Below are 57,296 nucleotides of genomic sequence, written 5' to 3' on the forward strand. Positions count from 1 at the left end.
CCGCCAGTCCCTCAACTTTTAGCCGCTGGCTGGAAAGTGTCTGGCCTTCGGCACGCACTTCGACGTTCAGGGTGTAATCGTCCAGGCTTGAGAACCACAGTTTATTTTCAACGTGCAGCAAGCCGCGCGGAAGATCTTCGGCCCGGACTTTAACCGGCGCAATAACCTGTTTGTATTCCTGCAGCCCCGGCCCCGGCGTTTGATCGGAGAAAATCAGCCCGTCCAGGCAGAAGTTATAGTTGTTAGGGTAATCCCCATAGTCACCGCCGTAGTTGTACCGCACCGCGCCAGTTTCATCGGTGGCCTGGATACCGTGATCGCACCACTCCCAGACATAATGTCCCTGAATACTTTCATGCTGATAAAAGACGTTCTGGTATTCCGTTAACCCGCCGGGGCCGTTGCCCATGGCGTGGGCGTATTCACAGATAATGCGTGGCTTGGCATGGGGATATTCGCCAAACTCATTCATCAGCGGGACGCGGGTATACATGGTCGAGATAATATCGACGACCTCGGCATCACGATCCTCTTCGTAATGCACAAGCCGGGTGTCATCCAGCGCCTTTGTGGCGCGATACATCGCGTGGATATTGCAGCCGTAGCCAGATTCATTTCCCAGTGACCAGATGATGATCGACGGGTGGTTCTTCTGGGCATGGACGTGACGCACAATGCGCTCGACGTAGATGTGCTCCCAGGCGGGGTCGTCCGTGATGCGGCTCAGGTCACCGACGTTGGCAAAACCGTGCGATTCCACATCCGTTTCCGCCATGACGAACAGACCATAGATGTCACACAGCTCATAGAAACGTGGATCGTTTGGATAATGTGCCGTTCGCACTGAATTGATGTTGTACTGCTTCATTAGCTGCAGGTCTTTTTCAACGCGATCCATCCCCACGGCCCGGCCTTTGAGGTGGTCATTGTCGTGGCGGTTAACGCCGTGCAGCATCACATAGTGATTGTTGATGTAGAAAAGGCCATCGCGCACCTTGATATCGCGGAATCCCACGCGCTGGGGAATGATTTCCAGCACCTCACCCATCGCATTTTTGAGCGTTATCACCAGTTGGTAAAGATAAGGATTTTCCGCTGACCACTGCTGAGGTGCTTTGACGTCAATCGAAAAGTCGATATTGAGCTGCCGATCAACCGTTAAATGCTCTTTCACCCCGCGATAAAGCGCGGTGTCGCCATCAAACAAGGTGTATTCCAGCGTGGCACTGGCAGCCTGGGTTGTGAGGTTTTCCAGCATCAACTGGCAGGCAAGCGTCGCGTTGCGGTAGTCGTCGCTGAAATCGGTACGCAGCGTGAAATCCTGAACATGCAGGGGATGTTTCCCAACCAGGTAAACATCGCGGAAAATCCCCGCCGTCCACCACATATCCTGGTCTTCAATATAGGTCGAGTCCGCCCACTGCATGACGCGGACAGACAGCAGGTTATCGCCGGTTTTCACCGCCGCGCTGATATCAAACTCGGCCGTCAGGCGGCTCCCTTTGCTGAACCCAACGTACCGGCCATTCACGTAGACTTCAAAGTAAGTTTCTACGCCATCAAATTTGATAATCGTTTGTTTATTCTGCCAGTTTTCGCCCAGCGTAAACATCCGCTGGTACGCCCCCGTTGGGTTATCGCTCGGCACAAACGGCACATCAATAGGGAAAGGAAAACCTTCGTCGGTGTACTGCAGCTGGCCGTGGCCTTCCATCTGCCACATTCCCGGCACGGTAATCGTGCCCCACTCCGCCATCAACTCTGTGCTAAATGCCTCTGGAACTAAGAGCGGATTAGTAAAGAAACGGAAGTTCCACTGCCCGCTAAGAGACAAAAAGTGGCTACTGTTTTCACGTACAAACGAACGGGCCTTCGCCAGTGAATCATAAGCGAAGAAATAGGCGCGCGGCGGCAGCCTGTTTTCATGAGTAAGTTGCAGATTTTCCCAGCGATTCATCTCGCCTCCCTGTACTGACTAAATAATCACTCTTAATTTTAGTAAAATTTTTACTAAATAAAACGATCGAAGCCGATTTGCTTTAACTCGATCACAAAATGAGCGTTCAGGATAGGGGGATATCGACAGGCCAGGGAGACCGCCGGAAAACGATTGTTCTCCGGCGTGAAAGTAAGCTAGTGCGTGGTACCGCGTAGTTTAAGCACGCTGGGAACAAAGACATTGAGCGGCAGAGCTCGGCCATCGCGGGCCTTTTCAACCAGCAGATTAACGCCCTGGCTGCCCATCATTTCGGAATGGATGCGCACCGTGGAAAGCGGCGGGAAGGTAAAACGTGCGGTGGGGATATCGTTCACGCTGATCAGCGAAATATCGTCCGGGATCTTTAGTCCGCGCTCGTGAATGGCACGTAATACGCCAATCGCAATGGAATCAGATGCCACAAATAGCGCAGAGGGGTAATCTTCCTGGGCGAGCATCGCTTTTGCCAGTTCGTAACCTGATGAGCTCGAGAAACCACCGCGCCAGATGTCGCTCTCGGACACCACTCCCTTCAGGCGGCCATATTCAGCAAATGCTATCTCACGAATATCGGCTTTTCCCGGCCTATCCTGACCGCCAATAAAACCGATGCGCGACATGCCCTGGGCAATAAAGAAATCGATCACCTCTTTAGCAATGCGCACCAGGTCAATGTCTACGGCATCGTACTGGCTACACGGTTCATGGAAGTCAATAAAGCAGAGATTATCTGTCATCACGCGCAAGGTTCCGCGCGTCGCGTCGGAGGGCTGGCCCACCACCAGGACGCCGGTCACCTTTTTCATCTCAGGCAAAGAATGCCCTAGATAACAATTCGTTAGTTCGATCCCGAGTTTCTCACATTGCGTCTCGATACCGTGGCGAATAGCCAGGTAGTAGGGATCGTTTATTTCCAGATCTTGCTGATAGCCGTAGAGAGCCAAAAAATGATGCTGACCCACGGGATTAGCCAGCATTCTGCGCGAACTGCTGTTTTTGTATTCCAGCTTTTCCGCGATTTCAAGGATCCGCCGCTTGGTCTCTTCTTTCACATTCAGGCTGGGATCGTCATTCAACACCCGTGAAACCGTCGCCAGCGAAACGCCCGCCTCAACCGCAATGTCTTTCAATGTCGCCATCTTTTTCCCTATCGGACGCAGCTCTTTGTTTGCCACATAGTGTAAAGCAAGCCTAGGGACATGCATCTGTTTTTAGTAAAAATAACCGTTTTTTCAGTCCTAACGGCTAGTAAACTCGATGAAAAAATGCTGACGGTAAGCCTTTATGCATAGCAAAACGGCGAAGTTCTCTTTTCACGAACTACTGCGCATAAATCGCCCCGTTAAGACTCTTTTTTCCGATGCTAAAAAAATAAGAATTATTTTTAACACCCTCACATTGTTCCACCAGGCGCTTAAGACTAAACTGGGAAAATTAAGTTTCTATTTATTTACCGGTAACAGTTTTATCGTTAAAGTTTAGCCCTGCTTAGTGTCATTAAAAAGGATCCAATCATTAAAAGACATCAAAAAGACATCAAAAAGACTGAAAACAGTCAATAACAACTCCACCTAAAATTATCTGAAGGGAAATTATGCGGTATTACTTTCTATTAGATTCAATACACTTATAAAGGCTCACAGTGTTTAAATATATTATAGAACCGTATTCACAGCCAGTGACAAACTGTAACACAGGCAGCATTATTGGCTTTGAAATATTACTTAGGGTGATGAAGGAAACACCCATTAAAAAATACTTATCACCAGACTCATTGGTACACACCTTCAAGTCAAACGTAGAATACAACCACTTGACGATATGCTTAATGAACCATGTCAATGAGCGAATAGAGGAGATCACTGACAAGCTACCGCCTGATGGCTTCATCAGCTTCAATATTATTCCCAATCAACTATTGTCCGCCTCTTTCATGAAGTATTTGCTCTCGTTCAGGAAAAAGATAAGAGAAGACATAAAACTCGTTCTGGAGTTGGTGGAAGGCAATGGAGCAATACTGACAGATAGCATGATTGATGCAATAAAATCACTGTCAGAAAACAATATAGATATTGCAATTGATGATTTTTGCAATAACTCCATATCCATAAAATACATTGAAGCAATGGGTTTTTATATGCTCAAACTCGACAGGGAATTGTCTCTAACTCATGGTAACAGTCTGATATATGAAAGTACGATAAAATCGTTAGTTTATTTATCCTCCCTGGTCAATACCATACTCGTTGCTGAGGGTGTTGAAACAAAAAATCAAAGAGATTTACTTTATAAATGCGGAGTAAATTATATGCAAGGATACTATTTTGGTGCGCCGGTATCAATTTAGAAGACACTACCATCCAGGTCAACTAAATAAACAGATCAATGCAATAAAAATTGCATTCACTGAATAACAATGACATTCTTATTTGATATTAAGCAACACCATTTCACCATTATTAAATAAAAATTACATATATAGAAAAAGACCACCCCACGCTTGAGGTGGCATAACGTGTTATTTTTTAAGATAGCCTGAATTCTAAATGAATAAGTCTCTATTATCGCTTGCAGAAAAATACCGGAATCCCTCCTCTTAAAAAAAGATAATCGTCTCCCTGAGGGAGAATATCATAAATCACGCTCGACCCTTTGTTATAATAAAACTCCGGCAAAATCCTTTCAATCCTTTCTTTTTCATCACTTAGTTCAACTGTATTTTTTGTCGCAGTCAGTACAAATGATTCGTTAACCTTCTTAACATCAAACATTGTAGAAATAACAATATTACTGACTTTAGTTGAATCACTTTCAAGTACTCCACTTAGAACAGCCGTTCCTTCACTGCCGAAAAATGTCATTCGCGCATTAATATGAAGCACAACGTCATTGTAGGATACAGAATATACCCCATTACAGCTAAAGTGATTGGCATCATAACGCTGTAGCCCGCCCACCGAGATGACAATAATAAGTAAAAAAACAAGGAATGATATCATCATTAAATATTGCCTATTATTCACGCATCAACTCCCTACAAAAAAATAAGCTGACTTGCAACTATTTTTTTTATTGCTTCCCAGCGGCTGCGCACATGAAATAACAGAAACATCAGAAAATAGATTACTGTAGGAAACATAATTCCATGGCGTTTTTTCACATTTGCTGATTAACTTATCGGTAACAAACTTGATATCTCTTTGTGTCGCTACTGAGGTATATATATTGCAACCATCATTATTAAGGTACGCATGATAGCTAAGAAAGTACGAAGACTGACGTGATGTACTGGAAACAAATAACGCCGAGGCAATGGTAGTCAAAACAGCCAATGAAATGATGACCATAGGATGGAGCATTTTGTTTTTTACAACGTCGTTTGGTGCAACATTAACACCAGGAGCTGGCTCTTTTTTTACCTCTATCGGATTTTCATGGCGCTCATGGCTTTCATCATACTCAACTTTCTCCGAAGAAATTTTTTCAACTTTTATCTCAGTATCTATCGAAAAACCTATTCTGGGGATTGTTTTTATTAAATTGAGACCTGGACTTAACTTTGATAGCGCGCGGCGAATGAGCGAAATATTTTGATATAGATTGTTGGGTGTGATCATGCTCTCATTTTCACCCCAGACATATGAGTATATAGTTGCCTGGTCAACAATTCCGTTGCGTGATATTAATAAAAAAAAGCATTTTGTTGTGGGGGTATTAAGAGTTTCAACATTGGCCTCGTTATCCACACGATACAAAACCCGCTTATCAGGATTGAAGATTATCTCATCATTAATCATATAGTTATATGAACCACTCGAGCTACACTGCTCCATTTCCACTTATCCTTAGTCTCCAATAGGCATGTATTCAACTCCGTGTACTATTCAATTATGGGAAACCACAATAGGCAACGGCACCGGAGGAAGGACCATACCCAAATAACGATCTTAACACAAAGACAAAAAGCTAAACAAGTTAAGGCCAGTCTTAATTAAGACTGGAAATTTAATTCCCTACGCATTAACTTTTACTGTTTTGATTAATAATGATTAATTAATAACATTTTCATTGCGAAGAAATACACCTTCCTGTCTAATTTCCCAACTAACGGATAATGACGATTACATTTACTGGTCACAGATATGATAAATAAGAATCATAGCTATATCATTTCATGATTCTGATTATGAGGATTTAGCTATAAAAACCTCAGTAGACTTGTTAAATATTTGTTCGTCGTCGGTGTTTTCTTTCATAACACCACATTTAAAAAATGGCTTCCAACGGCCTTGACGCTGACTGCATGGCTTTTTTTTTGCTAAATAATGTTTTAATACTCAATCTTTTATTTAATGGATAAAATTATGAGCAATACACAACATAAATTGGATAAAGCTCGCCCACCGCGAGTACAAATTACCTATGATGTTGAAATAGGTGATGCACAAACAGCAAAGGAACTCCCTTTGGTTGTGGGTGTGATGGGTGATTTCACCCAAAGTTCCGATACATTAAAAGATCGTAAATTCATTAATGTTGATAAAGACAACTTTAATGAGGTTATGAGTTCAATGAAACCTGAAGCTGAGTTTTTGGTGGATAACACGCTTACAGGTGCGGATGGAAAACTGGCCGTTTCGCTGACCTTCAATAGCATTGATGATTTTTCTCCAGACAATGTTGTACGCCAGGTAGAACCGCTTAAAAAGCTCATGGATTTACGTGAGCAGCTTAGCGATCTCAAAAATCGGGCTGCAAGTAATGAACGTCTAAAAGAACAACTCCTGGAAATGGCTAAAGAGCAAAATACCTTAGTAGGTAAAGCTGAGATAGGTGGGGACGATCAAGAATGAGCACCGAACAAATGCAGGAAGCAGTTGTAGAATCCTCGTTTAACGATGATTATCTTAATCAGGTTATCGATAATACCCAGGCTATTCGTCGTGAGTCCGACCGCGACCGTATGAAGTCTCAGCTGAATAACTTCCTGTCCGAAGTCCTTTCCGGCGAAGTTGTTATCTCCAGCGATCTGATTGGCAGTATTGAACAGCGAATTGCCGCTATTGACGCCCTGCTGTCTGAACAAGTGAGCCAAATTATTCATGCTCCAGAGTTTCAGAAAAAAGAATCTTCCTGGCGCGGTTTGCATAAACTCATCCAATCCAGCGTAACTGAAAATACGCAGGTTCGCTTGCTGCAATGTACCAAGCAGGATCTGATTAAAGATTTTAAATCCGCCAGTGATTTTGACCAGTCGATGCTCTTTAAGTGTGTCTACGAAAGTGAGTATGGCACATTTGGTGGCACACCTTTTTCTGCCTTTGTCGGTGATTTCCAGTTCGACAATACCCCTCAGGACATCTCTTTATTGGAGCAAATTTCGCACGTTGCCGCTGCGGCACATGCACCGTTCCTTAGCGCCGTAGCCCCTGGCATGCTGTCAATGAATGATTTCTCTGAGATCCCACGCCCGCGCGATCTTGCAAAAATGTTCGACACCACCGACTACGCCCGCTGGCGTTCTTTCCGTCAAAATGACGACAGTCGCTATATTGGCCTTACGCTGCCTCGCGTCCTTGGTCGACTCCCTTACGGTACAAAAACAATCCCGGCGGAAACTTTCACTTTTGAAGAGTCCATTAAGGAAGACGCCGCAGGACAGGATTACCTCTGGATTAACTCCGCGTGGGAACTCGCGGGTCGTATTGTTGAATCATTTGAAGAATATGGCTGGTGTGCATCCATTCGTGGTGTAGAAGGCGGCGGACTGGTTAAGTCACTGCCGGCTTATACCTATGTTTCTGAAAGCGGAGAGCGTACTTTGCAGTGCCCAACGCAGGTAGCCATTTCCGATCGTCGCGAAAAAGAACTGTCCGATCTTGGTTTTATTCCCTTAGTACATTGTAAAGGCACCGACTATGCGGCCTTTTTTGCCGTACAGTCTATTAATAAACCACGTCTTTACAACTCCGATGAAGCAAATGCCAACGCTCGCTTATCAAGCCAGCTACCTTATTTGCTTGCGACATCCCGTTTTGCGCATTACCTCAAATCTATCGTCAGGGACAAAGTCGGTAGCTTTATGTCCCGCAGTGAATGTGAGGAATATTTGCAGAAGTGGATCATGCAATATGTCGTCGCCTCAGATAATGCAGGCCCTGAAACCAAAGCACGTTTTCCACTCCGTGAAGCCCAAATTAATGTTGTAGAAGTGTCAGGATTACCGGGCACATACAAAGCAATTGCATGGTTAAAACCTCATTTCCAACTTGAGGGATTAAGTATGTCTCTACGCCTGGTAGCTGAATTGCCATCTGCTGCGGGCTAATTATTTCATGTTGTTAATATCACCACTAGAGGAAGTTCTTTATGGCTAAATTGCAAGATTGCCAATTTATTGAAGTTAAGATTGATGGAAAAGCCATTGCAGGCTCTTCAGAAGAGAAGAAATACAGCAAATGGATGGAGGGCTACTCCCCTGTTGGCCTGAATACTTTTTCTGGCCCTGATGGAACCTATTTTGAATCCGTTCAGATGTCTATTCTGGTAACGAAAGAAACCAGCAAGATATATGAAAATTATCTAAAAAGAGGTCACAAAGACGTTACGATCACCATCGTACACCGTGGTTCTGATAAATTTGACGCAGACTATGAAATACAGCGCACTGTATATTCCGCTTGTATAATTCAAAGCCTTAATATTGAAATGCGTGACCAACTTTTCATGAACCTGACCTTCTCATTTGAAGGAATGATTGAATTTGTTTTAAATGTTGCCAATGCTACAGAATCAGGCCTCGATAAGATTGGGCCGGTTAAATATAGCATTCCAGAAAAAGTGCTGAAATAAAAATCCCCCGCCCATAGTCCCTATGGGCGGGAACAGGAACGCCATAATGATACCTTCGCTTCTTTCCAGACTCAGTGATAATCATCCTTTTGAACATGAGGATGATTACTACTGTGAAGAAAGGCCAGAGGATACATTATTAAAAGAGCTGATGATGCTGCTGACTTCCCGCTCACGCACTCCAGACATTGAAACCGTCCAGTATGTTAACGCATCGATATTAAATTATGGCATAGACGAATCATTCAGCAGAGTACATGAAGTAAATACGCGTAAATCAACAATAGAAAAACGCTTAATGAATACTATTGACAGATTTGAACCCCGTCTGACGGGCATTTCGGTAGCAAGCCATACGGGCAATAACCAAAACATTATTTTCACGCTGCAAGGATATTACGATCAATCCCCTGTGCTCTTCGAGCTGGAATGGGACGACTGTAACGGGAGATTTTATCTCCATGAATAAATTACTTTCTTATTACCAGAAAGAACTTCGGTTTTTAAAGGAACACGGAAAGGTTTTTGCATACCGTTTTCCGAAAATCGCGCGTCGTCTCGGATTTGTTGAAGGTGAGTCAGAAGATCCTCATATCAGTCGCCTCATTGAGTCTTTTGCACTATTAACATCCCGCATCCATCAACGGCTGGATGATGACATCCCCGAAGTTGTTGATGCATTACTCAACACCCTTGCACCTCAATTTCTACGGACATTACCGTCAACGTGTATTGTAACGATCACGCCGGATACTTTGCGTTCCGGGATTACGGACAAAAATATGTTTGATGCAGGTACGTCTCTTTTTACACGACAAAGCCCAGAGCTACCTTATCAATTTCAAACAATCTATCCGGTAACGTTGTTACCTTTGTCTGTTAACGAGGCAAAACTTAGCTTTGACAGCGATGAGTTAAGCTGGAAACTACAATTACTTTTCCAGGTTTGGCCTGGAGCAAAACTGGCTAACGAGCGAGTGCGTATTTATCTGCATGGTCCCGTTAATGCCGTAAATACGCTTTACACTTTACTCTGCTCTGAGGTTGAAAGGTTATTTCTCCGCCAAAATGATATCAGCATATCTTTAGAGCCCCATGTATTGTCCTCAGTGGGATTTGATGCTGGTGAAGCCCTGCTCACGCCAGATCCCCGCATCGCCCCCATTCATATCTTATTAATGGATTATTTCTGGTTTCCACAGAAGTTCTCTTTTATCGACATCCAGCTTCCTGATGGCTTCAGCGTACAGGGCAATGGGGTATTTGAATTACAGGCAGTAATAAAACGGAATGCATTAACTGAACGTCTGGAAAAACTGGCCGAATTAGTCGACAAAAACTTTTTCCGCCTAAACTGCACACCAGCCATTAATCTATTTCCGCAGAGAGCAGAACCGATCACGCTGACCAATAGCCAGCCAGACTATCCCATTGTGCCCGATGCTCGTCATCAAAATCAGATACATGTGTGGGCAGTGCATCAAGTTTCCCTGCAGCGGAAAGTGAATAACAGTATTGAACATCTGCCCGTGCAGCCTCTCTTAGAGAGCCACGTTGCCTCAGCCAACGAGCAGGACGCTGGACTTAGCTGGCAGGTATTACGTCGTGAACTCCCCACCGGAACCCGTCTGGAATTAAAACACTTTATCGCATTTAGCGAACACAAAACGCGTCAACCTTCTGAAAGCCCAGAAATTATTACCATCAACACGACCTGTACTAACCACGCGCTGCCACATCAACTGCAGTATGGTCATCATGAGGGCGATTTTGACTCCTCAGCCCCCATTGCAGGATTGAAGATTACCTGCCTCACGCACCCTACCAGCCCGATAAGCCCACTGGAAAAAAGCGCTCTGCGCTGGCGTTTCCTTTCACAGCTTTCACTCAATCATCAGTTGCTGGATGGCGTGAATGGGGCTCAACGCCTGAAAGATATGCTGGCACTTTACAATATTGCAGGAGACACCGAAAAAGCCCGCCTGGTCAATATGATAAAGCACTTATCCTGTGAACCCGTGACGGCCAGGCTGATTAGCAACGATCCTCACTCGCTTGCACGGGGAATATCAATATCCCTGACGTTTTGCCACGATGCGTTGGGAGAACCCGATTATTACCTGCTTTGCTGCTTACTCGATCGCCTGTTGGCGCTTTACGCACCGGTCAACAGCTTCACCCGCCTGACAACCGTCATTGAACAAGAATCACAAACCACGCGCATCTGGCCCGTGAGAGCGGGGAGACTGTCATGGCTATGATTCCCGTTATCAGCAAATTCAACTTGTACCAGCAGATCCGCTTGCTGCTACGTAAGCTGAGAAAGGGCAATATTTCTGATGAAAAGCTGCTTGATGAAAAACTACGAATAACATCCACGCTTTCGATGGATGCACCCGATGGGCAAGTCGAAGCCCTGAGCCAGGCCTCTCATGATGCCCCCATCGCAGTTAGTACCTTGATCAACGGATTAACGGGTGCAATGGGTGCACTTCCGACGGCGTATACGGAATGGATGATTGAACGCCAGTACCGTTACAGCGATCTCAGCGCTAAGGCCTTTATCGATCTCTTCGGGCACCGCCTTTATTGCCTTGATTACCTGGCATGGCAAAAGCATCACCTTTGCGCCCAGGCAGAATCTCAAGAGGAAAAACCGCTGCAGCTTGCGCTGCTTTCGTTAACAGGCCTGCTGGCTGAAGCTAACCCGCAGGCGCTAACAATGCATGCCCCTCTTTTTTCATCCCCCGTGAGATCAATGGTGAATCTTGAGCGCTGGCTTAGCCAAAGATTTGGCGTTGAGGCCAGCATCGTGCCCTTCACTGGCGGATGGCGTGAAGTGGAAAAAGAAGAGCGCTGCAAACTAAATAACCCAACCCAAACATTATCCACGGCGCCAATGATTGGAAGCGCGCGCCTCGAAGTCCATTCCCATTTTGACGTGATACTTGGCCCCATGTCACCAGAAGTATCACGCCAGTTTGCCTCTTTAGGCCAGGCCAGAGAGGTCGTCTGGTCTTGCATCCGGGACTATGTCGGTCCCGTGGTGGATTTCTCTGTCTCTCTGGTAATCAGTAGCGCCAACCTGGCGCCACGTGGGCTTGGTATGAGTGCCTTAGGGTTAGATCTCTGCGTTGGACAAAATAACGAGTCGCACTTGCATCTGGTACGGCTCCCTGCCCCTGTCCTCTCATCAGGATGTACTTCATGTTAAATAGCAATCAACTTAAAACGGATCAGGAAAACCACTTCATTCGGTGGAATGGGGATATCGCCAACGACCTGCTCCTCGTTTCTCTGGCTGGAAAGGAGTCGTTGTTCGTTCCTTATGAATACGAACTCCATTCGGTGACGCATAAAAAGGAAGCGGAATTACTGCGCTGGCACGGGCAGGAAGTTTCCTGCCAGATAGGGGGCGGCGGTAATGAACTCCCCCAGCGCGTTTTGCATGGCGTTGTGACCCGGATTCGCTATGCCCAACGCACATCTGAAGAAGGCGAATGCATCCTGACGCTGGAGCCTGCATTTTCTCAGCTGAAACACGGCCGGGGAATGCGCGTCTGGCAAAATATCAGCGTACCGGATCTGGTTCATGACTTGCTCAATGAACACAAGATTAGCCAGCTAGATCTTCAGCTCAACGGCACTTATGACAAACGCGAATATTGCGTGCAATACCGCGAATCGGCCTTTGACTTTATTCAGCGGCTTTTGCAAGACGAAGGGATCTACTACTACTTCAAACACAGTGAAAGCGGGCACACCTTAGTCCTGACCGATCACGCAGCCGGCCATAAGCCGACGCCAGGGAAAGCGTTACTCTGGCACCATCATGGCGATGTGATTTCTGAGGCCACCATCACCAAACTTGAGTCCTCGGCAACGCTGCTTCCAGGAGGCGTGGCGCTGCATGGCGTCAATATGCAGCAGTCTGCTGCAATTGAAGATCTACAAAAAACCAGCGGCAAAGCGGCTAACAACGAGTCCGTCATGTTTATCGACATCACCCCGCAGGGTGAACGCGCGCTGATTACTCAGGAAGCCAAAAACACCCTTGCGGCCTATGAAGCCAATAATCAGTTCTTTTCTGCAACAGTGCAGGCTCACTGGTTAAATGCAGGGGAAACGTTTGATCTTAAAGGACATCCCGCCGGAGACCAGGCATACCTTATCCACGAGATAAGCATTGTGGTAAGCAATGATTTTGATGGCAGCAGCAGCAGTAGACAATGCCAGATTGAAGCCACCCACGCCGACAAACCCTGGCATCCCCCTTTTCTCCACCAGCAGCCCCAAATCCCAGGCATTCTGACGGCCACCGTCGTCGGCCCCGACTCGGAAGAGATCCACACCGATGAGTATGGCCGTATCAAAATCCAGTTCCCCTGGGATAAAGAAAACAAAAACGACGATGCCAGCTCCTGTTGGGTGCGCGTGGCGCAAACCTGGGCTGGTGGGAAGTTTGGGGCGCAGTTTATTCCCAGAGTCAGTAGCGAAGTTCTGGTGAGCTTTATCCAGGGAAATCCCGATTATCCCCTGGTCACCGGTATGGTCTACAACGGTCAAAACAAACCACCTTTCGACCTGCCGGCGCAAAAAACACAGAGCGGATTCGTGACCCGCAGCGCAACAAAAGGCAGCGTCGAAGACGGGCACCGCCTGAGCTTCGACGACAAAAAGGGCGAAGAGTTAATGACCATTGTCGCCCAGAAGGATCTCGAGCTGACCGTTAAAAATGATGTTACCAGCACCATCGCAGCCAACCGCAACACCGAACTCACCAAAGGTAATGACCTGCTGCTGCTGAAAGAGGGAAATTTGAACCTCACCCTGGAAAAAGGGAACTGGCAACAGGAAATCAGCGGGGACATCACCACCAAAATTAAAAATGGCAACTACATCCTCGACGTCGCAGGCGGCAGTGGCAGCGTCAAAACGGAGAAAGCGCTAAGCATTGAATCCACACAGTCTATCGAACTAAAAGTCGGCAACAACAAGATAGCCATTTCAACCAGTGGCATCACCATCAACGGTGCGGCATTCAAGGTTGAAAGCAGCGCTGGCGCTGAATTGAAAGGCGCAACGGTGAAAGTTGAGGGCAGCGGAACGGCCGAACTGAAGGGCGCCATGGTGAAAGTTGAAGGCAGCGGAACCGCCGAACTTAAAGGCGCGATGGCCACCGTTTCTGGCAGCGGCATGACCACTATCTCTGGCGGCATTATCAACATTGGATAAAAACAAACCATGACACAGAACGAATTCAATCCAGACAAGCTGCTGGAGGAAGGTCGGTGGGAGGAGGCTCTAAAATGCTGGGCACATTCCCTGCCCGCCAATCGACTCGGTTCGCAGCTCGTCGCATTGCTTCACGAAGCCGTTCCGACGAGCCTACATCCACTCCTTAGCGAAATGAATCAGCAGTTTAGTCAGTACGATAACGCGCGCAGGTGGCGTATTTTTGAACAGGCTCAAAGCCAGGATCTTAACTCCCCCACGGGTGCCCTGGCACTTTCGCTGTTTTGGGCCAACGGTAGCATGAGCCCAGACGATCTGCCTCCGGTGTATCCCGAGCCGCAGCTTTCCTCCCGGATGCTTGAGTGTGCGCTCGTTATGCTGGCCGTCGAGCTGGGAGAAACTCCTGTTGAAGGCGCTCGTCACCTTATACAGCGATGCCTGACTAAGGAGGCTTCCTAATGGCTCAACCTGCAGCCCGCGTCTCTGACATGCATGTCTGCCCGATGGTCGCTCCGGGTCTCCCGCCTCTGCCTCATGTAGGCGGCCCCATTTTACCCCCCGGCGCTCCCACCGTGTTGATCGGTGGGTTACCCGCGGCGACGGTAGGTTCAATGGCAACCTGCGTAGGCCCGGTGGACTCCATTGTGATGGGCAGCACAAAGGTGCTGATCGGCAAAAAACCAGCAGCGCGTATGGGCGATAGCTGCGCCCACGGCGGCACCATCGTGGCCGGATGTCCCAAAGTATTAATTGGATAATTGAGGTTCTCTATGCAGTCAGATTTTTCAACTCTGCTGGCACCAATATCGCTCGACAACCCTATGGGAAATCACCTCGAGTACGAACCCGTCTTTGACCAAATCCGCCAGGCGCGAGAAAGCGATGAGGACGAACTTCCCCAAGGTGATTGGGCCGTTAGCGAGCCTCGCCAGGCGGACTGGCATCTTGTTCAATCCTTGAGTGAACAAGCGCTGGCGGAACAAAGTAAAGACCTGCAGCTTGCGTGCTGGTTTGTCGAAGCAACATGCCACCAGAAAGGGCTGGAAGGCCTGCTGGGCAGTATTGATTTTCTGAGCGAGTTCATGGCTCGCTTTTGGTATCAATGCTGGCCATCGCTGGAAGAAGAAGGTCTCACCATCCGCCGTAGCAAGCTGGTGCGGTTGGATCGCGAGCTCAATCAAATTTTATTTACCCAGCCGATGCTGCGCCAGACCAACACCACCCTGGCAAAATGGCGGCAAATCCTCGCCTTTGAACACAAAATCAATAGCAATCCGGAGTCCCTTGATGCGCTGATAGAGCAAGAAGGGGATCTGACGATGGCGACCTTTGACAAACAGGCCGCCGCATTTTCCTCCATTGAAATCAGTCAGCAGGCCGCTCGGGTAGAACAAATCACCACCCTATTGAAATCGCTGGAAAGTCGCTATGCCTCGTTGAGCCAGGATCCGGAGGGGGAATTATTTCCCCTAACCCGCCAAACGCTGAGCGATCTTAGAGACTACCTTCAGCGCCTGACACAGCGTGCGATCCCACTTCCTGATGAAGCCCTCACGCTTACCCAAGTTCTTGAAGACTCTCCGCCGCAGTCAACAGAAGCGCCAGTGCGCCATTCACCACAGGCAATGAGCCGTGAGCTTGCCATCAGCCAAATGTTGGCGATCGCGGCCTATTTTCGCCAGTCAGAACCCTCCAGCCCGGTTCCTTTCCTGATGGAAAGAGCCGCACGCTGGGCAAACATGACGCTAACTGACTGGCTGCAGGAAATGATCGAAGACAGCGGCAGTATCAGGGAAATCAATAATGTACTGACAGGAAAAGTGGACTGATGTGCAGAGCAACCATGTTAATCGCGCTCCTCTCCGCCGTGTTACTAAGCGGCTGCGCTGCCGATGCCGAATCACAGGCATCTGAAAAACTGGCTATAGAGCAGGTTAAAGCACCTTTTTCATCCGGAGCCATCACGATACAACTTCAGGCGGATCCGGATCTCAATTCTCTGAATGGGATTGCAAACAGCTGCACCGTTTTGATTATTCAGGCAAACAAGGCTGAGACGCTAACACAGCTATTTTCAACGCCTCTGACGCTGAAAAACCTGTTCCGTGCCGCCGGCAGCCATAACGACATTCTCAAGATAGATCGCTACGCCGCCATGCCGGGGCAAAACGCCACTCTGCATATAGACCGCAGCGAGAATACGCGCTTTTTTGCCGTCGTGGCGGGGTATTACCCTTTTCCACAGAGCCAGCATATGGCCCTCGTACCCGTGCCCGTCACCAGCACAAAATCAGGCTGGTTGCGGCCTGACTGGCAAGCACATCTGACTCCCGTCACGCTGAATATTCGGCTTGGCAGCGACAGTATTAGCCAGTTCTCCGGGGCAGAAAAAGCACCCTTCACGCTCAATAACACCGCGCCAACGGACACAGGAGAATAACGTGTATCCAGAACTTCAACAGATCTACTGGTACTCCGGCGTGTATCTTCAGCCACAGCATCTACAGTCAGTTGATTTACACCACAACTACATGTTGGCGCGGCATCGCCAGCTGTCGCAACCCTGGAACACCGGCCTTATTCACTGTGATTTCAATCCTGAAACACTGGTGGACTTCACCCTCAAAATAGACCGACTGCAGGCTATATTGCCGTCCGGTGATTATCTCGAATATCCCGGAAATTGCTTTTTACAGCCTCGCATGTTCCGTGAAGCCTGGAAGCAAATTGAAAAGCCCTTCACGCTTTGGCTAGCTTTACGCCGGTTCGATCCAGGCCATGCCAATGTTGGAGACTCCCCCAACAGTCGATGGCTAAAACCTCGCCAGGAAGATGTCATGAAAGACGTTTACTTCAATGGCCCGGAATGTAGCGTATCCCGAATTTTATATAATGTTCAGATCCTTAGTGACGATGAAAAAGCCTCCGTCGTCGACTGTGAATTTTTACCTTTATTAAGGCTTCGCTATGAAAATGACAGGGTAGTCATCGATCCAAACTTTGCGCCCCCCGTAATCACGCTGAATGGGTCGCCGGCGCTAAAAACGCTCCTGGACGGTTTGTATGCTGAACTCGCTAATCGCTCACACCAGCTAGCCGAATACAAACGTTCGGATCAGCTCAAAAACGCCAGCTCGGGGGACATGACTCAACTGCTGGTCATGCGTTCATTAAACCGCGCTCTTCCTCTGTTACAGCATTGCTACCGCGTACCCTCCATGCATCCATGGCACATTTATGGGCAACTGTTGCAGCTTATCGGTGAGCTCTCCAGCTTTAGCGAGCAGTGTTCATTCAACGGTGAGTGGGAAGGTGAAACCCCTTTACTGCCGTACGACCATTTCAACCTCTGCGCCTGCTTCACCAGCGCCAGAAAATTCATTCTTGCCCTTCTGAGTAACCTGACGTTAGAAGACAACACCTGGGTGTCGTTAGTCGCAGACGAGCAGCGCGTTTTTTACGGCGATTTGCAGGCATTACCGTGGGAAAAAACCGGCAATGTTCTCTTAATGCTGAGTTCAGAAACCGCGTCCAACCCGGACAGTTCAAACTTTAAAGTTGCCGCAAAATCGGCCATTCACACCTTGATTCAGCATGCCCTACCGGGCATTCCAGTTTCCCGGCTAACGCCAACCCCACGAGGCGTACCTAACCGTAAGGATGCTTTCTACTTCATGATACAAAAGCAAGATGACCTATGGAAAAGCATTGAAAATCAAAAAAATATTGTTTTTTACTGGGATGACGCTCCTGACGACCTTGTGGTTCAGGTGATTTTTATGGGGGCGGAATAATGCAACTCCTTGACAGCTATCTTCCGGTATTCAAGCAGGTATTACATATCACGGGGGGAAACGAGCTGACCGACTATGAGCAAAGCCGTCAGCTCTGCATCAAGCTGTTCGAAAAAGCAGAACAGGACGCTGCACTACAGGATACCTGCGGGGATGAAAAAGAAGCGGCACGTATCGCCGTTATCGCCTGGCTGGATGAAGCCATTCTCAGTTCTGAAATTCCCTGGCGGCATCACTGGAGAAGTGAGCTGCTGCAGCGGCGGTATTTAAATATCACGACGGCAGGAGAACTTTTTTTTACTCAGCTTGAGAAGCTTAACCCCGCGTATGGCCAGGCACGCAAAGTGTTTCTCTTTTGCCTGCAGCAAGGTTTTCAGGGCCAGTACAGCACGTCTGAAGACAAACAGCCTCTTCATATCGTGATCGAAGAACAGCGAAAACTTTGCTTACCCGAAAAATGGCAAAAATGGCCGAATGAGGCGGAAATCATGCCGGAACGAATGCCAAAATCCACCTCCATCTCCCAGCGTCTGCGCCCGCTTCTTTTGGCCGCGCTGGGCGTATTCCTGTTTTATTCGATTCTCTTTTTCGCCCTTTACAATATGTCCTGAATACTATGCTTAAAAAATTAGCGTGTTTTACCGGCTGGCTGCTGGTTCTTTGTTTCTCGGTTTTATTTAGCTTTACCCTCGGCTTATGGCAAAACTGGAGTACAACCTCAATACTGGTCTTTTGCCTGTCAATGCTGCTCATTACCGTCTTGTTATGGTGCGCTGGGCATGGCCTTGTTCTGATAATAAAGGGCAAAAAAGGGCGACGCCTCTTTGAAAAATATCGTCTTTCCCGCCGTGAATTTGTGCTGAAAGCGCACTGGAAAACCGGGGCCAGCATTATCAAAGGGGCACGCCGTCAGCGAGAGACAGTCCCGTTATATTTGATATTGGGCGATCGCTGCGGAAAGAGCACGCTGTTGGCCAGCGCAGGTTTGCCAACATTTTATAATAGCGCCGATGATACCGAGATAAGACCAACCAGAACGCTGCGCTGGTGGTTCTTCCGCCAACTTTGCGTCCTGGACGTCTCCAGTAATTTTCTTTCCGGTTCACCAGCTATCGCCCAGGCATGGAAAAGGCTGGTGCAATGGTGCACAAGTATGCCTGCCCCCGCAGGCGTGATTATTGCGATTCCGGTAACTTCGCTGCTAAACCAGGATCTTAGCGCATTGCATTCACTTATCCGCCAGCAAAGAGCGCTTCTCGAGCCGCTGGTTCGTCGTTTTGGTGAACAGCTGCCGCTGCATATTTTAATCACCCAATGCGATCGTTTTCCCGGCTTCAGCCTTTGGGCTCAGCAGCTCTCCTCTGAGCAACGCCTACAGCCGTTGGGCTACACATGGAGCCAACCCCCGCATATAGATGGGCAAGATGAGCAGATCCTGCAACCGCTGTTTTCAGCGTTAAGACAAGGTATGTCACACATCAGGCTCAGCATGGGACGCTCTGACGGTCTCACGGCAACTGAATACGCCACGCTACTCGACTTCCCGGAAGCGTTCTCGCGGCTGGAGCCTTCACTTTGCTATACCGTGGCGTCTTTGTGCGAACCCAACGCGTATTTTCGACACACCACTCTCAGCAGCATATGGTTCTGTGCGACGGAACCTTTAGAGGAAAATCGCAGCCGCCGGACGGGGCTTTTTATTCATCATCTACTGGCTCACCATTTAAAAGATCTTGGCCTGCGTCGGGGCAATCAACACTGGTTCCAGCGTTCCCATGCCAGAAAAATATGCTCCGTAGCAATCGCATTTATCGCAGTTTGGATCACGGCCAGCGCGTGGCTAAGCTTTGACTATCTAAACGCCAAAGCCCCCCAACAGTCCCCCGATAGCCTGGCGGCATTTTTAGCCAAAGATGAAACGCGACATTCTCTTTCCCCTCGCTATCTGCCGTTTTTGCCTTTACTTGAGCAGCGGCGAGAGAAAGCAGAAACACGTTTAGTGCAGTCGCCATCTAGTAAACGTCAACCAGAGACTGCTCTGGATGCCTATCAATGGCAGGTATTACGTGCGGCCCCTGAAGAGCAGCGAGATCTTATCCTCTCCCTGGCCAATGCGGTAATTACCTGGCAGCAAATGCGGGCTGGCGCCACGCTTGATGAACTGCAAAAAAACGCATCGGTAAAAGAAGCCTTGCTGCAGCGTGATTACCCACAAACGCTCTCTCCGCTGACTGTTATGGCGATAGAACGCCACTTCATGCGCAGCCCGGACGGCGAAAAGTGGCTGCATACGGCCCAACGGCTGCTGGAGAGTTTAGTGAATCACGATCCTGCTCTGCAGTGGCTCGTTGCACCTGGCGCTATGCCATCCCCACTTCAGGCAGCGGCCTGGTGGCCGTCGCTCTCCGATTCGATAGCGCTCTCAAGTCTCTGGACACTCGAGGGCGAAAAAACCTATTTCGGGTGGATAAATACCCTGGAAAAAGCGGTCGCTCATCCCCTGCCTATTCTTACGCAGGAAAAAATGCGATGGCCGGCACGGCGACAGGATGCCTGGCAGCAATATCTGATTGAGGTGAGTGCCCATTTGTCTCCTACAACGCCCTCAAAGGTGTCGCATCCGCATCTCATCGCAATGGGGCAAAATAAAAGTGCGGCGATGCAATTTATGCACCGCACACTGAACGAACTTCAGGGCATAACGGCTGCCCAGGCGCAGCCATGGCTGCAAACGCTTCGCCAGCTTCAGCAACTGTCGGCAGATGCAAACGCCAGTGTCATGGTACGCCGTACCCGGCAAATAGACAGGCAGGTTCGCCAGTCTTTTATCGCCTGGCTACAAGGCAGTAAAGATAACAACATCCCCGGCAGTTCCGCGCCCGCCGATCGGGCATGGCTTCACTGGCAGGACGTTCGAAACAAAGCCGTCAAAGAGGCCGTATCACAGGGGACCTCTGACGCACACCTGACCCGAGCCCTTTTTGCAAAAAATGATAACGGTGACAGTAATCCGCTAACCGATTTATTACCGGCCCTCACCGCGCTTCAGGAAAACCTGACACCTCAGAATACCGACGCAGGAATCAACGCCGTATGGCTGTTTTATCAAAATGATGCCCGCCGCTTAGCGGCGAATGCCATCCATCAGAGCACCTGCTGGCTTAATGAACAATGGAAACGATCTGTCATCTGGCCCCTGGGGAAAAATAACGAAACCCGTGACTACGAACAGCAGCAGGCGCTAAGCCAACAGCTGGTAGGCGATTTTCTGCGTGGCCCCGCCAGCCCTTTCCTCGTAAAAGCTAAAAACGGCCTGGGTGCAGTCAGTTTTATCGGCATACGGGCTCCTCTGACAGAGGAGTTTATTCATCTCGTCAGGCACAATTTTTCGGCAGAAAAGCTTCTGGAAGTTCAGGACCGGCAATCAACGCGAGACGGAGACCAAATGGCGGCGTTGGTGGCAAAAGTGGCCACCCTGGAAGGCGAACAAACCACGCTGTCGAAAAAAATCTGGAAGCTCAATGTCGCCAGTATGCCAGCCTCCGTGCCAGGTGGCGCACAGCTAGTGCCTACCGGTACGCAGCTAACGCTGAGCTGCCAGAAGGGTGAACAGAAATTTCTCAGCATGAACTTTGCCGACAAGCATGACTTTAGCTGGCAGCCCGGCCAGTGTACCGACGTCACTGTCAGCGTCATGTTCCCTGGGTTCACCGTCCACCATCGCCTATATGGCGAAGGCGCCTGGCCGGCCTTCATTCGCCGCTTTATTTCCGGCGAAGCATTATTCCAAAGCGATGAATTTGGCGACGATGAAGACTTGCTCAAACAGACCGGAATCAAACATCTGCTGGTGCGGTTTGCCCTCTCCGACACGAACCAACTGGAAACGGCCTGGCAAAGCTGGGATGCCCTGGCGCAAAACATTGACAGTCTTAACACGCAAATTGCCGACCTGGCCTTTCGTTCAGAAACACAACTTAGCAACCCTATTTCAGCGCTGCCCGGCGATATCGCTCAGTGCAATTAACACCTGATGGGAAAAATGATGAACCATTATTTAAAATCTATTATCAGCAAACTTAATACCGATACCCGAGCCGCGCTCGATACTGCCGTTAGTCATGCTGCCTCCCAGCAACATACGGAGGTGACGCCAGAGCACCTGCTGCTGGCTATCATTCAGCAGCAAAGCACCTTATTTGAAACGCTAAGTTTGCAAACAGGTTTGCCCGTCAGCCAGTTATTCAGTGCGCTGCAACATGTGCTGACCCAGGCGAATAAAGCGCAGGTGCCCACGCCGGTATTTTCCACCGAGCTGGTGGAGTGGTTAACAAATGGGTGGATGCTGGCCAGCGCACAGTGGGGAAGCGGCTCACTAACGCCCGAAGCGTTAATTGCCAGTGCGTTCAGCGATATTGTTAAACCGCTTTTCACTAAACAGGTTCAGCATGCCCTGCACTGCGAATCGGACAAAGTTAACGAACTTCTTCGTGCTTCTGCGCCAGCCAGTTCCCAGCAAAATAATGACCACCTTACCGCGCACTGTTCACTGAAAAAATATACCCGCAATCTGAGCGAATTGGCCCAAAAAGGTGCCCTGGATCCCGTGCTCGGACGTGAATCTGAAATAAGGCAAATGGTCGATATCCTGCTGCGACGCCGGCAAAACAACCCGATTTTGACGGGCGAACCGGGCGTGGGTAAAACGGCTATCGCCGAAGGGCTGGCGCTACGGATTGCCGAGGGCACGGTCCCGCCTGAACTGAGAGCGATGGAAGTTTTGACCCTGGATCTTGGGTTGCTGCAGGCCGGAGCCAGCGTAAAAGGAGAATTTGAAAACCGTCTTCAGGCATTGCTAAAAGAAATCACGCGTGCCCCCAAACCCATTATTTTGTTTATTGATGAAGCCCATATGCTGATTGGCGCCGGTGGCCAGGCGGGTCAGAACGACGCAGCCAATCTCCTGAAACCCGCCCTGGCTCGCGGCGAACTGCGCATGATTGCCGCCACTACCTGGGCTGAATATAAAAAGTACTTCGAAAAAGATGCCGCATTAACCCGCCGCTTCCAGGTTGTCAAAGTCGCAGAACCTGATATCGAAAATGCGACAACCATGCTCAGAGCAATGTCTCCGGCAATGGAACAACACCACGGTGTGCCCGTATTAGAAAGCGCGATCCATGCGGCGGTTACTCTTTCCAATCGCTATATCGCCGGGCGGCAAATGCCGGACAAGTGCGTCAGTCTGCTGGATACGGCCTGTGCCCGAGTCGCCGTGTCTCAAACCCACGAACCCAAAGAGATTGAAGCGATCAACGTCCAGCTACGGGCGATTAGCAGTGAATGTGAAGCCCTGAGACGAGAAGACACAGCGCCAAAGCGCCTTGAAATATTGACGCGGCAAACCACAGAGTTAACGCAAAAGCTTGAAGCCCTTACCAGGGAATGGAGGGAACAAAATGACCTGGTTCAGCAATTGCTGAACAGCAAAGATGCCGCATTTATTTCCCACGGCCGGGAGAGATTGTCGGCCCGACATCAGCAACATGCCATGGTATTTGAATGTGTCGATGCGACCTGCATTGCAGATGTAGTGGCCGACTGGACGGGCATTCCACTAGGGCGAATGCTGGAGAAAGAGCATCAGCAAATCGATGCCTTATTTGAGCGACTGGCCGGAAGAGTGATTGGTCAGGATCACGCTCTCAAACAGATCGCGCAGCAGGTACGAATCAGCCGGGCGGGTATGGGGGACCCGCTCAAGCCAATGGGGGTCTACATGCTGGCAGGTCCATCCGGCACGGGAAAAACGGAAACCTCGCTTGCGCTGGCCGAATTGCTGTTTGGCGGTGAGGAAAGCATGGTGATCATCAATATGTCCGAATACCAGGAAGCGCATTCAGTTTCCGGCCTGAAAGGCTCCCCTCCTGGCTATGTCGGCTACGGCCAGGGTGGCGTGCTTACTGAAGCTGTTCGTCGCAATCCGTACTCTGTCGTCTTGCTTGATGAAGTAGAAAAAGCCCACCCGGACGTTATGGAGCTATTTTATCAAATCTTTGATAAGGGCACGATCGAGGACGCAGAAGGCCAGCAGATCAACTTCCGCAATACGCTGATTATTATGACGTCCAATCTCGCCAGCGAAACGTTGATGGCAACCTATGATTCAGGGGAAATCAGCCCGGAAGCGCTGTGTAATGCCATTCGCCCGGAATTTGAACGCGTATTTAGCCCGTCACTCATGGGACGCATGACGCTGACGCCCTATCTGCCACTCTCTTCTGACGCGATGAATGAAATCATTGGTCTTAAATTGCAGCGTTTGTGCCAGCGATACCAGAAAGCAGCAGATGCCTCCGTGCAGCCTGGTTACAGCAAACGAGCCGTCAGTTGGATTGCCGAGCGCTGCCGAGTGGCTCAAAGTGGTGCCCGCGATATTGATCAGGTTTTGAATCAGCATCTGCTCCCGCTGATGGCCGACAGCGCATTGCATGGCGCGCCGGGAATCCCCTTAAGAATCGACGTCAGTAAAAAAGTCCTCACCCTGCGCGCAGAGAAGGTAACAACATGAGCGAGTCCATCAATTCTGAGCATACCCGCACGCTGAAAATTAACAGCCACGATCCGCGTGGCCATCATACTTTTCTCCAGTTCAGCAACGACATGCACCGCTGGAAGATTTATTCAGAAGACGGTAACTGGTGGGTAGAACGGGAAAAGGATTGCAATCATCTATTCCAAAAATTTGGCTACGACCTTCAAATTGGGATGTGGTACTGCCTGATTGCCTGTCAGCGAAATGGCTGGAAAGGTGTTGCCAGTGCAACCCAGGTCTTTACCAGTGGTTTTGCCAAACAGCATCCTCCCTGTTGGCCTCCCCTGTCAGCTCTCGATCTGCGTCGCCAAATGATCGATAGCTACTGCCGGTACCTAACGCCGTTAATTTATTGCCTTCCGCTACAGACGGACAACATCCCGGCGATGGAACAGTTGCTAATGTCATCGGGGATGTTAGAAGCCCAGGCCGTTGAGCTGCAATCTTCCCAGGGGGATGTTTTTCGGCAGCTCTCACTGTGGCTGGAGATGAACATCAAAATGCTCCAGCAGCAAACCCAGCAGAGCAAACCCGCCGTACCGGCACCAAAGCTGGAACCCACGATAACACACCTGCAGCTCCCCGAATCCCGGCCATTAACCTGGCTCAATAAGCTTTGCTGGAGTGCAGCTGGCGCAGCCTTTGCACTTTCCATTTTGTCCCTCTACCAAAGTGCCGATAATCCAGACGTACTGCGAGTGACCAACCGCATCTGGCAAGATAATCCGTTGGTCACTCAATGGAAAAACAAGCAGGAAATTGCCAGCAAATCTGCGCCGGCTAATACAACCTATGAAGAGTTGATTTCGCAGCTTACAGCCATTGAAAAACGACTTTTAGAGGCGGAACAAAAACGAACCTCATATATGACTATTTCCGAGTTAAAAACGGCAATATATCAATTACGTGAAACAGTTCATCGGCAGAGCACCATGGTAGAGAATCAGCTCAATCAGGTCCAACGTTTAAAAGATAACGACAGGCAGATACCACCGGCGCAACTGTATGCGCTATCAGCCAAAATAGAAGGATTGAAAAGTAAATTTTTGCTATTGAAAATGGAAGATGGAATTTAATTAATAAATAACATCCAAAGAAAAAACCCTTAACTTAAATAGCGTTAAGGGTTTTTCAGTATTCAGAATATGAATATTTATCAAAGCGTATTCATTCAATACGCCCCCTGCAGCCAGGAAGATAAAAATGCCATGTATTATCCACATGGCATCTAGCTTTCTTAATTTATCCTGCTTTATGCTTCAACCGAAAAACATTCACCGGCAACATTAAAAATATACACATCCGGGCGTGGGGACTGATTCACGCTGGCATCGAGGGTAAATCGCGTATCGCTTAACGTGTCCACTGTTATCACGCCACTATTTTTTGCCGAATCATCCCCGGCGTTTATTGCTTTCATGAACATACAAAATTAATATTACCCGGGTAAATAAAACTCATATGCCACGACAATAACGGTAATTAAATTTATTATCACAGTAATAAAAAACCAGCGTCTGAACGGCTGTTTCTGAGTTTTATGGCGAAAACTTTGCTGAGCCAGAATCGCCCCGGGCCAACCGCCCGTCAGCCCAAAGAGAAGCAATGTTGCCTCCGGCACGCGCCGCCAGCCTTTTACCGCAGCCAGCTTGTCAGCACCGTAAACCAGCAGCGTGAGCACATTCACCAGTACAAACCACATGCCCAAAGAGTGAGGCATAAAAGCGCTGCCCAGTGCGGCGAACATCAGAAGAAAATAGCAGAAATGGTTAAGGGTCATCAGTTACCGCAGTAATATGCCATTGAAAATAAGACGAAATGATACCTAAAAATTGTTTATGGGTCCTGCCGGGTTGTTCGGCGGTTCAGTCACTTAATAAATTACGGCCATTATCATTAGCCAATTAATTATTTCACAAGAAACATATTCACTGTCTATCTTATTGAATAGATTGAGATCGTCGGTAAGCAATTGTGGCAAATGACACGCTCTTTTACTTTTCCTCGCCAGCGCATATTTCTCGCCGCAGTAGACTTATCGGTACCGCCATCTCCTCCGGAGCTGGCACCCAAAACGCTAATGTCAGCAGGTGAATAACATGCATAAAGCCATCAAAATGCTGCTTGCCAGCTCGATTTGCTTGCCTTTATTCGCCGCAGCGGCCGACCCCGTCATTCCCTGGGCCGACAACAGCGGTGGAACCGAAAGCCAGCACATCGCCGCCATGGGGCAAAACCTTAACGGCCAGCATCAGGCTATCAGCAAAACGCAGGAAGGTGTCTGGGCGGATAACAGCGGTTCGATAGGCGCTGACGAACAGGCTCTAAGCAGCAGTAAACCTGCTTTTGCCGGTGACCCAAAACTGATGCCTCATCAGGGCTAACCCAGCTGCACAGGGCCTCGCGCCCTGTGCCTTAAAACCGCAGCCCCCAGCCCTCAATCACGCCCGGCAATTGTGAAAGTAAATAGAGCACCAGTCCGACCGAGCCCCCCACCAGCGTGCCGTTAATGCGAATGAACTGCAGATCTTTGCCGATGTTGAGTTCAATCTGCCGCGACATGTCTTTTGCGTCCCAGCTTTTCACCGTGTCGGTAATGTGCCGGGTGAGAAAAGCTGAGAAGTCCGGCGCGATATGCCGGGCAGCCTGCTCAAGGTGCTCATTCAGCGAGGCCCGCAGCGAAGCATCGGCCGTTAACGTTTCTCCGAGCCATTGCCCCGCTTCGGCAATGCGCTTTTGAACACGCGAATCATCGCGGGCGATATCTGTTTTCAGCCAGCCCCGCAGGTCATTCCAAAGCTCGCCGAGGTAGAGATTAAACTTCTCATCCTCCTTCAGGTAACTTTTGATCGTTTCCGCTTTAGCCGCCATTTCCGGGTCATTTTTCAGGCTGTCGATAAGCCGCTGCACGGCGCGATCGAATGCCCGGCGAAGCTGATGCGTTTTGTCCTGGCTCACGTCATCCAGCAGAGAGTTAACGGCGTCGGACACCAGCTCTGCGCTTTGCTCACCCAGCCATTCGGTGGGCAGCACTCTGGCCTTAACCGGGTGCTCGGTTTCCAGCCAGTGGACGATCTGGCGGGCAATAAATTCCCGGCTGGCCGGTTTCTCGAGCAGCGCCAGCAGTTGAGCTATGACCGAGTCTAGCAAGGCCTGATGGCGGTTGTTTTTGGTCAGACTTTCCAGCAGCAGCGCGCTGGAATAACTGAGATCGACTTTATCAATGGCTTTGTGCACCGCCCGGCGAATCAGCCCCTGAATCCGCGTGTCATCGGTCAGAGACAGCCAGGCCTCCATCACCTTGAGCATATGCCGCCCTACCTGCTGAGCATTTTCGGGCTGCCGGAACCAGTTCCCCATCATCTGCGCCGGCTCATGGCGACGAATCAGGTCAATCAGCGACTGGGTATCCAGAAACTTTTCCTGCACGAACTTGCCGAGATTCTCGCCGATACGGTCTTTATTACGCGGAATAATGGCGGTATGCCGGGCGATAAACGGGATCGGTACGCGGCGAAACAACGCCACCACAGCAAACCAGTCGGCCAGGGCGCCGACCATCGCCGCTTCAGAAATTGCTTTCAGGCCGCTCACCCAGAAATTAGGCGGCAAGAACAAAGTGGCGACAAACGTCGCGGCGGCAATCAGCAAAAGCGAGAGCGCCAGCCGTTTGGCGCGCTTTAATTCGATGAGTTTTTCCATTACCTAAGCGTAGCGCCCGTCTCTGCCACCAGCCAGTCATGGAACAGCGTCACCTCCGGGCGTCGACTGGAGCGCTCTGAACGCACGATGAAATAGGACCAGGTCAGCGGCCATTTGTGCTGCGGGAAAAGCTGGCGCAGCTGCCCAAGATCGATCAGTTGCTGGACCAGCGCTTTGCGCACCACCGCCACACCACGCCCGCTTAGGGCAGCCAGGATAACGGCCGACGTAGAGTTAATGTGCAGGCCGTTTTGCTCACACAACGCCACGCCAATGTCCTGAGAAATCGTTTCCCACTCCGGGAAATTCGCCCCGGGATGCGGTGTATCATCATAGATAAGCTTCTGTTTCGACAGCCAGTCAGCTTCGGTGACGCCAGTCAGCAAATGCGGACTGCAGACAATCACCGCCTCTTCGTCCATTAACCACGTTGACTGTAAACCGGGCCAGTTGCCGGGACCGCAGCGTATGCCGACATCGGCCTCGCCGTGCAGCACATCGGTCAGTTTTTCCGTGACGTTAAGGCGCAGGTCGATGCTGTCATGCTCCTCGGAAAAGCGGTTGAGGCGCTCCATCAGCCAGTTCATCATCAGTACCTGAGAAGCGGTAATCACCACCACCGCGCGGGCTCTGGCACCTCGCAGCTTATTCAATCCCTGCTCCAGGCTGTCCAGCCCAACGGTAATGTCCTGCAGCGCCTCCCTTGCTTCCTCCACCAGCGTAAGTCTTTCTTTTCCGCTCCGCGTGCGGTGCAGCAGCGGATGGCCGACCCACTCTTCCAGGGAACGAACAAGCTGCCCCACAGCGGCGGGCGTTACGCCCAGCTCTTCCGCCGCGCCGGTAAAACTGCCGTGGCGCGCCGTGGCTTCAAAGGCGTGCAGCCATTTCAGGCGATTCAGCGATCTCATATTTTCTCTTCGACAAGGACGACATACCGACAAGATAGTTTTTCTTTCTCGATATGCAAGTTCTTATGCTTCGTCAGGCCGAAATAGGTTTGGCATTCTGTCGCCATTCCGAAGCGCTATGCAGGCTGCTTCACTTTATTAAGCAAAGAGAAACGAGGTCATCATGTCTACATCATTCGCAGGTAAGAAACTTTTAGTTGTTGGCGGCACCAGCGGTATGGGTCTGGAAAGCGCCCGTCAGGTGCTGGAAAACGGCGGGAAAGTTGTGCTGGTCGGGAATCGCGCGGAGAAAGCCGAACAGGCACGCCAGGCGCTGTCTGCCCTCGGGGAAGTGTCCGTCATCGTCGCAGACCTGATGAGCAGCGAAGGGATGCATAAAGTGATGGACGTGATTAATGCCGAGCACCGCGACATCAGCCTGCTGGTGAACGCCGCCGGGGTCTTCTTCCCGAAAGCCTTTACCGAACACGAAGAGGCGGATTACGACATGTACATGAACATCAACCGCGCGACCTTCTTCATTACCCGCGAAGTGGTGAAAAACATGGTTGCCGCCGGCATCAAAGGCTCAATCGTCAACATCGGTTCCATGTGGGCGCAGCAGGCCATCGGTGCCACGCCTTCTTCCGCCTACTCCATGGCGAAAGCCGGTCTGCATGCGCTGACGAAGAATCTTGCCATTGAGCTGGGTTCACACGGTATCCGTGTCAATGCGGTTTCTCCTGCCGTGGTACATACGCCAATTTATGAAGGCTTTATCCCTAAAGAGGATGTGGCGGGCGTGATGGGCAGCTTTGATAGCTTCCACCCGATTGGCCGCGTAGGTACGCCACGCGACGTTGCCGAAGTAGTGAGCTTCCTGCTGTCCGACAATACCACCTGGGTGACAGGCGCCCTGTGGGACGTTGACGGCGGCGTGATGGCGGGTCGTAACTAGGCGCGATCGCCCCTCACCCCGGCCCTCTCCCCAAAGGGGCGAGGGAGAAAATAAAACCCCTGGGAAACATTAGTTACCCCCTCTATCCAAAGGGATGAGGGAGAAAACAAAAGCTATGGGAAACATGGTTTATCCCCTATCCCTTCCAGGGAAAGGGGATAAATGCCTTATTTCCCCGCCAGATCACGGCGAAACCGCATCGTTAGTGCCAGAATGGTTGAAACGTTACCAAAAGGAGCTGAACGATGTATAAAACCATCTTAATGCCGGTGGATGTTTTTGAAATGGAGCTCACGGATAAAGCTATTCGCCATGCCGAATATCTGGCGAAAGAGTCTGAGGGCACAATCCACCTTCTTTACGTTCTGCCTAAATCCCCGCTGTTTAATACCCACGGTTTTTCCTCTGACATCCGTAAATTCGACGAATACCTGAAGAAAAACGCCGAAGAAAAGATGGAAGAATTGCGCGGGCACTTCTCACTGCCTAAAGAACGCGTCGTGCTGGAGATTCGCTACGGCTCGGTGAGGGACGAAGTGAACGAAGTCGCACAGGACATTCATGCGGATGTGATCATTGTAGGTTCGAAGAACCCGTCTATTTCCACTCACCTGCTCGGCTCCAACGCTTCCAGCATTATTCGCCATGCCCGCTTCCCGGTCTTTGTCGTTCGGTAAGGTGTCAATAAATAGCCTGCTTTTGCAGGCTATTCTACCTCGCATTAAATCACGCTTCCCCAGACTAAATTGCCCTGATGGAAGGTCGCGGTACGCGGCGAAATACGCGCCACGGCTTCCGCTGAGCATGATGCATCCACCAGCACAAAACTCGCCTCATCCTGCGCCTTCGGCCACACCTGTTTACCTTTATCATCCAGCGGCAAAACATTGCCGGTGGCAATGGCCAGCGAACGCGACAGGCTAAACTCGCTCGGGCGAACGTAGAGCTGCGCATACAGGTTGGCTTTTTCCAGCATGTCGCCCAGCCCGTACGGCGACCAGTGATCGATCACGCTGTCGGTGCCGGTCATTACCAGCACGCCTTTTTGCTGGAGCTGCTTCAGCGGCATATGCAAAGTCCCGATGGGCACCGTAGAAGCGAGACTGATCTGCTGGGCAGCCATGCGCGTGGCAACATCATCCACCTGCTGCGGCGTAAGGGTCGCCAGCGCAAAACCGTGGCTGATGGTCAGTTTTCCCTTAAGCTGCGGGGTTTTCTCAACCGTTTCCACCATGTAATTCACCGCCGCCACGCCCGCCGGGCTGGTTTCATGCAGGTGAATATCCACGCCTTTGTCGTAATCAAGCGCTATCTGGAACATGGTATCAAGGGATTTCTCCATCGCGCCATCCACGTTGGTTGGATCCAGCCCCCCTACGTAGTGGGCCCCGGCCTGCATCGCTTCGCGCATCAGCGGTTCAGATTTTGAAAGCAGCAAGCCATGCTGAGGAAACGCCACAATTTCACAGTTCAGGCCTGACTTTCTCTCCGCCAGCACCGCCTGCAGGTTTTCAAGGTTTTTCAGCCCGGAAACCGGCTCAATGTTGCAGTGGCTGCGGGCAATCGTCGACCCTTTGGACTGGATTAGATCGATAAGCTTTCCGGCGCGCTCGCGGGTGTAGGGCTGCAGCTCCGGCAGAATTTTACGCTCCAAGGCAATCATATCCATGATGGTGGTGCCTTCCGGGCGGTTATGTACCTGCCACGGGCCGCCATAGAACGTCTTGTCCAGATGGATGTGCATATCGCGCATCGCCGGCAGCAACAGCTTACTCCCGGCGTCATAGCTGTGCAGCGTGCCGTCAGGGTGCGATTTATTGGCGCGAACTGCCGCAATTTTGCCGTCTTTGATTTCTAACGTGTGCAGTTCGGTGCGGGTACTGACGGCGGTTTCGCCTTCATAATTAAACCCGGTTTCCAGCAGCACATTGTCGAGGTAATAGTGTTTTTCGCTGATAGCATTCATTTGGTGGCTGCTCTCACAGGCGGTTGCAGGTGTTTTCGCGGCCCAGGCTGCGGTGCCACTAGCCCCAAACAGCGCGCAGGCTGCGGCGACCTTGCCGCTTCCGCTAATAAAGTCGCGACGGCTTTTCTCAATCTCAGTCATTATTATTTTTCTACCCAGAGTGTGATGGTGGTTGTCAGGCATACAGCGGCTAAGCTCCCGCCTCTCTCAGCAATTGAGCGATTTCGCGGTAGCCTTTTTCTTCGGCCAGTTCCCGCGGCGTTTTACCGTATTTATCCGTCATGTGCGGGTTGGCGCCGTGTTCCAGCAGCAGCGAGATAATCTCCTGCTGCTTTTTGCCGCCGTCGTTCAGCACGATGGCCTCAAGCAGCGGCGTCCAGCCGAGGAAGTTGGTGTGGTTGACGTTAATCTCGGTATGCACCAGCAGCTCGCGCACAATCTCGACGTGACCTTTCTCGCTGGCAGGCGTAATGCCAACCCCGCCAAAACGCGTTAAGCGAGTCAGGTCAGGCTTCGCGGGTAGCAACAGGCGCAACAGCTTGAGATCGTTATTCAGGCAGCTAATCAGGAAGGGATTAAAACAGGTTTCATCCTGCTGATTAATATCCACACCCGCCTCAATAAGCAGCGCCACGCAGTCATATTTTTGGTTCAGGCTGGCGATGGTGATGGCCGTTCTGCCCTGCCGGTTGGTGACGTTAATATCCACGCCCTGCGCCACGCATGCTTTCAGCGTTGACGCGTCCCCGTTCAAAGCCGCCGTCAAAAACCCGGTTATCAGCTCGTTGTCAGACATCATGTTCTCCTGTCGTTCGCGGTTATGGCCGAAATTCGAGAATAACAACGCCCTGGCGGGAAAAACATCCGCTTAAAAAAGATTCATCGCTGATGCCGCTATTGTTGAATGTGTTTTAATAATCTTTTTCAGAATGTGTCAAACTCCCCGCATCACGCGTCATCGAAGGGAGCCCGGAATGCACTCCATCTTTACCGAAGAGAACCTGCAGGCTTTCACCTGCGCCGCCCGCTACGGCAGCTTCAGCCGGGCTGCCGAAGAGCTGGGCGTGACCACCTCCGCCATCAGCTACACCATAAAACGCATGGAAACGTGGCTCGATACGCCGCTGTTTATCCGCAACACCCGCAGCATTGAGCTGACCGAATCCGGGATCTATCTCTACCGCAAGGCCAGCGACTTGTTGAGTGATTTTCAAGGGATCCGGCGGGGCATTGAGACCATTTCGCAGGGCATTGAAGCGAAAGTCAGGATCTGCATTAACCATCTGCTGTACACGCCTCAGCACACGGCCAGGCTGCTGAATATTTTGAAAAAGCAGTTCCCAGGCTGCCAGATTGCCGTCACCACCGAGGTGTACAACGGCGTCTGGGATGCGGTGCTCAACAATCAGGTGAATATTGCAATCGGCGCGCCGGATGCGCTGCTGGGCGGGGGCGGCATTGACTACACGGAGATTGGCGTTATCCGCTGGGCGTTCGCTATCGCGCCAGCTCACCCTCTCGCCGCGGCACAGGAACCGATCCCCGAAAGCCAGCTCAGGCTGTACCCGAATATCATGGTGGAAGACACCGCCTCCACCATTAATAAAAAAGTGGGCTGGCTGCTGCACGGCCAGGAAACCGTGGTGGTACCGGACTTCCCGACCAAATGCCAGTGCCAGATTTTAGGTGATGGCATCGGTTTTTTGCCGGATTACATGGCGCGTCGCGAGGTAGAAAACGGCCTGCTGGTGACCCGCCAGGTTCATAACCCACGCCAGCATTCCCGCATGTTGCTTGCCACACAGCACGCGGCGACGGGCCAGGTCACCCGCTGGATCAAACAACAATTTCGCCCCGGCGGCGTGCTCGCAGAGCTGTATCAGGACTTGATGCACCAGGCCTGACCTCTCCCACCTATTTTACCCGGGTATAATTGACAAGATCGGGCTACCCCGATAGGCTACTATTTTTACCCGGATAAAATAGGTCCCCCATGTCTTCTGTCACCCTTACCGCCTTTATGCAGCGGCAATTGATTGCCCACGGCAACCTGAACGAACTGTTGCGGCAGCTAAAGGCCATGCCAATCGGTAATGAGCCGGTGTTTATCTTCAATGACCAGACCGGCAAACGGCTGGATATCCACGTCCACGGGGATGAAGCCAGCGCCATTGCGGCTTACCCGGAGTTGGCCGAACAGCTAACCGAAGAGACCGCTGCGCTTAAAACTCGCGGCAGGCCTAAGCTTGGCGTATCGGCGAAGGAGGTCACCCTGCTGCCCCGCCACTGGGAGTGGCTGGCCACGCAGCCGGGCGGCGCTTCTGCAACCTTACGTCGACTGATCGAACAGGCCAGAAAAGCCAGCGAACCGGCGGACAACAAGCGCCGCAGGCACGAAAGCGCCTACCAGTTTATGCATGAGGTGGCGGGCGATCTGCCGGAGTATGAAACTTGCCTGCGCGCGCTGTTTGCCGATGACGAAACGGCCTTCAACGCCGCGATGGAAGGCTGGCCGCAGGATATTCGCCGCTATGCGGCAACGTTAGCTTTTGGCAAGCAGGAGTCCCAAAAATGACTGAGACACTAAACAAAAAAGATCTGAAGCAGAGCTATAAAGACAGCCCGACCACGGCGGGCATCTATTTGATAGCCAATACGCAAACCGGCCATAAGCTGCTCGCCAGCGCCGCAAATGCTCAGGGCGTGTTAAACCGCCATCTGTTTGAACTGAAGTTCGGGCAGCACCGCAATAAGGCGCTGCAGCTGGCCTGGAACCAGTATGGTGAGTCCGCTTTCGAGTTCACCGTGCTTGAAAAGGTCAAGCCGGATGAGCAAAACGTTAAAGCCGCGCTGGAAAACCTGCTGGAAACCTGGCAGCAAAAACTGAGGATCGCCCATGAGCAAAGCGACTAACCTGCCGGTCTCCCTCTACTTCGACGGCTTCGGTGATAAAAAGCACCCGGCAATAGTCCTGCTGCCGGGGCTGGGAAGCCAGAGCATCAGCTGGTCGCAGCGCTTTTGCCAGCGACTGGCCGACGCAGGTTTCTATGTTTTACGGGCCGATAATCGCGACTGCGGGCTGTCCCCCTCTTTGAACCACGCGGGCGTGCCCGACCTGCAGGCGCTCTCCCAGGGCCAAAGGATCCCCATCGCCTATACGCTCCGGGACATGGCGGCGGATGTTGTCCTCACGCTGGACAACGCAGGTATTCCGGCGGCGCACATTGTTGGGCGCTCTATGGGCGGCATGATTGCCCAGCTGTTTGCCGCGCAATATCCGCAAAAAACGCTGTCTCTGTGCGCTATCATGTCAAGCACAGGCAATCCTCAGCTCCCGCCTCCGGCCCCGGATGTGATGGCAATGCTAATGGGGCCGAAGCCCGATCCGCATTCGCACCAAAGCGCCTGGCTTGAGCAGCAACTCGCTTTCTTCAGGCGCATTGCCTCAACGCACCTCCCGTTTGACGAGGAGTACTACACGGCGCTGCTAAAAACCTCGCTGGCGCGCGCCAGTTCTGTGCCCGGCATGCTGCGTCAGATTGCAGCGATGGCGGCCACAGGCGATCTTCGTCAGGAGATAAAACAGATCGTAGCCCCCACGCTGGTGCTTCACGGCACTCACGATCCCCTCTTCCCCGTAGAAGCCGGGCAGGACATTGCTGAGACGATCCCCGCCGCTAAATTGCAGCTCATTGCAGGCATGGGGCATGAAATTCCTCCTGCGCTGGAAGAAGACGTGGCCTCTCTGCTTCTCGCTCATTTTGCCGCTGGAAAATAACAGGAATAATTATGGTCACATCCTCAAACACGACGCCTTACCTGCAGCCCACCCCGCAGGCCGGGCGACATTTTGTGATGAAACAAATTCCCGGAGAGGTTTATATGCTCAACCTCCTGCGTTTTAGGGCAATGGCGGATTACTCGGCCACTCCGGAATTAATGCCACTTAGCCCGATTAGCGGCGCGGAAGCTTTTCAGCGCTATATACAGCACACGCTGCCGTTTTTACGCCAAAGCGGCGGGGACATTATTTTCCTTGGCGCCGCAGACAGCTGGCTGATTGGCCCACAGGATGAACGCTGGGACTGCGCTATGCTCGTGCGGCAGAGCAGTGCCGCAGCTTTTCTGGCCTTTGCGAATAATGAAGCCTGTATGCAGGGAATTGGCCATCGCACGGCGGCGCTGGAAGATTCTCGCCTGTTACCGGTGACGCAGCGTGATGCCTTAATGTGAATAAGGCCTGGAGATAGAATGGATATTCCCTGCCCGAACATCGTTAATTACAATTATTCACATAAATTATTTATCGCTAACAAATAAACGTTTTTTAAATTAAATTAAATAGCATTTCATGCGCTTGTAAATTTAATAAATTGCTAATTTGTTAGCATTATGAAATTAATTAGACTTCACCTGCCGACCAATAAATTTTATTTAGAGGTTAATTCTGATGTCAGAAATTATTTCAACACCCGTTACTTATCAAGTCGAGAATCAAACCTTTGAAAGCGTACTGGTCTACCAGGAAAACCAGAGCGCTGCACGGCCCGGCGTCCTGATCGCTCCCAACTGGATGGGCGTGAGCGCTGGAGCGGTTGAACAGGCCAAAGGGATCGCCGCCCAGGGCTATGTCGTGCTAATCGCCGATCTCTATGGCCAGGGCAAGCGCCCTACCAACGCCGATGAAGCCGGTGCCCTGATGATGGGCGTGAAGGACACCCCGGCGGAAGTAGGCCGTATGCAGGCCGCGCTGGACACGCTTGCCACGCAGAAAATTGCAGCCGTCGACGGCAGCAAACTGGCGGTAGCGGGCTTTTGCTTCGGCGGGCACTGCGCGCTGGAGCTCGCAAGAAGCGGCGCGGATATCAAAGCGGCTGTTTCCTTCCACGGCACGCTGAATACCCTAAAAACCCACGCCGCCGGAGAGATCAAAGCCTCTATTCTGGTGCTGGACGGTGCGGAAGATCCGCTGGTGCCGCGCGAGCAGCTGAGCGAGTTTGTCAGCGAAATGAACGCCGCATCGGTAGACTGGCAGCTGGTAAGCTACGCCGGCGCCGTGCATTCATTCACCGACCCGGGTGCGAACGTTGAAGGCGTGGCGAAATACCACCCGGAAGTGGCAAAACGCGCTTTCACCCAGATGTACACGCTGCTGCAAAACGTTTTTAACTGATGATGATGGCCTCTGTTCGCAGGGGCCGCTTTTTACCCTTTCTCAAATGGTTTACACCCGGGTACACTTTCCCGGACAATAGCCTTTTAACTTCAGGCTAACAACGTCATGAACCATCCACATCAAGCGCTGTTGAGCGCGGGCGGCATTTTGCTGCTGGCCTTTCTGTCGTGCCTGCTGCTCCCGGCCCCGGCGTTAACGCTGACGCTGGCACAAAAGCTGATCGACACTTTCCACCTGGTCGACCTAAGCCAGCTCTACGTGATCCTGTTCTGCATCTGGTTCCTCGCTTTGGGCACCATTGAATATTATCTGCTGCGCTTTATCTGGCGCCGCTGGTTCTCGATCACCCGCATCTGACTCAACGCCTTCAGCGTGCCGTTTCCTGGCTAAACGGCACCGCTTATGACTGCCTATCTTTACTCCCCTTTTCTCTATCCCTGGCACACGCCAGTGTTATCTCTGTCAAATAACCACTAATCCTAAATGGGTAATCCTCTACCCAATGTTTATCGAATTGATTTCACGCAATATCTGAATGGCTATAGCTGCTATTTTCGCCCGCACTAAAAACGTCATAACAATGAGGTGACGATGAACGTCAGTCGCAGGAAGTTTTTCAAAATCTGCGCCGGCGGAATGGCAGGTACAACGGCGGCGGTGCTGGGCTTTGTCCCAAAAGCCGCGCTGGCGGAAACGCGCAACTACAAGCTGCTGCGTGCAAAAGAGACTCGCAATAGCTGTACTTACTGTTCTGTTGGCTGTGGTTTATTGATGTATAGCCTCGGGGATGGCTCGAAAAATGCCAAATCCAGCATTTTCCATATCGAAGGGGACCCGGATCATCCGGTCAACCGCGGCGCGCTGTGCCCGAAAGGCGCGGGGCTGCTGGACTACATTCACAGCGAAAATCGCCTGCGTTACCCGGAATACCGTGCGCCAGGGTCAGACAAATGGCAGCGCATCAGCTGGGACGAGGCGTTCTCCCGTATTGCCCGTCTGATGAAAGACGACCGCGATGCCAACTTCATCGAGAAAAATGAACAGAACGTGACGGTTAACCGCTGGCTTTCCACCGGGATGCTCTGCGCTTCGGCGGCCAGCAACGAAACCGGCATGTTAACCCAGAAGTTTGCCCGCTCGCTGGGCATGCTGGCGGTAGATAACCAGGCGCGCGTCTGACACGGACCAACGGTAGCAAGTCTTGCTCCAACATTTGGTCGCGGTGCGATGACCAACCACTGGGTTGATATCAAAAACGCCAACGTGGTGATGGTAATGGGCGGTAACGCCGCTGAAGCCCACCCGGTTGGTTTCCGCTGGGCGATGGAAGCCAAAAACAACAACGACGCCACGCTTATCGTGGTCGATCCGCGCTTCACCCGCACGGCATCGGTAGCGGACATTTACGCGCCGATCCGCTCCGGCACCGACATTACCTTCCTGTCGGGCGTAATTCTGTACCTGCTCTCCAATAACAAAATCAATGCCGAATACGTCAAACACTACACCAACGCGGCCCTGCTGGTGCGTGAGGACTTTAGCTTCGAAGATGGCCTGTTCAGCGGCTACGACGAAGAAAAGCGCCAGTACGATAAAACCACCTGGAACTATCAGTTCGACGAAAACGGCTTTGCGAAGCGAGATGACACGCTAACCGACCCGCGCTGCGTCTGGAACCTGCTCAAAGAGCACGTTTCCCGCTACACGCCGGACGTCGTCGAGCATATCTGCGGCACGCCGCAGGCAGATTTCCTCAAAGTCTGCGAAGTGCTGGCGTCAACCAGCGCGGTCGATCGCACCACCACATTCCTGTATGCGCTGGGCTGGACTCAGCACACCGTGGGCGCGCAAAACATCCGCACCATGGCGATGATCCAGCTGCTGCTCGGCAATATGGGAATGGCGGGCGGCGGCGTCAACGCGCTGCGTGGCCACTCCAACATTCAGGGCCTGACCGACCTCGGCCTGCTGTCCACCAGCCTGCCGGGATACCTCTCTTTACCGTCCGACAAGCAAACCACGCTCGACGGTTACCTGGCCGCCAACACGCCAAAAGCGACTCTGCCGGGTCAGGTGAACTACTGGGGGAATTATCCGAAGTTCTTCGTCAGCCTGATGAAAACCTTCTACGGCGACGACGCGCAGAAAGAGAACGGCTGGGGCTTTAACTGGCTGCCCAAGTGGGATCAGGCGTACGACGTGCTGAAGTACTTCGACATGATGGATCGCAACCTCGTCACCGGCTACCTGTGCCAGGGCTTTAACCCTGTCGCCTCATTCCCGGATAAAAACAAGGTTGTCGCCAGCCTGAGCAAGCTGAAGTACATGGTGGTTATCGACCCGCTGGTGACGGAAACCTCCAACTTCTGGCAAAACAACGGAGAGATGAACGACGTTGACCCGGCGAAAATCCAGACCGAAGTGTTCCGCCTGCCGTCCACCTGCTTTGCGGAAGAAGATGGCTCCATCGCCAACTCGGGCCGCTGGCTGCAATGGCACTGGAAAGGCGCGGATGCGCCGGGTGAAGCGCTGAATGACGGGGAGATCCTTGCCGGACTTTACCACCGGCTGCGCCAGATGTACCAGGCCGAAGGCGGCAAAGGTATTGAGCCGCTGATGAAAATGCGCTGGCACTACGAGCAGCCCGATCATCCCGAGTCCGAAGAAGTCGCTCAAGAGAGCAACGGCTACGCGCTGGAAGATCTGTTTGACGCCAACGGCAACCTGCTGGCGAAAAAAGGCCAACTGCTTGATTCCTTCGCGCTGCTGCGTGATGACGGCTCTACGGCTTCCGGCTGCTGGATTTACGCCGGAAGCTGGACCAGCAAAGGCAACCAGATGGCAAACCGCGACAACGCGGATCCGTCCGGGCTGGGTAATACGCTGGGCTGGGCATGGGCGTGGCCGATGAACCGCCGCGTGTTGTACAACCGCGCCTCGGCAGATCTGCAGGGCAAGCCGTGGGACGCCAAACGCATGCTGATTGAGTGGAACGGCACGAAATGGGTCGGGAACGATATCCCGGACTTCAGCACCGCCGCCCCGGACAGCGGCGTCGGGCCGTTCATCATGCAGCAGGAAGGTTTGGGCCGTCTGTTTGCCCTCGACAAGCTTGCCGAAGGGCCGTTCCCGGAGCACTACGAGCCGTTTGAAACGCCGCTGGGCACCAACCCGCTGCACCCGAAAGTGGTTTCCAACCCGGCGGCGCGCCTGTACGAAGCGGACGCTAAACGCATGGGTAACAGGCAGCAGTTCCCGTATGTCGGCACCACTTATCGCCTGACTGAGCACTTCCACACCTGGACCAAGCACGCGCGGTTGAACTCCATCGTGCAGCCGGAACAGTTCGTAGAAATAAGCGAAGGGCTGGCGAAAGCGAAAGGCATTGCGCACGGCGATCGGGTGAAAGTCAGCAGCAAACGCGGCTTTATTAAAGCCGTGGCCGTGGTGACGCCACGCCTGCAAACCCTGCAGGCGGGCGGCCAGGAAATCGAAACCATCGGGATCCCGTTGCACTGGGGCTTTGAAGGCGTGGCCCGCAAGGGCTATCTCGCCAACACCCTGACTCCGTCGGTAGGTGACGCCAACTCGCAAACGCCGGAGTACAAGGCGTTTCTGGTCAACATTGAGAAGGCGTAAGGGAGGAAACAATGTCCATGCAATCTCAGGATATTATCAAACGCTCGGCGACCAACAGCTTCACCCCGCCGCCGCGAGCGCGTGACTTCAAGGAAGAAGTCACCAAGCTCATCGATGTCACAAGCTGTATTGGCTGCAAGGCCTGCCAGGTGGCCTGCTCGGAGTGGAACGATATCCGCGACGAAGTCGGCCACTGCGTGGGGGTATACGACAACCCCGCTGACCTGAGCGCCAAGTCCTGGACGCTGATGCGTTTTTCAGAAACCCGTGAAAACGGCAAGCTGGAATGGCTGATCCGCAAAGACGGCTGTATGCACTGCGAAGATCCGGGCTGCCTCAAGGCCTGCCCGTCCGCCGGGGCAATTATTCAGTACGCCAACGGCATCGTGGACTTCCAGTCGGAGCACTGCATCGGCTGCGGCTACTGCATCGCGGGCTGCCCGTTCAACATCCCTCGCCTGAACAAAGACGATAACCGCGTGTATAAATGCACCCTGTGCGTTGACCGCGTTAGCGTAGGCCAGGAACCTGCCTGCGTGAAAACCTGCCCGACAGGTGCGATTCGCTTTGGTATTCGCAAAGAGATACTGGACATGGCAGAGGAGCGCGTTGAGAAGCTGAAAAAACGCGGCTTTGAACATGCGGGCGTTTACAACCCGCAGGGCGTGGGCGGCACGCACGTCGTTTACGTGCTGCACCACGCGGACCAGCCGGAGCTTTACCACAACCTGCCGAAAGAGCCGAAGATTGATACCCCAATCAACCTGTGGAAAGGCATTCTGAAGCCGCTCTCGGCTGCCGGGTTTGTGGCCACCTTCGCGGCCCTGATTTTCCACTATGTCGGGATCGGGCCGAACGAAGAGGTGGACGAAGATGAGGAGGACAAGCATGAGTAAGATGATCGTCAGAACCAAATTCATCGACCGTGCCTGCCACTGGACGGTAGTGATTTGCTTCTTCCTCGTGTCGCTGTCCGGCATAGCCCTGTTCTTCCCGACGCTGCAATGGCTGACGGAAACCTTCGGCACGCCGCAGATGGGGCGCATTCTGCACCCGTTCTTCGGCGTGGCTATCTTTGTGGCGCTGATGTTTATGTTCGTGCGCTTCGTGCATCACAACATTCCCGACAAACAGGATCTCCCCTGGCTGAAGGGCATTGTTGAGGTGCTGAAAGGCAACGAGCATAAAGTGGCGGACGTGGGCAAATACAACGCCGGGCAGAAGATGATGTTCTGGAGCATCATGAGCATGATCTTCGTGCTGCTGGTGACCGGGATTATTATCTGGCGGCCCTGGTTTGCGCACTACTTCCCAATGTGGATGATTCGCTACAGCCTGCTTATCCACGCCGCTTCAGCCATTATTTTGATCCACGCCATCCTGATCCATATGTACATGGCGTTTTGGGTGAAAGGATCGATTAAAGGCATGGTCATTGGCAAAGTCAGCCGCCGCTGGGCGAAGAAGCACCACCCGCGCTGGTATCGCGCCATCGAGGCCGAAGAAGCCAAAACAGAGAGCCGGAAAGGCATAAAATAACCGCTCGCTTCCCCTCTTCCCGCCCGGGGAGAGGGGTTATCCCGGTTCAGCACAAAAGAATTGTGTTGTTTTGTATCCACTCCGCCCACGGCTAAACAACAAAACAAATCCCCTTTCCTCTGACACAGCCCACATACAAACCAGGCGTTAAATAAGCGCATCCGCCACCTTCAGGCGGCAACGTATTCAACGACCCGATATGTGAGGCTTATGATGAAACTGTTCCGCACCGTTATTCTCCCGCTCGTCCTGGCCGCTGCTGTAGCGCCTGCCTTTGCTGCCAAAGAAGTCCACAGCGCTCAGGGCCTGGTCAAAATTGGCACCGTCACAGAAAGCGATAGCACCACGCTGTCTCTCGACCAGCTCAATGAAAAACTGGCTGCAAAAGCTGAAAAAGCCGGAGCCAGCGCCTGGCGAGTGGTCTCCGCCGGCGGCAACAACAGCTACTTCGGTAGCGCCGATATTTACCGCTGATTTATTCCCTCCCCCTAAAACAGGAAAAGAAGATGAAACCCACGCGTAAAACGCTGCTGGCGCTGGCTGCGGCTGGCCTGATGACCGGATTTGCCGCCCAGGCGGAAACTCAGCACACCATCGTGTTAGTGCACGGCGCCTTCGCCGACGCGACCGGCAGTTGGGAGCAGGTGATCCCGGTTCTGCAAACGCGCCATTACGAAATCATCACCGCGCAGATCCCATTAACCTCCCTCGCAGACGACGTGGCGGCGACCAAACGCGCCATCGCCCGTGCCAAAGGCGACGTTATTCTGGTAGGTCATTCCTGGGGCGGGACGGTAATTACCGAGGCGGGTAACGATCCGAAAGTGAAAGGCCTGGTGTACATCAATGCCTTTGCACCATCGCCGGGTCAGTCCACGGCCGATCTGGCCAACAGCTTCCCGGCCCCGCCCGGCGGCGCAAAAATCATCAAGGGTGCGGACGGCTTCCTGAGCCTCGATCCGAAGGCCGTCGGCACCGATTTTGCCCAGGACGCGACGCCTGAAGCGCAGAACATTATTGGCATCACCCAGATGCCGATCGCCGCCGCAAGCTTTACCGAAAAAGTGACCACCGCTGCCTGGCAGCAGAAACCGAGCTGGTTCCTGGTCGGCAGCAATGACCGGATGATCAACCCGGACCTGGAGCGAGCGATGGCGAAGAAAATTCACGCCCACGTCACCGAGTTACCGGTCAGCCATGTGCCGATGCTGTACGACCCGAAAAATGTCGCCCGCACGATATTTAAAGCCGTGAACATTACGTCGGGAAATTAACGCAGCTTATTCAATGAGGAGGAAATAACGCTCTCAATAAATAGCCGATTATTGCCGTCCCTAAATTCATTTTAACTATCTGGAGAACACGATGAACCGTATTGCTATGTCCGCGATTGCCCTGTCTTTGGTTTCTTTCAGCGCGGCATCCTTTGCCGCTGAATTAACCGGCCCAAACCTTGAGCGCTGCTTTGGCATTGCCAAAGCCGCAGACAACGACTGTAAGGCCGGCGCCGGCACCACCTGCGCGGGAACCTCCAAAGTCGATTACCAGAAAAATGCCTACAAAATGGTGCCGGCGGGGACCTGCACCGCGATCCAGACGCCGAATGGCCACGGCTCGCTGACCGAAGGCTAATCAAAGGGCCACTCCCATGACGATGACACACTCTTTAGGCGCCGGATTAAGCCTTAAGCCCGAGCATTACGCCGACGCCTGGGCCAGTCCATCCTCTCTCTGGTTCGAGGTTCACAGTGAAAATTATCTCATGGCGGGTGGCCCGCGCAGAGAGTGGCTGGCGGCCATCCGCCAGCAGCACCCAATCTCGTTACACGGCGTTTCGCTTTCACTCGCCGGTGACGAACCGCCGGACGCTCAACTGCTCGCGCAGCTAAAAGCGCTAGTGACTGACATCAAACCAGCGCTTGTTTCCGAGCACCTCGCCTGGTCGCGCTGGAACGGGATTTATTATCCTGACCTGCTGCCGGTGCCGAGGACAACGCGGGTGATGCACCGCGTTATCGACAACATTAACCGCACGCAGGACACGCTGGGCTACCAGATTTCACTGGAAAACCCTACGCACTATTTGCAGATGCCGGAACACGAATGGGATGAAATCGAATTTCTCGACGAAGTCAGCCGCCGGAGCGGGTGCGGCCTACTGCTGGATCTGAACAACGTCTGGCTCAGCGCCCACAACCTCGGCTTTGAGGCCGCAGCCTGGCTGAGCTGTTTCCCGGTCGAACGTGTGACTGAGGTCCACCTGGCGGGCTTTAGCCCCGACGAAGGGGGCAGCGATTTGCTGATCGACAGCCACGATCAGTCAATATCCGAGGAGGTCTGGCGGCTGTATACGCAACTGATTCAGCGGGCGGGAGCAAAACCCACGCTTATTGAACGGGATGACAACCTGCCTGCGTTTAGCGTGTTGCTGGCCGAGCAGCAGCGTGCCCAGCGCATCCTCGACACAATGGGAGCCGCCGTATGAGCACTCGGTTAAGCCGCTACCACGAGGCATTTATTGGCCTGTTATATGGCGAAGCCCGCCCCGAACTTAGCCATTTCCAGACTCAGCCCGGCCTTGCCGTTTATCGCAACAGCGTGATCAAAGCCTGCGTTGACGCCCTGGAAGCTAACTTCCCCAGCGTATCTAGGCTTACCGGAACCGATTTTTTCCGTGAAATGGCGCGCGGCTATGCGCTTGAACGCCCCCCATACGAAGGTGAACTGGTTCGCTATGGCGACGCCTTCCCCGCCTTTATTAGCGCTTATCCTCCGGCCAGAGAACTGGCTTATTTAAGCACCGTGGCCGAGCTGGACAAGCTGTGGCTGGAGGTGTTTTGTGCCCCGGCCTCGGCCCCGCTGGACGTACATGCACTGGCAAACACCACGGCGGATACCCTGGGCACCACATCATTACGGCTGCAGGACAGCGTTCGCTGGTACTGGCACCCCACGCTGCCGGTGTTCACGCTCTGGACGTTCAACCGCGAACAAACCGCCGCGCCGGAGACGATTCACTGGCAGGGCGAAGGCGCTCTGCTGGTTCGCCGCCAGCAGCGCATTTTTGCCGAACCCTTAAGCCAGGGCGGATCGGTCTTCCTGACTGCCTGCCGCTTGGGGGCAACCCTCGATCAGGCTAGCGAACAGGCCCTGGCTGCCGAGCCAGCCCTCGCCCTCGGCCCTTTTTTCACCAACCTGCTTAGTCGCGGCGTGTTCGCCGCATTTTAATCACACCTTTTGAGGCTAAATGATGAAAGTATCTGAACAACAAATGACAGAACAAGGCGTGAGAGCGCTATGGAATAGACTCTGGGATCGCATCGAGAGAGGCGTTGGCGACAACTTGCTGTTGCTGATAGCCCGCGTGGGCGTTGCCGCCGTTTTCTTCCTTTCTGGCCGCACAAAAGTAACGGGGTTTATGACGCTAAAACCGTCCACCTACGAGCTGTTCCGCACCGAATATGCACTGCCGCTTATCCCCTATGATATCGCCGCGCACCTGGCCACGCTGGCCGAACATACTTTCCCTGTTCTGCTGGTGCTGGGATTGTTTTCACGCTTCGCTGCAACGGGATTGCTGTTTATGACCCTGGTGATTGAAATTTTTGTCTACCCGGACGCATGGCCCACGCACCTGATCTGGGGCGGATTACTGCTGCTGGTGATCGCCCGTGGCGCTGGCCGCTGGTCGCTGGACAGGGTTCTGAGGCTGGCGTGAGGGGATGCAGGCGCGGCACTGACCTTGTCTATGTCGCGCCAACTGCCTATACGGCAGTGAACTCTGTATATCATCAATAAGATTCCCTGGAGCATTTCTAAGCTGCCCATACGGCAGTGAACCAATGGAATAGGGAAGGCTCGCATTGGATCAATTTCTAAGCTGCCTGTACGGCAGTGAACGCATCTTCAAGCGCCAGGCAATATTTAAACTTTTTCTAAGCTGCCTGTACGGCAGTGAACAAGAGCTTTTCACAGGTAACTCTTTGTTGCAATAGATAAAGCCGCCTGTTTTTCGCTAAATACCCTTTTTTAAATGCACCTCTGCAGAATTGATAAATCAATAAGTTACAAACAGGGCTAAAAAAGGGTTCGTGAGTATTTCTGTTTTACATCGTCGAATTTCCAGCAGCGCCCTAATGCTGACTCGCTAAAACCACTGTCCCGAAGCAGCACCCTTTGGTCCTACCAATTAAACTAAAAACGTGCCCTTTTCTACAAAACGCTGATAAACACTCGTCAGTCCGTTGCCTTTCATTAACACAAGATTAACCATTAGCCATCATTTGCTCTACAAAGCAAAATTGGTCCTACCAATCTAATAAAAAACGATAAACGCCTCACCCTGGAGAACACCTGCATGCAAGTCTGGCCCCAACTCTACGACCCGCTCGGGAATATCTGGCTGTCGAGCCTGATTGCCGCGCTCCCTATTCTGTTTTTCTTCTTCGCGCTGATTAAGCTGCGGATGAAGGGCTACAAAGCGGCAACGATCACGGTATTTATCGCCCTGCTGGTTGCCCTGTTTTTATACCGCATGCCGGTGGATCGCGCGCTTGCCTCGGTGGTGTACGGCTTCTTCTACGGCCTGTGGCCCATCGCCTGGATTATTGTGGCCGCGGTGTTTGTCTACAAAATTTCGGTCAAAACCGGTCAGTTCGACATTATTCGCTCCTCTATCCTGTCGATCACGCCAGACCAGCGCCTGCAAATGCTGATCGTCGGTTTCTCTTTCGGCGCATTTCTGGAAGGGGCTGCCGGGTTTGGGGCGCCGGTTGCCATTACCGCAGCCCTGCTGGTCGGCCTCGGGTTTAAGCCGCTGTACGCCGCAGGTTTGTGCCTGATAGTGAACACCGCGCCGGTGGCCTTCGGCGCGATGGGGATCCCCATTATCGTTGCCGGGCAGGTTACCGGCCTGGACAGCTTCGAAATCGGCCAGATGGTGGGCCGCCAGCTGCCGTTCCTGACGATCATTGTGCTGTTCTGGATCATGGCGATTATGGACGGCTGGCGCGGAATCAAAGAGACCTGGCCGGCGGTAATCGTAGCAGGCGGCTCGTTTGCTATCGCCCAGTATCTCAGCTCTAACTTTATCGGCCCCGAGCTGCCGGACATCATCTCTTCGCTGGTGTCGCTGGTGTGCCTGACGGCGTTCCTGCGGGTCTGGAAGCCGGTGCGCATTTTCCGCTTTGATAGCGAGAACGCGGCAGCAACCGTGCAGTCGCAGACAGCGCAGAAATACACGACCGGGCAGATTGTCAAAGCCTGGATGCCGTTCCTGTTTTTAACGGCCACGGTTACGCTGTGGAGCATTCCGCCGTTTAAAGCGCTGTTCGCCAAAGGCGGCGCGATGGCGGACTGGGTCTATAATTTCTCCGTGCCGTTCCTGGATAACCTTGTCGCCAAAATGCCGCCGGTCGTTACCGCCAGTGCGCCTTACGCCGCGGTGTTTAAGTTCGACTGGCTGTCAGCCACCGGCACGGCAATCCTGGTCGCGGCGCTGATCTCAATTGTTTACCTGCGCATGAAACCGAAAGCGGCGCTGGTTACTTTCGGTGAAACGCTCAAGGAGCTGGCGCTGCCGATTTACTCCATTGGCATGGTGCTGGCGTTTGCTTTTATCTCCAACTATTCCGGGCTGTCGGCGACGTTGGCCCTGGCGCTGGCGCATACCGGCCACGCCTTTACTTTCTTCTCGCCGTTCCTTGGCTGGCTGGGTGTGTTCCTCACCGGGTCGGACACCTCGTCTAACGCGCTGTTTGCCGCGCTGCAGGCCACGACCGCGCAGCAGATTGGCGTGTCGGACCTTCTGCTGGTGGCGGCCAATACTACCGGCGGCGTGACCGGGAAGATGATTTCGCCGCAGTCGATAGCCATTGCCTGTGCGGCGGTGGGGCTGGTCGGGAAAGAGTCAGACCTGTTCCGCTTCACCGTGAAGCACAGCCTGATTTTCACCTGTATGGTGGGGGTAATTACCACGCTGCAGGCCTATGTTTTAACCTGGATGATCCCATGACCCAAGCTGTGCCGCGCCTTGCCGACCAGATGGTTGAGCGTGTTAAGGCGCTGATTGAAGAACGTAACCTGGAGGCGGGCATGCGGTTGCCCGCAGAACGCCAGCTGGCCGCCGAACTGGGCTGTTCGCGCTCGATTTTACGCGAGGCGATTCAAAAGCTGATTGGCGAAGGCGTGCTGGCCAGCCGGCGCGGCGGCGGCACTTATCTGCGCTACCAGACCGAACAATGGTCGGAACAGCGCATCGTACAGCCGCTGAAAACGCTGGTTGAGGGCGACCCCAATTACCAGTTGGATATCCTCGAAGCGAGGCACTCCATAGAAGGCAGTACGGCCTGGTACGCCGCCATGCGGGCGACGCAGGCCGACAAAGAAAAGCTGATCGCCTGCTTCGATGCCACGCTCAAATTTAAAGAGAGCGATGACCCGGATTTAGCCGCCCAGGCCGACGTCAGGTTTCACCTGGCGATTGCCGAAGCCTCCCACAATATCGTGCTGCTGCAGACCATGCGCGGGTTCTTCGACCTGCTGCAATCTTCGGTGCTGCACAGCCGCCAGCGCATGTACACCGTCCCGGCCATTTTTGCCGGGCTAACCGAGCAGCACGACGAATTATTGCAGGCGATTCTGGCCGGAGACGCCGAGCGCGCAAGGCGAGCCGCCCAGTCGCACCTCGGCTACGTCCACACCACCATCAAAACTCTGCAGGAAGACGAAGCCCGTCAGGCACGCATTACCCGCCTCCCGGACGAAGCAAGTGATGAAATAAGGGAAAAGAAACGATGATTATTTCCGCAGCAACCGACTACCGTGCCGCCGCCGAGCGCATTCTGCCGCCTTTTTTATTCCACTACATTGACGGAGGAGCCTATGCCGAGCATACGCTGAAGCGCAACGTGGAAGATCTGGCGCAGGTGGCGCTGAAGCAGCGCGTGCTGAAAAACATGTCGGCGCTGAGCCTGGAAACCCGGTTGTTTAACGAAACGCTCGCTATGCCCGTCGCCCTCGGCCCTGTGGGGCTTTGCGGGATGTACGCCCGCCGGGGAGAAGTTCAGGCCGCAAAAGCTGCCGCAGCAAAAGGCATTCCTTTTACTCTGTCGACGGTGTCCGTTTGCCCAATTGAAGAAGTCGCACCGGCAATTAACCGCCCGATGTGGTTCCAGCTTTATGTTTTGAAAGATCGCGGTTTTATGCGCAACGCGCTGGAGAGAGCGAAAGCCGCCGGGTGCTCCACGCTGGTATTTACCGTCGATATGCCGACCCCAGGGGCGCGCTATCGTGATGCTCACTCAGGCATGAGCGGCCCTAATGCCGCGATGCGCCGCTATTTCCAGGCGATGACGCACCCGCAGTGGGCATGGGATGTTGGCCTAAATGGCCGCCCTCACGATTTGGGCAATATTTCCACCTATCTCGGTAAACCAACCGGGCTGGAGGATTATATTGGCTGGCTGGCCAATAACTTCGATCCGTCCATTTCATGGAAAGATCTGGAGTGGATCCGCGAATTCTGGGATGGCCCGATGGTGATTAAAGGGATCCTCGACCCGGAAGATGCTCGCGATGCGGTGCGCTTCGGCGCCGACGGGATCGTGGTGTCTAACCACGGTGGCCGCCAGTTGGACGGCGTGCTCTCTTCCGCCCGCGCCCTGCCCGCCATTGCCGACGCGGTAAAAGGCGATATTACCATTCTGGCGGACAGCGGCATCCGCAATGGCCTGGACGTGGTGCGTATGATTGCGCTTGGCGCTGACACTGTGCTGCTGGGGCGCGCTTTCCTGTATGCACTCGCCACTCATGGTGAGGCTGGCGTTAGCAATCTGCTGAACTTAATGGAGAAAGAGATGCGCGTGGCGATGACGCTCACCGGCGCGAAGTCCATTGCCGAAATCACCCCTGACCTGCTGGTTCGCCAGGGTTTATAGCGTACGGTCAGCCCGCAATCTCTGAAAAATGAATCCCCACCGCGTGCAGAACCTTTTTGGTGGTTTTGATGGTGGGGTTTCCACGCTCGGACAGCGTGCGGTACAGCGTTTCACGGTTTAGGTTTGCCGCTCTGGCAATCTCCGTAAAACCACCTCTGGCTTCTACCAGCCGGCGCATGGCAATGAGAAACACCGCTTCGCCGTCGTCACCGTCCAGCCCAATAAAAGCTTCTTTCAGGTACTCCACGGCGAAGGCACGATCGTCGCGGAGCATATCAATAACCGTTTGATCAAATTCGCTAAATTTCATTTTTTCTCCCTTGATGTTCAAGCCACCATTCTTTTGCACGTTCGATATCCGCCTGTTGATTGCGTTTATCTCCTCCCGCCAGTAGCAGCCAGACTGCTTTGCCGTCCTGGGCGTAGTACACCCTATAGCCAGGCCCTTCATCGATGCGCATTTCCCAGACGCCCTGTCCACAGGGTTTATGATCGCCAGGGTTGCCAAAAGAAAGTCGGTCGATCCTCATGACTATTTTGGTTTTTGCCCTCGCATCTTTTAACGCCTTTAGCCAGGCTTTGAACGGCGTTTTTCCTTCTGTCGTTTTGAAGAACGTAATCATGTACATCCTTGACTCCCTGAGTGTAGCTTTAAAGCAACGGATAAGCACGAACAAAATTTAATCGCGCTTATTTTTCTCAGGGCAGGCTAACGAATTCTTGCTTGAGGTTGGTTGAAATCGTTCTTTGGTATGCAGGGTTTGCGGCACGGCTTCCGGGGAGTTATTCATCCTGGCGCGGGGCTTTCAAAAATATGCCTGAAAGCCCCTGGTTTATTTACTGCACAAATGCGGTCAGGCGGTTAAAGATGCCTGGGTCATCGGCGTGGCGAATGATCTGCACCACATCCTCCAGCTTATCGACCTGACTGACCATCTGCTCCAGCCGCTGATCGTCTGCTACCTGCAGCCAGATGCGGCTCTGATCGCCTTCCGGCAGCGGTAAACAGAGAATGCCTTCCACGTTAAATGCGCGGCGGGCAAACAGGCCGCAGATATGTGACATCACGCCCGGGTGGTTGCGCACCGTGAGTTCCAGAATGACGGTGGATTGTTTAGTGATAGGTTGCTGCATGACTTACTCTCCAATCATCTGAGTGTTGGCGGCACCCGGCGGCACCATTGGGTAGACTTTTTCATCGGCGTCGATACGCACGTGGATCAGGCAAGGCCCAGGGCGAGAAATCGCTTCCTGCAGCGCGGCCTGAGGATCTTCCGCCTGGTTCAGGTCGCAGGTTGCCAGGCCAAAGCCGCGGGCAATGGTCAGAAAATCCGTCATGCCGGGGTAAGTCGCGGCGAAGATATTCTGCTGGTAGAACAGCGTCTGCTGCTGGTGTACCAGCCCCAGCGCCTGGTTGTTCATCAGGATGATTTTTACATCCAGATTATTTTCCGCCGCCGTCGCCATCTCCTGGATATTCATCATCAGGCTGCCGTCGCCGGAGAAGCACAGCACTTTACGGCCTGGTTCGGCCAGCGCCGCGCCAACCGCAGCCGGTAAGCCAAAGCCCATGGTGCCCAGGCCGCCGGACGTCAGCCACTGACGCGGACGGTTGAGCGGATATGCCTGAGCCACCCACATCTGGTGCTGGCCTACGTCGGTGGTAACAATAGCCTCATCGTCTACGCAGGCCGCTGCGGCTTTGATCAGTCCATAAGGCATCAGCGGATTATCTGCCCCCGGCGTGGCAAATGGGAACTCACGCTGCAAATCGCTCACCGTTTGCAGCCACTCGCTGCGCTGGGCGTTTTTGGTCTGCGGAATAAGCTGACTCAACACTTCACGTACGTCACCGCGAATTGCCACGTTGGCCTGCTTAATTTTGCCCAGCTCCGCGCGATCGATATCAACGTGGATAATTTTGGCATTCGGGCAAAACTCCTCGGTTTTACCAATGGCACGGTCGTCAAAGCGTGCGCCCAACACGATCAACAGATCGGCTTCGTGCAGGATAAAGTTGGTGCTCCGCGCGCCATGCATTCCCAGCATTCCCAGAGAGAGCGGATGTCGGGCGGGGATCGTCCCCAGCGCCATCAGCGTCATGGTTGTCGGCAGCCCGGCACGCTCCGCCAGCTCTCTCGCCTGCTCCGCCGCTCCCGCGCTGATAATGCCTCCTCCCAGATAAAGCACCGGGCGTTTGGCTTCGTTGATCATTGCGGCCGCACGAGCGATATCCTGATGGTCAAAGGCCGGGGCAGCGGAAGGCGCGGCTACCGCAGGCAGTTCGGCAATGTCGATTTCAGCGGTCTGAATGTCTTTAGGAATATCGATCCAGACTGGCCCTGGGCGGCCGGACTGTGCGATACGAAAAGCGTCGGTAATCACCTGCGGTAGCTCGTCAATGCTGCGCACCAGGTAGTTATGCTTGGTGATAGGAATCGAAATACCGTAGGTGTCCACTTCCTGGAAAGCATCGGCACCAATCATCGAAGTGGGTACCTGGCCGGTGATACAAACCAGCGGAATAGAGTCGAGACGCGCGTCGGCAATGGCGGTGACAAGGTTTGTGGCCCCCGGCCCGCTGCAGGCGATGCAGACCGCCGGTTTGCCGCTGGTACGAGCCATGCCCTGCGCCATAAATCCCGCGCCCTGCTCGTGGCGAGCCAGAACGTGGCGAATGCGGGGGCTTTGGCTCAAGGCATTGTACAGCGGCAGTACGGTGCCACCGGGAATGCCGCTAACCGTTGTAATGCCATGATGCTCCAACATTTTTACAATCAGCTGGGCGCCGGTGATGCGTTGTGTGGGTGTGTCCGAAATTGCCATGCTCCAGTCCTTCTAATTAGCCGGTTCGCTTCTGGGCAGGCACTTAAAACAAGAAACCCCGCCCGGTTTGCGCCGGCGGGGTTTGGAATCGATGCGTTGATTCAGTCCCTACGGCGCATTGCCGACGACCACCACCACACGCACGACGACCACCGCGGCTGGTAGCGCGGTAACTAGTAGGGTCGAAGTCTGCAGGGAATGAGTCATGGGTTTCCTGAATCAAGGTTAAAAGTCGATATTGATAAAATCATACTCGCTGGTTTCGCACAACAGGATTTTTACCGTCAGCTAAAAAACGAGCTAAATGTCACATTTTTGTTAAATGCTAAGTTTCAGCAGCAGCGTCCGCCGCCTTTACCGCTGTAGCGGGCATCCTGACGCTCGCGGAAAAATTCTTCATAGGTCATTGGCGTCTGCTCAGGGTGCGTCAGGCGCATGTGCTGCACGTAGTTGTCGTAGTCGGGTACACCAATCATCAGCTTCGCGGCCTGACCGAGGTATTTCCCGGCTTTGGCTAGACTATCGAACATGGTACCTCCAGTGGGTTGCCCCTCACCCCGGGCCTCTCCCCAAAGGGCAGAGGGGGAAAAGATAAAAAAATTCGCCCTTCTCCGCTCAGGGCTAAGGTAAAAACCAATTTATCCCCTCTCCCTTTCAGGGAGAGGGTTAGGGTAAAAATCAATGTACGCTCTTCGCCTGCGCCACGATCTGTTCGTAATTCTCAGGCATCGGCTCATACGGCGTTTCGCTCGACGTCGGTTGCTCAGACTTCAGCGCCTTAAGCGCAGTTTTCAGCGAGAACCAGCCGAGCACCACAACCACCACCATAAAGAAGATGGTCAGCCCCGCATCCAGGCGGTTGTTAAACACCAACTGGCTGAGCTGCGACTGCGTGTACTGCGCAGGAATATTACCGCTGTCGATCATCGCCTGGAACTTATTGGCGATGGCGAGGAAGCCCACTTTTGCATCCGAGCTGAACGCTTTCTGCCAGCCTGCGGTTAACGTGCACACCAGCAGCCAGGCGGTCGGCATCAGCGCTACCCAGGCATAGCGCTGCTTCTTCATTTTGAACAGCACAACGGCGCACAGCATCAGCGCCATGCCCGCCAGCATCTGGTTGGCGATACCGAACAGCGGCCACAGCGTGTTAATGCCGCCCAGCGGATCGACCACGCCCTGATGCAGGAAGTAACCCCAGGCGAGCACACAAAGCCCGGTGGCAAGCAGGTTGGCCGGCAGCGAATCCGTCCGTTTCAGTCCCGGAGAGATTACACCCAGCAGATCCTGCAGCATAAAACGTGCCGCACGAGTCCCGGCATCCACCGCCGTCAGGATAAACAGCGCTTCAAACAGGATGGCAAAGTGGTACCAGAACGAGACGTCCATCAGCCCGCCGAGCGCGCCGTGCAGAATATACGCCATGCCAACAGCCAGCGTTGGTGCCCCACCGGCGCGGGAGATGATGCTCTGTTCGCCCACTTCGTTAGCGATGTTGGTCAGCGTTTCCGGAGTGATATGGAAGCCCCACCCGCTTACCACCTGCGCGGCAGAAGCGACGACATCCGCCGTGCCGGCAGGCGCCAATACCGCCATCGGGCTGTTCATCGCGAAGTACACGCCCGGATCGATGATACAGGCTGCCACCAGCGCCATGATTGCTACGAAGGACTCCATCAACATGCCGCCGTAGCCAATGAAGCAGGCCTGATTTTCGTTCGCCAGCATTTTTGGCGTGGTGCCGGAAGCAATCAGCGCGTGGAAGCCGGAAACGGCCCCACAGGCGATGGTGATAAACAGGAACGGGAACAGATCCCCACTCCAGACCGGGCCGGTGCCATCAATGAATTTTGTTAATGATGGCATTTGCAGCGTCGGACGCATGATCAAAATGCCGATAGCCAGCCCGATGATGGTGCCGATTTTCAGGAAGGTGGAGAGGTAATCACGCGGGGCCAGCAGCAGCCACACCGGCAGCACCGAGGCGACAAAACCGTACCCTACCAGCATCCAGGTGAGCTGCACGCCCGTAAAATCAAAGTACGGCGCCCAGGTCTGGCTCTCCGCTACCCAGCCGCCGGAAATAATGGCAAACACCAGCATCACCAGGCCAATCACCGACACTTCGCCGATACGCCCCGGGCGCAAATAGCGAATGTAGACGCCCATAAACAGCGCCAGCGGGATGGTGAAGGCCACGGTGTAAGTTCCCCACGGGCTGTGGGTTAACGCCTTCACCACGATCATTGCCAGCACGGCCAGGATAATCACCATGATCATAAAGCAGGCGACCAGTGCGATAACCCCCGCAGTGTTGCCCATTTCTTCTTTAACTAACTCCCCCAGCGAACGCCCGTTGCGACGCGTGGAGACAAACAACACCATAAAGTCCTGCACGGCGCCCGCCAGTACCACGCCTGCCAGCAGCCAAAGCATGCCCGGCAGGTAACCCATTTGCGCGGCAAGCACCGGTCCCACCAGCGGCCCCGCCCCGGCGATGGCGGCAAAGTGGTGGCCAAACAGCACTTTTTTATCCGTTGGGACGTAATCAAGGCCGTCATTGTTTCGCACGGCCGGCGTCATGCGCGTGGCATCCACCGTTAGCACGCGTTTAGCGATAAACAAACCGTAGTAACGATAGGCAATCAGGTAGATACAAACTGAGGCAATAACAATCCACAGCGCATTTATCTGTTCACCGCGATTCAGTGCGATGTAGCCGAGGGCGAATGCGCCGATCAAAGCAAGCACGACCCAGACGAGGTGTTTCCCAAATCTATCCATCAATTTTGTCCGTTTTTAAGTGGATACTGAGAGTTGTTACATTTTGTTTCTAGCCTGGAATAGCGGTTCTCACAATCGGAAGGGGGCAAAACACGGGGCATTTACCTCAGTTTGTTAATGAGATCACCTAAATATGTATCGGAACCGTAACAGCGGAAGGTCAATTGTGGAGCATCAGGTTAATGAATGATTAATACGGGGAGTAATAACCAGGGCTGATTAATTAGCGGCTTTAATAGATTGCAAAAATGCAATTGATAAAGACATTGATAATTGTTTTCATTTGCAATAGCGTGTTTCCGCACTTTCAACTCCAGGCACTTTTGCCGCGTCCTTCCTCGTTTGGGAAAGGAACTTAAGGGACGCAGGCGGTGACACTCAGGATAAATAATGAACAATACATTATCGTACTCCCTCGCCACACTGGTGAGTCTGGGCCTCTACGGCACCGCTTTTTCAGCGGCAGCAGCAGAGGCAACCCCCGCTGAAAACGAAGACACGCTCGTCGTCACCGCAGCCCAGCAAACGCTGCAGGCACCCGGCGTGTCGGTGATTACTTCCGACGAATTAAAGAAGCACCCGGTCGCGCGCGATGTCTCTGAAATCATTCGCACCATGCCGGGAGTTAACCTGACCGGCAACTCCACCAGCGGGCAGCGCGGCAACGGCCGCCAGATCGACATTCGCGGTATGGGGCCAGAAAACACGCTGATCCTGGTTGACGGTAAACCCGTCACCAGCCGCAATTCAGTGCGCCTGGGCTGGCGCGGCGAGCGTGATACCCGCGGCGATGCCTCCTGGGTTCCACCGGAAATGATCGAACGCATTGAGGTCCTGCGCGGCCCGGCAGCAGCCCGCTATGGCAATGGGGCGGCAGGCGGCGTGGTGAACATCATCACCAAACGCAGCAGCAACGAGTTCCACGGCAGCTGGAACACCTATTTCAACGCCCCGGAGCACAAAGATGAAGGCGCAACGAAACGCACCAATTTCAGCCTGACCGGGCCGCTCGGTGACGACGTGAGTTTCCGCCTCTACGGCAACCTCGATAAAACGCAGGCGGACGCCTGGGACATCAACCAGGGGCACCAGTCACTGCGCACCGGGTCTTACGCCAACACGCTGCCAGCGGGCCGCGAAGGCGTTATCCATAAAGACCTGAACGGAATGATCCGCTGGGAATTTGCCCCGATGCAGGCGCTGGAGTTTGAAACCGGCTATAGTCGCCAGGGGAATCTCTATTCAGGTGATACACAAAATACGAATACCAGCCAGTTGGTGAAGGACAACTACGGCAAAGAGACCAATCGCCTCTACCGCCAGACCTATGCCGTGACCTGGACCGGCGGCTGGGATAACGGCGTCACCACCAACACTTATGCGCAATACGAACACACCCGTAACTCGCGCATGAATGAGGGCCTGGCG

The 57,296-nt window shown here is 52.9% G+C and carries 56 protein-coding genes (2 of these 56 cut by a window edge); 40 read left to right on the forward strand and 16 right to left on the reverse strand.

Going from position 1 to position 57,296, the window contains the following annotated elements; all coding sequences use genetic code 11:
* A protein-coding gene (gene ebgA, locus F3J28_RS11450) for a beta-galactosidase subunit alpha (protein ID WP_166875920.1) crosses the window boundary here: on the reverse strand, positions 1 to 1,957 show its 5' portion. The gene continues 1,136 nt to the left of window position 1, outside the view; only the first 1,957 of its 3,093 coding nucleotides appear in the window; it begins with the start codon at positions 1,955 to 1,957; its stop codon lies off the left edge, out of view.
* Between the two features lie 176 nt (positions 1,958 to 2,133).
* Positions 2,134 to 3,117, reverse strand: coding sequence for a transcriptional regulator EbgR (gene ebgR, locus F3J28_RS11455; protein ID WP_166875923.1), 984 nt, complete (start codon positions 3,115 to 3,117; stop codon positions 2,134 to 2,136).
* A 503-nt stretch (positions 3,118 to 3,620) separates the two neighbouring features.
* On the opposite strand from ebgR, the gene F3J28_RS11460 reads away from it, so the two are divergent.
* Positions 3,621 to 4,325 (forward strand): EAL domain-containing protein, encoded by a 705-nt coding sequence (locus tag F3J28_RS11460; protein WP_166875926.1) that lies wholly within the window; start codon positions 3,621 to 3,623, stop codon positions 4,323 to 4,325.
* Between the two features lie 214 nt (positions 4,326 to 4,539).
* Here F3J28_RS11460 and F3J28_RS11465 read toward each other — a convergent pair whose 3' ends face one another.
* Positions 4,540 to 5,001 carry a YqeJ family protein gene (locus F3J28_RS11465; RefSeq protein WP_166875929.1) on the reverse strand — a complete coding sequence of 154 codons (462 nt, stop codon included), beginning with the start codon at positions 4,999 to 5,001 and terminating at the stop codon, positions 4,540 to 4,542.
* Between the two features lie 3 nt (positions 5,002 to 5,004).
* A complete protein-coding gene (locus F3J28_RS11470) occupies positions 5,005 to 5,811 on the reverse strand; it encodes a winged helix-turn-helix domain-containing protein (protein WP_166875932.1) in 807 nt (268 codons plus the stop codon).
* 531 nt (positions 5,812 to 6,342) lie between these two features.
* Between F3J28_RS11470 and tssB the strand changes: the two genes are divergently transcribed.
* The 16 genes from tssB to F3J28_RS11550 are packed head-to-tail and all read left to right on the forward strand — an operon-like array spanning position 6,343 to position 25,530.
* Entirely contained in the window at positions 6,343 to 6,831 is a 489-nt protein-coding gene (tssB, locus tag F3J28_RS11475) for a type VI secretion system contractile sheath small subunit (RefSeq protein ID WP_166875935.1), read from the forward strand.
* 11 nt (positions 6,832 to 6,842) lie between these two features.
* On the forward strand, positions 6,843 to 8,306 hold the full coding sequence (gene tssC / locus F3J28_RS11480; RefSeq protein WP_502706905.1) for a type VI secretion system contractile sheath large subunit: 1,464 nt from the start codon (positions 6,843 to 6,845) through the stop codon (positions 8,304 to 8,306).
* A gap of 41 nt (positions 8,307 to 8,347) precedes the next feature.
* Entirely contained in the window at positions 8,348 to 8,830 is a 483-nt protein-coding gene (locus F3J28_RS11485) for a hypothetical protein (RefSeq protein WP_166875941.1), read from the forward strand.
* Positions 8,831 to 8,876: 46 nt separating this feature from the next.
* A complete protein-coding gene (locus F3J28_RS11490) occupies positions 8,877 to 9,299 on the forward strand; it encodes a GPW/gp25 family protein (RefSeq protein ID WP_166875944.1) in 423 nt (140 codons plus the stop codon).
* Positions 9,292 to 11,091 (forward strand): type VI secretion system baseplate subunit TssF, encoded by a 1,800-nt coding sequence (gene tssF / locus F3J28_RS11495; protein ID WP_166875947.1) that lies wholly within the window; start codon positions 9,292 to 9,294, stop codon positions 11,089 to 11,091. The genes F3J28_RS11490 and tssF overlap by 8 nt, the downstream gene beginning before the upstream one ends.
* Complete coding sequence (gene tssG, locus F3J28_RS11500) at positions 11,082 to 12,044, forward strand: type VI secretion system baseplate subunit TssG (protein ID WP_166875950.1); 963 nt, start codon at positions 11,082 to 11,084, stop codon at positions 12,042 to 12,044. The genes tssF and tssG overlap by 10 nt, the downstream gene beginning before the upstream one ends.
* Complete coding sequence (locus F3J28_RS11505; protein ID WP_166875953.1) at positions 12,038 to 14,065, forward strand: type VI secretion system Vgr family protein; 2,028 nt, start codon at positions 12,038 to 12,040, stop codon at positions 14,063 to 14,065. Before tssG ends, F3J28_RS11505 begins: the two co-directional genes overlap by 7 nt.
* 9 nt (positions 14,066 to 14,074) lie before the next feature.
* The gene (locus F3J28_RS11510) at positions 14,075 to 14,524 is read left to right on the forward strand and encodes a DUF6931 family protein (protein ID WP_166875956.1); all 450 of its coding nucleotides are present in this window, start codon (positions 14,075 to 14,077) and stop codon (positions 14,522 to 14,524) included.
* Complete coding sequence (locus F3J28_RS11515; RefSeq protein ID WP_166875959.1) at positions 14,524 to 14,823, forward strand: PAAR domain-containing protein; 300 nt, start codon at positions 14,524 to 14,526, stop codon at positions 14,821 to 14,823. Before F3J28_RS11510 ends, F3J28_RS11515 begins: the two co-directional genes overlap by 1 nt.
* 12 nt (positions 14,824 to 14,835) lie before the next feature.
* Positions 14,836 to 15,894: a type VI secretion system protein TssA gene (gene tssA, locus F3J28_RS11520; RefSeq protein WP_166875961.1), complete on the forward strand. Its 1,059-nt coding sequence runs from the start codon at positions 14,836 to 14,838 to the stop codon at positions 15,892 to 15,894.
* A gap of 14 nt (positions 15,895 to 15,908) precedes the next feature.
* On the forward strand, positions 15,909 to 16,505 hold the full coding sequence (tssJ, locus tag F3J28_RS11525) for a type VI secretion system lipoprotein TssJ (RefSeq protein ID WP_286178137.1): 597 nt from the start codon (positions 15,909 to 15,911) through the stop codon (positions 16,503 to 16,505).
* A gap of 1 nt (position 16,506) precedes the next feature.
* Complete coding sequence (tssK, locus tag F3J28_RS11530; RefSeq protein ID WP_166875967.1) at positions 16,507 to 17,859, forward strand: type VI secretion system baseplate subunit TssK; 1,353 nt, start codon at positions 16,507 to 16,509, stop codon at positions 17,857 to 17,859.
* Positions 17,859 to 18,470 (forward strand): DotU family type IV/VI secretion system protein, encoded by a 612-nt coding sequence (locus F3J28_RS11535; RefSeq protein WP_166875971.1) that lies wholly within the window; start codon positions 17,859 to 17,861, stop codon positions 18,468 to 18,470. Before tssK ends, F3J28_RS11535 begins: the two co-directional genes overlap by 1 nt.
* Positions 18,471 to 18,475: 5 nt before the next feature.
* Positions 18,476 to 21,886, forward strand: coding sequence for a type VI secretion system protein (locus F3J28_RS11540; protein ID WP_166875974.1), 3,411 nt, complete (start codon positions 18,476 to 18,478; stop codon positions 21,884 to 21,886).
* Positions 21,887 to 21,904: 18 nt separating this feature from the next.
* A complete protein-coding gene (gene tssH / locus F3J28_RS11545) occupies positions 21,905 to 24,430 on the forward strand; it encodes a type VI secretion system ATPase TssH (RefSeq protein WP_166876620.1) in 2,526 nt (841 codons plus the stop codon).
* Complete coding sequence (locus F3J28_RS11550; protein ID WP_166875977.1) at positions 24,427 to 25,530, forward strand: VasL domain-containing protein; 1,104 nt, start codon at positions 24,427 to 24,429, stop codon at positions 25,528 to 25,530. Before tssH ends, F3J28_RS11550 begins: the two co-directional genes overlap by 4 nt.
* Before the next feature lie 362 nt (positions 25,531 to 25,892).
* Here the strand turns inward: F3J28_RS11550 and F3J28_RS11555 are convergent, their stop codons facing one another.
* The gene (locus F3J28_RS11555; protein WP_166875980.1) at positions 25,893 to 26,234 is read right to left on the reverse strand and encodes a DUF1294 domain-containing protein; all 342 of its coding nucleotides are present in this window, start codon (positions 26,232 to 26,234) and stop codon (positions 25,893 to 25,895) included.
* A gap of 319 nt (positions 26,235 to 26,553) precedes the next feature.
* On the opposite strand from F3J28_RS11555, the gene F3J28_RS11560 reads away from it, so the two are divergent.
* Entirely contained in the window at positions 26,554 to 26,838 is a 285-nt protein-coding gene (locus tag F3J28_RS11560; RefSeq protein WP_008455937.1) for a hypothetical protein, read from the forward strand.
* 31 nt (positions 26,839 to 26,869) lie between these two features.
* On the opposite strand, the gene F3J28_RS11565 is transcribed toward F3J28_RS11560, so the two are convergent.
* A complete protein-coding gene (locus F3J28_RS11565; protein ID WP_166875983.1) occupies positions 26,870 to 28,156 on the reverse strand; it encodes a DUF445 domain-containing protein in 1,287 nt (428 codons plus the stop codon).
* Entirely contained in the window at positions 28,156 to 29,064 is a 909-nt protein-coding gene (locus F3J28_RS11570; protein WP_166875986.1) for a LysR substrate-binding domain-containing protein, read from the reverse strand. Before F3J28_RS11570 ends, F3J28_RS11565 begins: the two co-directional genes overlap by 1 nt.
* 163 nt (positions 29,065 to 29,227) lie before the next feature.
* Between F3J28_RS11570 and F3J28_RS11575 the strand changes: the two genes are divergently transcribed.
* Positions 29,228 to 30,001 carry an SDR family NAD(P)-dependent oxidoreductase gene (locus F3J28_RS11575; RefSeq protein WP_166875989.1) on the forward strand — a complete coding sequence of 258 codons (774 nt, stop codon included), beginning with the start codon at positions 29,228 to 29,230 and terminating at the stop codon, positions 29,999 to 30,001.
* A 245-nt stretch (positions 30,002 to 30,246) separates the two neighbouring features.
* Entirely contained in the window at positions 30,247 to 30,678 is a 432-nt protein-coding gene (uspG, locus tag F3J28_RS11580) for a universal stress protein UspG (RefSeq protein WP_008455928.1), read from the forward strand.
* Between the two features lie 44 nt (positions 30,679 to 30,722).
* Here the strand turns inward: uspG and F3J28_RS11585 are convergent, their stop codons facing one another.
* Positions 30,723 to 32,108, reverse strand: coding sequence for an amidohydrolase family protein (locus tag F3J28_RS11585; protein WP_166875994.1), 1,386 nt, complete (start codon positions 32,106 to 32,108; stop codon positions 30,723 to 30,725).
* A gap of 49 nt (positions 32,109 to 32,157) precedes the next feature.
* Positions 32,158 to 32,763, reverse strand: coding sequence for an ankyrin repeat domain-containing protein (locus F3J28_RS11590; RefSeq protein WP_166876623.1), 606 nt, complete (start codon positions 32,761 to 32,763; stop codon positions 32,158 to 32,160).
* A gap of 178 nt (positions 32,764 to 32,941) precedes the next feature.
* Between F3J28_RS11590 and F3J28_RS11595 the strand changes: the two genes are divergently transcribed.
* From F3J28_RS11595 to lldD, 19 genes are all read left to right on the forward strand, one after another.
* Entirely contained in the window at positions 32,942 to 33,871 is a 930-nt protein-coding gene (locus tag F3J28_RS11595; protein ID WP_166875997.1) for a LysR substrate-binding domain-containing protein, read from the forward strand.
* Positions 33,872 to 33,960: 89 nt separating this feature from the next.
* Positions 33,961 to 34,542: a DUF2239 family protein gene (locus F3J28_RS11600; RefSeq protein ID WP_166876000.1), complete on the forward strand. Its 582-nt coding sequence runs from the start codon at positions 33,961 to 33,963 to the stop codon at positions 34,540 to 34,542.
* Positions 34,539 to 34,880, forward strand: coding sequence for a GIY-YIG nuclease family protein (locus F3J28_RS11605; protein ID WP_166876003.1), 342 nt, complete (start codon positions 34,539 to 34,541; stop codon positions 34,878 to 34,880). Before F3J28_RS11600 ends, F3J28_RS11605 begins: the two co-directional genes overlap by 4 nt.
* The gene (locus F3J28_RS11610) at positions 34,864 to 35,745 is read left to right on the forward strand and encodes an alpha/beta fold hydrolase (RefSeq protein ID WP_166876006.1); all 882 of its coding nucleotides are present in this window, start codon (positions 34,864 to 34,866) and stop codon (positions 35,743 to 35,745) included. The genes F3J28_RS11605 and F3J28_RS11610 overlap by 17 nt, the downstream gene beginning before the upstream one ends.
* A gap of 11 nt (positions 35,746 to 35,756) precedes the next feature.
* Positions 35,757 to 36,200 carry a DUF1330 domain-containing protein gene (locus F3J28_RS11615; RefSeq protein ID WP_166876009.1) on the forward strand — a complete coding sequence of 148 codons (444 nt, stop codon included), beginning with the start codon at positions 35,757 to 35,759 and terminating at the stop codon, positions 36,198 to 36,200.
* A gap of 217 nt (positions 36,201 to 36,417) precedes the next feature.
* On the forward strand, positions 36,418 to 37,140 hold the full coding sequence (locus F3J28_RS11620) for a dienelactone hydrolase family protein (protein ID WP_166876012.1): 723 nt from the start codon (positions 36,418 to 36,420) through the stop codon (positions 37,138 to 37,140).
* Between the two features lie 108 nt (positions 37,141 to 37,248).
* Positions 37,249 to 37,500, forward strand: coding sequence for a DUF1158 family protein (locus tag F3J28_RS11625; protein WP_166876014.1), 252 nt, complete (start codon positions 37,249 to 37,251; stop codon positions 37,498 to 37,500).
* Positions 37,501 to 37,734: 234 nt separating this feature from the next.
* The gene (fdnG, locus tag F3J28_RS11630) at positions 37,735 to 40,782 is read left to right on the forward strand and encodes a formate dehydrogenase-N subunit alpha (RefSeq protein WP_166876017.1); all 3,048 of its coding nucleotides are present in this window, start codon (positions 37,735 to 37,737) and stop codon (positions 40,780 to 40,782) included.
* 11 nt (positions 40,783 to 40,793) lie between these two features.
* Entirely contained in the window at positions 40,794 to 41,678 is an 885-nt protein-coding gene (fdxH, locus tag F3J28_RS11635) for a formate dehydrogenase subunit beta (RefSeq protein WP_166876020.1), read from the forward strand.
* Entirely contained in the window at positions 41,656 to 42,321 is a 666-nt protein-coding gene (fdnI, locus tag F3J28_RS11640) for a formate dehydrogenase-N subunit gamma (protein ID WP_502706902.1), read from the forward strand. The genes fdxH and fdnI overlap by 23 nt, the downstream gene beginning before the upstream one ends.
* A gap of 210 nt (positions 42,322 to 42,531) precedes the next feature.
* Positions 42,532 to 42,795 (forward strand): YdgH/BhsA/McbA family protein, encoded by a 264-nt coding sequence (locus F3J28_RS11645; RefSeq protein ID WP_157141438.1) that lies wholly within the window; start codon positions 42,532 to 42,534, stop codon positions 42,793 to 42,795.
* Positions 42,796 to 42,827: 32 nt separating this feature from the next.
* Positions 42,828 to 43,595, forward strand: a complete 768-nt coding sequence (locus tag F3J28_RS11650) for an alpha/beta fold hydrolase (protein WP_166876026.1) — start codon at positions 42,828 to 42,830, stop codon at positions 43,593 to 43,595.
* 91 nt (positions 43,596 to 43,686) lie between these two features.
* Positions 43,687 to 43,953: a BufA1 family periplasmic bufferin-type metallophore gene (locus F3J28_RS11655; RefSeq protein ID WP_008460533.1), complete on the forward strand. Its 267-nt coding sequence runs from the start codon at positions 43,687 to 43,689 to the stop codon at positions 43,951 to 43,953.
* 16 nt (positions 43,954 to 43,969) lie between these two features.
* Complete coding sequence (gene bufB, locus F3J28_RS11660) at positions 43,970 to 44,806, forward strand: MNIO family bufferin maturase (protein WP_205247158.1); 837 nt, start codon at positions 43,970 to 43,972, stop codon at positions 44,804 to 44,806.
* Positions 44,803 to 45,549 (forward strand): HvfC/BufC N-terminal domain-containing protein, encoded by a 747-nt coding sequence (locus F3J28_RS11665; protein WP_166876029.1) that lies wholly within the window; start codon positions 44,803 to 44,805, stop codon positions 45,547 to 45,549. Before bufB ends, F3J28_RS11665 begins: the two co-directional genes overlap by 4 nt.
* A 19-nt stretch (positions 45,550 to 45,568) precedes the next feature.
* The gene (locus tag F3J28_RS11670; protein ID WP_286178141.1) at positions 45,569 to 46,039 is read left to right on the forward strand and encodes a DoxX family protein; all 471 of its coding nucleotides are present in this window, start codon (positions 45,569 to 45,571) and stop codon (positions 46,037 to 46,039) included.
* Between the two features lie 639 nt (positions 46,040 to 46,678).
* A complete protein-coding gene (lldP, locus tag F3J28_RS11675) occupies positions 46,679 to 48,334 on the forward strand; it encodes an L-lactate permease (protein WP_166876032.1) in 1,656 nt (551 codons plus the stop codon).
* Positions 48,331 to 49,119 carry a transcriptional regulator LldR gene (gene lldR / locus F3J28_RS11680; protein WP_166866296.1) on the forward strand — a complete coding sequence of 263 codons (789 nt, stop codon included), beginning with the start codon at positions 48,331 to 48,333 and terminating at the stop codon, positions 49,117 to 49,119. The genes lldP and lldR overlap by 4 nt, the downstream gene beginning before the upstream one ends.
* Positions 49,116 to 50,258, forward strand: a complete 1,143-nt coding sequence (lldD, locus tag F3J28_RS11685; RefSeq protein WP_166876035.1) for an FMN-dependent L-lactate dehydrogenase LldD — start codon at positions 49,116 to 49,118, stop codon at positions 50,256 to 50,258. The genes lldR and lldD overlap by 4 nt, the downstream gene beginning before the upstream one ends.
* 7 nt (positions 50,259 to 50,265) lie before the next feature.
* Here the strand turns inward: lldD and F3J28_RS11690 are convergent, their stop codons facing one another.
* From F3J28_RS11690 to cstA, 7 genes are all read right to left on the reverse strand, one after another.
* A complete protein-coding gene (locus F3J28_RS11690) occupies positions 50,266 to 50,568 on the reverse strand; it encodes an addiction module antidote protein (protein WP_008454699.1) in 303 nt (100 codons plus the stop codon).
* On the reverse strand, positions 50,558 to 50,887 hold the full coding sequence (locus F3J28_RS11695) for a type II toxin-antitoxin system RelE/ParE family toxin (protein ID WP_008454698.1): 330 nt from the start codon (positions 50,885 to 50,887) through the stop codon (positions 50,558 to 50,560). The genes F3J28_RS11690 and F3J28_RS11695 overlap by 11 nt, the downstream gene beginning before the upstream one ends.
* Positions 50,888 to 51,095: 208 nt before the next feature.
* Entirely contained in the window at positions 51,096 to 51,392 is a 297-nt protein-coding gene (gene ilvN, locus F3J28_RS11700; RefSeq protein WP_166866304.1) for an acetolactate synthase small subunit, read from the reverse strand.
* Between the two features lie 3 nt (positions 51,393 to 51,395).
* The gene (gene ilvB / locus F3J28_RS11705) at positions 51,396 to 53,084 is read right to left on the reverse strand and encodes an acetolactate synthase large subunit (protein ID WP_166876038.1); all 1,689 of its coding nucleotides are present in this window, start codon (positions 53,082 to 53,084) and stop codon (positions 51,396 to 51,398) included.
* A gap of 108 nt (positions 53,085 to 53,192) precedes the next feature.
* Positions 53,193 to 53,291, reverse strand: coding sequence for an ilvB operon leader peptide IvbL (ivbL, locus tag F3J28_RS11710; RefSeq protein ID WP_071842708.1), 99 nt, complete (start codon positions 53,289 to 53,291; stop codon positions 53,193 to 53,195).
* Between the two features lie 125 nt (positions 53,292 to 53,416).
* A complete protein-coding gene (locus F3J28_RS11715) occupies positions 53,417 to 53,614 on the reverse strand; it encodes a YbdD/YjiX family protein (protein WP_166866308.1) in 198 nt (65 codons plus the stop codon).
* Positions 53,615 to 53,762: 148 nt separating this feature from the next.
* Positions 53,763 to 55,868, reverse strand: a complete 2,106-nt coding sequence (cstA, locus tag F3J28_RS11720) for a pyruvate/proton symporter CstA (protein ID WP_166876041.1) — start codon at positions 55,866 to 55,868, stop codon at positions 53,763 to 53,765.
* A gap of 390 nt (positions 55,869 to 56,258) precedes the next feature.
* Between cstA and F3J28_RS11725 the strand changes: the two genes are divergently transcribed.
* Positions 56,259 to 57,296, forward strand: the 5' end (the start) of a protein-coding gene (locus F3J28_RS11725; RefSeq protein WP_166876044.1) for a TonB-dependent siderophore receptor. 1,191 nt of this gene lie beyond the right edge of the window; the window shows 1,038 of its 2,229 coding nt (coding positions 1–1,038); the start codon lies at positions 56,259 to 56,261; its stop codon lies beyond the right edge, outside the window.

The sequence above is a fragment of the Enterobacter sp. Ap-1006 genome, assembly GCF_011752835.1.
Lineage (GTDB): Bacteria > Pseudomonadota > Gammaproteobacteria > Enterobacterales > Enterobacteriaceae > Cedecea.

What these genes read in the sequence shown, in the direction of transcription:
- ebgR (WP_166875923.1), bottom strand. Translation starts at nt 3,117, where the DNA reads ATGGCGACATTGAAAGACATTGCGGTTGAGGCGGGCGTTTCGCTGGCG.
- F3J28_RS11470 (WP_166875932.1), bottom strand. Translation starts at nt 5,811, where the DNA reads ATGGAGCAGTGTAGCTCGAGTGGTTCATATAACTATATGATTAATGAT.
- tssB (WP_166875935.1), top strand. Translation starts at nt 6,343, where the DNA reads ATGAGCAATACACAACATAAATTGGATAAAGCTCGCCCACCGCGAGTA.
- tssC (WP_502706905.1), top strand. Translation starts at nt 6,843, where the DNA reads ATGCAGGAAGCAGTTGTAGAATCCTCGTTTAACGATGATTATCTTAAT.
- F3J28_RS11485 (WP_166875941.1), top strand. Translation starts at nt 8,348, where the DNA reads ATGGCTAAATTGCAAGATTGCCAATTTATTGAAGTTAAGATTGATGGA.
- F3J28_RS11490 (WP_166875944.1), top strand. Translation starts at nt 8,877, where the DNA reads ATGATACCTTCGCTTCTTTCCAGACTCAGTGATAATCATCCTTTTGAA.
- tssF (WP_166875947.1), top strand. Translation starts at nt 9,292, where the DNA reads ATGAATAAATTACTTTCTTATTACCAGAAAGAACTTCGGTTTTTAAAG.
- tssG (WP_166875950.1), top strand. Translation starts at nt 11,082, where the DNA reads ATGGCTATGATTCCCGTTATCAGCAAATTCAACTTGTACCAGCAGATC.
- F3J28_RS11505 (WP_166875953.1), top strand. Translation starts at nt 12,038, where the DNA reads ATGTTAAATAGCAATCAACTTAAAACGGATCAGGAAAACCACTTCATT.
- F3J28_RS11510 (WP_166875956.1), top strand. Translation starts at nt 14,075, where the DNA reads ATGACACAGAACGAATTCAATCCAGACAAGCTGCTGGAGGAAGGTCGG.
- F3J28_RS11515 (WP_166875959.1), top strand. Translation starts at nt 14,524, where the DNA reads ATGGCTCAACCTGCAGCCCGCGTCTCTGACATGCATGTCTGCCCGATG.
- tssA (WP_166875961.1), top strand. Translation starts at nt 14,836, where the DNA reads ATGCAGTCAGATTTTTCAACTCTGCTGGCACCAATATCGCTCGACAAC.
- tssJ (WP_286178137.1), top strand. Translation starts at nt 15,909, where the DNA reads ATGTTAATCGCGCTCCTCTCCGCCGTGTTACTAAGCGGCTGCGCTGCC.
- F3J28_RS11535 (WP_166875971.1), top strand. Translation starts at nt 17,859, where the DNA reads ATGCAACTCCTTGACAGCTATCTTCCGGTATTCAAGCAGGTATTACAT.
- F3J28_RS11540 (WP_166875974.1), top strand. Translation starts at nt 18,476, where the DNA reads ATGCTTAAAAAATTAGCGTGTTTTACCGGCTGGCTGCTGGTTCTTTGT.
- tssH (WP_166876620.1), top strand. Translation starts at nt 21,905, where the DNA reads ATGAACCATTATTTAAAATCTATTATCAGCAAACTTAATACCGATACC.
- F3J28_RS11550 (WP_166875977.1), top strand. Translation starts at nt 24,427, where the DNA reads ATGAGCGAGTCCATCAATTCTGAGCATACCCGCACGCTGAAAATTAAC.
- F3J28_RS11555 (WP_166875980.1), bottom strand. Translation starts at nt 26,234, where the DNA reads ATGACCCTTAACCATTTCTGCTATTTTCTTCTGATGTTCGCCGCACTG.
- F3J28_RS11560 (WP_008455937.1), top strand. Translation starts at nt 26,554, where the DNA reads ATGCATAAAGCCATCAAAATGCTGCTTGCCAGCTCGATTTGCTTGCCT.
- F3J28_RS11565 (WP_166875983.1), bottom strand. Translation starts at nt 28,156, where the DNA reads ATGGAAAAACTCATCGAATTAAAGCGCGCCAAACGGCTGGCGCTCTCG.
- F3J28_RS11570 (WP_166875986.1), bottom strand. Translation starts at nt 29,064, where the DNA reads ATGAGATCGCTGAATCGCCTGAAATGGCTGCACGCCTTTGAAGCCACG.
- F3J28_RS11575 (WP_166875989.1), top strand. Translation starts at nt 29,228, where the DNA reads ATGTCTACATCATTCGCAGGTAAGAAACTTTTAGTTGTTGGCGGCACC.
- uspG (WP_008455928.1), top strand. Translation starts at nt 30,247, where the DNA reads ATGTATAAAACCATCTTAATGCCGGTGGATGTTTTTGAAATGGAGCTC.
- F3J28_RS11585 (WP_166875994.1), bottom strand. Translation starts at nt 32,108, where the DNA reads ATGACTGAGATTGAGAAAAGCCGTCGCGACTTTATTAGCGGAAGCGGC.
- F3J28_RS11590 (WP_166876623.1), bottom strand. Translation starts at nt 32,763, where the DNA reads ATGTCTGACAACGAGCTGATAACCGGGTTTTTGACGGCGGCTTTGAAC.
- F3J28_RS11595 (WP_166875997.1), top strand. Translation starts at nt 32,942, where the DNA reads ATGCACTCCATCTTTACCGAAGAGAACCTGCAGGCTTTCACCTGCGCC.
- F3J28_RS11600 (WP_166876000.1), top strand. Translation starts at nt 33,961, where the DNA reads ATGTCTTCTGTCACCCTTACCGCCTTTATGCAGCGGCAATTGATTGCC.
- F3J28_RS11605 (WP_166876003.1), top strand. Translation starts at nt 34,539, where the DNA reads ATGACTGAGACACTAAACAAAAAAGATCTGAAGCAGAGCTATAAAGAC.
- F3J28_RS11610 (WP_166876006.1), top strand. Translation starts at nt 34,864, where the DNA reads ATGAGCAAAGCGACTAACCTGCCGGTCTCCCTCTACTTCGACGGCTTC.
- F3J28_RS11615 (WP_166876009.1), top strand. Translation starts at nt 35,757, where the DNA reads ATGGTCACATCCTCAAACACGACGCCTTACCTGCAGCCCACCCCGCAG.
- F3J28_RS11620 (WP_166876012.1), top strand. Translation starts at nt 36,418, where the DNA reads ATGTCAGAAATTATTTCAACACCCGTTACTTATCAAGTCGAGAATCAA.
- F3J28_RS11625 (WP_166876014.1), top strand. Translation starts at nt 37,249, where the DNA reads ATGAACCATCCACATCAAGCGCTGTTGAGCGCGGGCGGCATTTTGCTG.
- fdxH (WP_166876020.1), top strand. Translation starts at nt 40,794, where the DNA reads ATGTCCATGCAATCTCAGGATATTATCAAACGCTCGGCGACCAACAGC.
- fdnI (WP_502706902.1), top strand. Translation starts at nt 41,656, where the DNA reads ATGAGGAGGACAAGCATGAGTAAGATGATCGTCAGAACCAAATTCATC.
- F3J28_RS11645 (WP_157141438.1), top strand. Translation starts at nt 42,532, where the DNA reads ATGATGAAACTGTTCCGCACCGTTATTCTCCCGCTCGTCCTGGCCGCT.
- F3J28_RS11650 (WP_166876026.1), top strand. Translation starts at nt 42,828, where the DNA reads ATGAAACCCACGCGTAAAACGCTGCTGGCGCTGGCTGCGGCTGGCCTG.
- F3J28_RS11655 (WP_008460533.1), top strand. Translation starts at nt 43,687, where the DNA reads ATGAACCGTATTGCTATGTCCGCGATTGCCCTGTCTTTGGTTTCTTTC.
- bufB (WP_205247158.1), top strand. Translation starts at nt 43,970, where the DNA reads ATGACGATGACACACTCTTTAGGCGCCGGATTAAGCCTTAAGCCCGAG.
- F3J28_RS11665 (WP_166876029.1), top strand. Translation starts at nt 44,803, where the DNA reads ATGAGCACTCGGTTAAGCCGCTACCACGAGGCATTTATTGGCCTGTTA.
- F3J28_RS11670 (WP_286178141.1), top strand. Translation starts at nt 45,569, where the DNA reads ATGATGAAAGTATCTGAACAACAAATGACAGAACAAGGCGTGAGAGCG.
- lldP (WP_166876032.1), top strand. Translation starts at nt 46,679, where the DNA reads ATGCAAGTCTGGCCCCAACTCTACGACCCGCTCGGGAATATCTGGCTG.
- lldR (WP_166866296.1), top strand. Translation starts at nt 48,331, where the DNA reads ATGACCCAAGCTGTGCCGCGCCTTGCCGACCAGATGGTTGAGCGTGTT.
- lldD (WP_166876035.1), top strand. Translation starts at nt 49,116, where the DNA reads ATGATTATTTCCGCAGCAACCGACTACCGTGCCGCCGCCGAGCGCATT.
- F3J28_RS11690 (WP_008454699.1), bottom strand. Translation starts at nt 50,568, where the DNA reads ATGAAATTTAGCGAATTTGATCAAACGGTTATTGATATGCTCCGCGAC.
- F3J28_RS11695 (WP_008454698.1), bottom strand. Translation starts at nt 50,887, where the DNA reads ATGTACATGATTACGTTCTTCAAAACGACAGAAGGAAAAACGCCGTTC.
- ilvN (WP_166866304.1), bottom strand. Translation starts at nt 51,392, where the DNA reads ATGCAGCAACCTATCACTAAACAATCCACCGTCATTCTGGAACTCACG.
- ilvB (WP_166876038.1), bottom strand. Translation starts at nt 53,084, where the DNA reads ATGGCAATTTCGGACACACCCACACAACGCATCACCGGCGCCCAGCTG.
- ivbL (WP_071842708.1), bottom strand. Translation starts at nt 53,291, where the DNA reads ATGACTCATTCCCTGCAGACTTCGACCCTACTAGTTACCGCGCTACCA.
- F3J28_RS11715 (WP_166866308.1), bottom strand. Translation starts at nt 53,614, where the DNA reads ATGTTCGATAGTCTAGCCAAAGCCGGGAAATACCTCGGTCAGGCCGCG.
- cstA (WP_166876041.1), bottom strand. Translation starts at nt 55,868, where the DNA reads ATGGATAGATTTGGGAAACACCTCGTCTGGGTCGTGCTTGCTTTGATC.